This is a genomic window from Rhizobium zaerense (assembly GCF_051810725.1).
Lineage (GTDB): Bacteria > Pseudomonadota > Alphaproteobacteria > Rhizobiales > Rhizobiaceae > Rhizobium > Rhizobium leguminosarum_I.
Genome location: NZ_CM132690.1, coordinates 2,891,340 through 2,946,089, shown reverse-complemented (window position 1 = coordinate 2,946,089; position 54,750 = coordinate 2,891,340). Strand labels below are relative to the sequence as shown.

The following is a 54,750-nucleotide window of genomic DNA, read 5'->3' as shown; positions in this document are numbered from 1 at the left end:
CGCCTCCCTCATCTAGCCCTAATTCAGCACCCCCTAATCCTTGCGAAAATTCACGAGGCGCATAAATTCAATCTATCAGATGGCTTTTGCTGGTGACCACGGATGTACTGGCACCGTGCTGACGCAATCAGAGAAGGGTCGGCGCGAGCATTCGCCCGGCCCTTCTTTTATGCAAGACCGTTCTGTGGCTACTGTCGATAATGCCCATCCCTGCCCGACGCCCGTTCATCTCATGGCAGCGGAACTCGTGAAGGCCGAAGGCGCGCTGTGGGGCGCCAACGTTGGTGTCCGTGGCACTGCCGACTAAAAATCGAAGTACACGGTCACACCTGACCGACGACGATAGGGGTAATCGTCGCGATAGCCGTAATAGTCGCGGCTGCCGTAATACCGCGGACGATAGCACGAGCCGTAATACCGGCAGTCGCGGTAAGCGTATCGCTGTTTCTTCCAGTGGCCATACGCATGTCCATTATCGTGGCGACGGTGTTTGATCTGCTCGACGTCGGGGGTATGTATATGTACTGCGTTCGGCACGACGATCGGCGCGGCGCTTAGCGGCAGGGCGAAAGATGCAGCCAATACCGTGGCTGCAAGTGAGGCAAAAAGCATCTTCATCGGCGCATCCTTTCTGGCTGCGATTCTGGGTTAATCCGCATTAACCTGCGATGAACATCTGCGCGCTCCAGAATAACCGCCGGCGCCGCTGGTATGGTTGCGGGTGGTCATTCCTTCAGGATTCATAAGCCCGACACCTTCGAATGCGTTCGCAAGTTCTGCTCCAAACACAAGAGGGGCTGGAAGGGACTGCAAAGCCCTAGTTCTTGAGTCGATCATGCCCGCCGCGAGAATCCAGGGACGGACGGCCTTCCGATTGAGAGGGGATGAAGAGGCTCGATAAGCAATCAGCCTTCGCAACGCGTCGCTCGAAAATCTCTGCATCCCCGCTTAGATCAGCCTGCGTTGCCAGGCACAGGCGTGTTGAGCAGCTGCTGCTCCCACAGGTACGCGATACCGCTGCCAGCGGCATGCTGCTTGAGCACCTCCGTCAACTCTGCGGCGTGCTCGGTCCGGGCCCAGTCGCGCTGCCATTCGGACGCCAACGCCAGCCAGGTCATCATGTTCGCGCCGGCCGCGGTCATGCGCTGGATGGCGACCTCATGGGCTTCGACCGAAGTCCCTCCCGATGCGTCAGCGATAACAGTCACATCCCAGCCTTCGCCGAGCGCCTGGATCACCGGCATTGCGACGCAGACCTCGGTCCACAGGCCGGCGATGATCAGCTGCTTGCGGCCGGTCGCCTTGACTGCGTCCACGACCTTCCGATCCTCCCAGGTATTGATGAACGTCCGGTCGATCACCTCCCGGCCGGGGAACACATCGGTGATTTGCGGAGAGATCAGACCGCCCCGATCGGCGATCACGCTCGTCAGGATGGTGGGGACATCGAAGGCCTTGGCGGCCTTCGCCAGGGCGGTCGAGTTGTTGACCACTGCGTGCGGATCGTGGCTGTTTAGGTTCGCGAGCTGGTATGGCTGGTGGTCGATCAGAACGAGTACCGAATCTTCGGGGCGAAGAAGCGAAGCAAGGCCATTACGAAAGGTCATTATTACATCCTTTGCTGCCGCCCACGAGCGGCATTGGTTTTGCGGGAGACATGCGCCGGGGGCGGCGTTGCCTGGAAGCAGTATTGCCGTTCCTATTCGAGATGCGGTAGCACCCTCCTATGGCAGGCTGTGTCGCGGAAAGGGGAACGCTATATGGACATCGAAGAACTGCAGACCTTCGTCGAAGTGGCTGATGCCGGGGGTGTTTCGCCAGCTGCGCTCCGGCTCGGCGTCTCCAAGTCAATCGTCAGTCGGCGGCTCTTCCGGCTTGAAGCGGAACTTGGTGTCCAGCTTCTTGCACGGACCACCCGGGGCGCCGCTCTCACGGAAGCAGGGGCCACGTTCCGAGATTATGCCGCGAGAGTCTGCGCCGAGATCGACGTGGCCAGGGAAACGATCCTACCCGCCGGTGACCTTCGCGGCCGCTTGCGAGTTGCCGTGCCACTTTCCTTCGGCCAGAGTCACTTCGCGCCTATCCTCGCGGAAATGGCGCGCCGCCACCCCCAGCTCCACATCCACACGTGCTACAGTGATCGCTTCGTCGATCTCATCACAGAGGGTTATGATTGTGCGATACGCGTTGGATATCTTCAGGACTCCAACTTGATCGCAAGACGCGTCGGACCGATCTATGGGAAGCTCGTCGCGAGCCCGGACTACATCAAGGCGCATGGGTCTCCCGAAGCGCCGGAGGAACTCGTCGTTCATGAGGCCCTCATGCAGGGTACCGAAGCCTGGCAACTTATGGATGGCGACAAGATCATCACGGTTCGTCCGCAGGGGCGATTTAAGGCCGACAACGGCCCTGCTCTAGTCGCTGCCGCGGCAGCAGGACTAGGGATCGCTTACCTGCCTGATTGCCTTACCCATGAATTTATAGCCTCCGGCGCGCTTGTGCCGGTCATGACGCATTATCCACCACCCCCGGCGGCTGCATATGTCATCCGCCCGCCAGGTCAGCATCCCGCACGGAAGATACGGGTCCTCACCGAATTGCTGATTGAGTATTGCGAACCCGCTCCGCACCTCACGCCTGCTCCTTTCCGTTGACAACGAGATGATATACAGGCTGAAGCAGGACGCGACCGCCATTAACTTAAGAATGGGGTCGGGCGGCAGATTGACGTCACGTCGCTGCCACGAGATCACGTGGCCGTCCTCTCGTCGGCGTCGCGAAGACGTCCCGGTGCCGTTCCTGGCGGGGATGAAGTCTGGTGTTATCCTTGCGGGAAACAGCGCGCGTCCTCAGCGCCGTCACTCAGATAGGCAGATAAGCAGGACGCGACCGACCTCAGTCGATGATTCGCCGGGCAGCCCTCACGAGAAGTACGCGTAGATCAGGACGCCAATAGAACCCCAGAAGATAAGCGGCGTCAGTATCATCCCCGCAACGATTATTTTAGTCATAGCAAAAACTCCGAACACCTCCGCACATGGCGCAGGAAGCTATCGCATTAACCGAGAGTCGCTATGGGCATGAAGTCCGGGATGGATTGGACCTTGGTCTGAGCTGCGCTCGCGCGGTCTGAGCTGCGCTCGCGCGGGCTAGCCGAAAGCGTTCAGCCGCTCGATGAAGCGCCCCTTCTGAGCGTGGCGTTCACGGATCGAATGTAGGCGGCGGGTGAAATCGGCAGTGCCGCCATTTTGTTCGGCGATCGTCTTCAGGTCGGCGAGCAGGCTGGCGGCGTTGTCATAGCCGGAGGCGTTGCGGCGCTCGATCTCGGTCTCAATCTCGCGCCAGACTGCATCGCCCCGTTGGATGATCGCGTTGAGCCGCGCGCGGCGGGCGCGGGCCTCTTCTGCCTCCCGCTTTTTTCGTTCCGCCGCCAGCCGCTCGTTTTCCTTGCGCTCGCGGATATGGCGAATCTCGCCGGCATGGGCTCGCAGTTCCGCGACCGTGGGCGGGGCGGCGTCCGGTTTGGCTGCGGAGGCCGCGGCGAAGAAGCTGCGGGCGCTTTTCTGCAACTCGCTTGCCACATACGGATCGCCCTCGATCAGACGGACGAGCATCATCGTCTTCTCTTTGTCGGGCAAGGCGGCGACAAAGCTTTGGACGGCATCCGATGCCTTGGAGCCGGCCAATGTCGTCTCGGCCGCGCGTTCGGCGGCCGCGGCAACGAGGTCGGCATCGAGACCGAAGAATTGCGCGAAGGCTTCAAGCGCATCGGTCATCGGGCCTAGCCCCGGCAGTGGCGCCACCTCCTCCGGCCCGAGCGTCCCCGCCTGAACAGCCATCAGCCACAAGAGATAGAAAAGCCTGAGATCACCGCTCAGCACCGCCGCGCGCAATGGCGCCAGCGCCGTGAGCCAGCCCGGCCCCTCTTCCCAATCAGCGTCGGATTCCACTTCCTCGCATATTATGTCGAGGATCAGGTTTTCGCCTGAGGTCGTGAGATCGGCGCCATCGACCGCGCTGAGAAATCCGTCGAGGCGTTGCTGGTCGACAAGCCGCTTTGGCAAGCGGATCATCAGGCGCCTCGTACCCCAATTGGCGAGATAGAGGTGCAAGTCGAACCAGCGCTCCTTGAGGTTGGCCGGGTCACCCTTGAAGTCGCCCCATTCGTAGGAATTGGTGAAGCTCGTGGAGGTGATCCGCGCCCGGGTCGATAGCTCCCGCAGAGAGTGGCGATCCGCGCCGCTGAGGGGGCGGTCGATCGTTTGGAATTCGTAATATTGATATTCGCTCATGGCCGTGGTGGTCGAGATTTCATCGTGGACGAAGGCGGTTGCAGTCTGCGGCGCCGTTCTGTCTTGATCAGACCGGATGCAGCACGCCGTCAGTTTCGAGGATCTGCAGAGCCTCGGCAAGCGTTACGCCGGAATGAAGCCGCCACCATTTGCCTGTGTGCCGCATCCAATAGATATCGAACCGATCGGGTCCCATGCGGTCGATGCGGGCGAAGGGAGCATCGAACTCCTCGCCGCGATTGTTCTCAAAGCCGGATCTGTAGCGCTGCATGAACCGATACCGATTTCCCGCCCACGAGCCTCTGATATCGACGACGTAGTTCCATTCGGTTGGCCGGATCTCAGGCAGGAAACGCGGCTTCAGAACAGCTCGAATGAAGGCCTCGCAGGCCGCGATAATCGCCTGCTTCTCAAGATTGTCGGCCGGAGCCGGCTTCTCGCTCCGTGTCCTGATCCATTGTCTCTTGCCCGCCATATCCTCGGCCCATTTTCATTGCTACCGAACTTTACCCTGCGAATTAGGATGGATAATAGAATAACAAACCACTGAAAAAGCGAGCAGCGACGATGAAATTAGGCTGGCAACCACGGAAATGGCTCGAGAAAAAGAGCAAGCGCGGTAACCGCGGTTACCCCATGGGCACGATCGCCTTTTATGGGCCCGACAACCGCCGCGCCAGCAAGGCCGCCGTCAGCATCATGCCGGCGCTGCATGCGGATCCCCTCGATCTGCGCCAATGGTTTGCCGAAACCGGCGATCTCAGGATGGACGAGACCGTTATCACCGAGATCGCGGCATTCCTGCGCGAGAATGAGGTGAAATCGGTGGTGATGGCGGAAGGAATCATCGGGTGCCCCCACGAGGAGGGAATCGACTATCCGGTCGGCGAGCCCTGCCCGGAATGCTCATATTGGAAGGGGCGAAACCGCTGGACCGGCAAGCTCGAGTCCAATTGACTTCCGGGCATCTGGTACTCGCATGTTCATACCGGGCGCCGATCATGCGCCTTCGGAATTGGTTCGGCGGCCCGCCTGCTTGAAGAAGGCATAGAATTTCCCTCGCCCGCGATCCCGCGATCAGTCGGCCTTCACCGCCTCCTGCGGTACTTCCTCGGTGATCACCTCGAAGCGGGAAAGCGTTGCCGGGCCGAAGGCCGTCGACATGGCGACGTCGGTGGCGTCGCGGCCGGTCGCCATCAGGATCCGGCCGATGCGCGGCGTGTTGTGGCGGGCATCGACCGTATGCCAGTGACCGCCGAGAAACACCTCGAACCAGGCGCTGAAATCCATCGGATTGGGATCGATCGGAACGCCGATATCGCCGAGATAGCCCGTGCAATATCGGGCCGGGATATTCATGCATCGGCAAAGCGCGATGGCGAGATGGGCAAAGTCGCGACAGACGCCCGCCTTGTCGGTGAAGCCGCCATGCGCGGTCCTGAGGACGTCGGCCTTCAGGTAATCGAAGGTGATATGATCATGGACGAAATCGCAGATCGCCTTGACGCGCGCCCAGCCAAGCGGCGTTGACGAGAACCTGGCCCACGCGAAATCAGCAAGCCTGTCGGTGTCGCAATAGCGGCTGCCGAGCAGGAAGACCAGCACATCGTCGGGCAGGTCATTGATTGCGTGCTGGACAGCATCGTCGGGAACGATGTCGGGTTGGCCGCTGTCGTAGATCTCGAATTCCGTAGAGATCGTTGTCAGTCCCGGCGGGGCGACGATCCGGCTGCAGGCATTGCCGAACACATCGGTATAGCTCCAGGCCTCGATCGGCCGGTCGAATGTCAGGATCTGGTCGCTGAGAAGATCGGCACGACGGGAGGGGTGAATATTGAGGACGAGCAGCATCGGCGTTGGCTGCGTGCATTCGTAGCCCAGATGAAACCCTGCGCGTATCTTCATTGTGGCTTCCTTGTCGCGTCTCTGCTTTGGCAGAGGTGAGTAGGGAACGCTGATCGCGCGACCCGGTTCCCGCAAGCCCGGGACCGTCACCGCATGGCTAGCCATATGGCCTTGTGGTGACGTTCACCTGCACCGTCATGCTGTCGAAATCCTTCCCATGCCCGTCATAACTGCCGCTCAACGGGACTGCCTGGCGCGGATCGCGGGCAACGGCGACACGAATGAGATCGCGGTTACCGACGATCCCGTTGGTCGGATCGAACTCCGTCCAGCCGGCGCCTGGAAGATAAATCTGGCACCATGCATGCGTGGAGCCGCCCCCGAGCACGGTGGAGCCGTCCCGGTCGGGAACATAAACATAGCCCGTGACGAACCGTGCCGCGAGGCCGAGGACGCGTGCGGCCTCCATCATCAGAAGCGCGAAATCCCGGCAGGTGCCGGAACGAAGCCGCAAGGTCTGGACCGGCGTCTGCGTCCCATGTTCCTGGCGCCGCGCATAGACGAAGCTTTCCCGAATGGCGTAACAGAGCGTCATCAGCAGATGCCCGGTCTCGGTTGGACGCCCAAGGCGCACGAACTGGCGCGCCCAGCGTCCGACCTCGTCGTTCGGATCTGGATAATGGCGCTGCATCGCCGGCGTCAGATCGGCAATCTCATCCTTTTCGTATGAGAATGGATAGGTCAGCGCCTCGTCGTCCACCTTAAGATCCAGCGCGACCTGGGGCGTATGATCAAGCGTGATCCAGGTTTCGAAACGAAGCTCGGACGCCGGCCTCGAAATATCGACGAGCGCCACGCAATTGCCGAAAACATCGTGGATCCAGCGCACATGACTTTCCTCAGGATAGATCGTCAACGACGCTTCGATCAGCCGCTGGTCGAAACTGTCGCGCGGTCGAAACATCAAGCGATGCTCGCCGAAACCGACCTCCCTGACGTAACGATAGGACGTGATGTGGCGGACGGTGAAAATCGTCATGAGCCGCCGTCCGGTAATCTGTTCACTTTGCTGCTCCAAGGCGGCGATGCCGCCTCTCCCTTGCGGAAGCGCCCTGCCCGCTTCTCCGCTCATCCCGATTTCTTGTCATATAAGCACATCCGAAAGATTGCTATTATATCTTCACCGATCGGCGGCGGGACCGTCCAACCTAAGAGGGCACCATGCATATCTTCTGGGACGTCCTGACACTTCTGCTGACAATCGGCTCGCTCTATGGCGGTCGCGAATACCGGATTATCCGCGCCCGTGCCCGCGCCCAAAACTGGGGCAACTTCTGATCCGATCCAATATCATTGATTCGATCCCGGTATCTCTGATTCGATTCCGAATCATGGTCGCATCGGGTCGTTGCCGGTCGCAGTTACGTCGAATGACGTAAAGCCACACGATTAAGGAAGTGCTTTATTAGTGGAGGCGGAGTCTATCCGTCCATTCTCCCTGTTATCCTAAGCCCGCCTCACCCCAGGCGGGCTTTTTTATTCCGTCGCCTGCATCACTTCTTGGCGCCGGCGGAAAGCACCCGATGTGTCGCGTCGTCCATTGCGTGGCTCGCTTCCTGTCCATCCTTCTTCAGCCCGTATGCGGTATTGCCGCAGCCCGAAAGTGTCAGCAGGCAGATGCAGGCGATGGCGATTGCAGCTTTTGACATCAAATGTTTTCCCCGGATTGGATGGCGTTTCAGAGCATGATGCCAAAAGTGTCAGCCGTTTCGGACGACATCATGCTCTAACTCTCAATTTAGATCAGGATTTTAGACTGACTGGACCTAAAATCATCCTGTTCTAGGGAAGATGACGCATTCTTCGGCAAAATCAATCCGCAGGTAACAGGCGCGAACTGGCGGCATGGAACCCCGCGACGCCGCAGGCGTTAACGGGAGCTGTCCAAACCGGGGTTAATGACATGGATTATCAGATTGCCTTCGCCGCAACGGTCGCAACGGCATCTTTCCTCTTCTTCATGCTGATCGTTCACCGAACCTGATTGCCCGCCGGCGGCGTGTGATCACCGGAACAGCGCCGGCTGTTTCCGGCCCGCTTGCCTGCGATCCGCAGAAGCAGTTGCATCTTCGGGTGCAACTGTTTCTGTAGTCAATGTCGACGAGCCGTCGCAGACCGGAAGGCCTGGAGCGCAAAGATCGCAGATGATCGTCAGCTAACACGGCAAGGCTGCAGAAGAAACGTTTCGCCACCCGAAAGTATTACAACAACCGTGAATGTATTGAATATTAATTAATTGCCAGCCTTAACTATCCGTTAACAATATTGTTGCGCTCAGTCAGCTTCCGCTTATGCTTTACGCAAAACGGGAGAGGAAAGATGTTTAGCAAAAGCTTGATTATGCCGTTCAGCTTCGCAATGCTGGCCATTGCCGGCCTCCTGTTCCAGATTGCCGCCCACGCGCTGCACTCTCCGGTCACCCTGCTGCCGTGAGTCACATAAGTTACTGAGCCTGCAAGCGGTCTCAGTAACTGGGAGTGGAACTTCCTGTCGTTTCGTGCATTCTGTGACTCGTTTTGCCAGGAGGGAGATAACCATGGAAAACGCAGGCGTGGGTTGGATTGCAGCCATCATCATCGGTGGCATCGCCGGATGGCTGGCGGAAAAGGTCATGAGCAGCAGCATGGGCTTGCTCATGAACATATTGCTCGGCATCGTCGGCGCCATCGTCGCCAACTGGGTCCTGGGCCTGTTGCACATCCAGCCGCTTGCCGGTTGGCTGGGCTATCTGATCACCGGTTTCGTCGGTGCTTGCATCCTGATCGCGATCGGGCGCGTCATCCGCCGTTGAACCGGTCGCAAAAGCTGGCCTCTGTGGCTTTTGCTGTCCTCGGAAATATTGAAAGCCGGGCGTCCATGACGTCCGGCCTTTCCTCAGCCTGAATTCCCGTTCAGCGGCGGCTGAGCATGCCGAACACGTAGGCAATGCCTGCCGTCACCGCGAGTGCCATGAGCGGTTCTTCGCGCACCTTATCGCGCAGCCGTTCCGTCATCAGCGAAGCCTCGTCGGTCACGGCCGACTTCGCCCCCTGTCCCAGCGCCACCACGCTTTCCGTCAGGCGTGAAAGATCGTTGCGAAGGGCTGCGACCTGCGCCGACAGATCGTCTGCTGCTATATCAGCCTTGACGCGCGCGGCGGTGGATTCGGCGGAAGCGGTTTTCAATTCTGCCATGGTCTGCTCCTGTTTCATGGGATGCCGCTTCAACGAAATGGTGGCCCGAAAGGTTCCGTCGGAGCCGATCTTTTGTTCGCCGCAACGCCGCGGCGGCGGAGCGGCCGCCTTGTGCAGCTTTTCGCGCGACAAACCCTTCATTTCCTGTCGGGTTTGTTTTAAGGAACGTCGAATGTCCGCCCGCGCGCGGGTCAATGATACTGCGAGGTTTGCGTTTCTATGTTCCACATCCTGAGAAGAGCTGCTCAGACCTGGGTCGCCAAGCTGCTGATGCTTCTGCTGGTCGCGTCCTTCGGCATCTGGGGCGTCTCCCGGTCGCTGATCACGGGCAGCAACAGCACCACGGTCGTGACCGTCGGCGATCAGCATGTGGACGTCAACGAATTCCACCTCGCCTATCAGCGCCAGGTGGCAAGCGTCAGCCAGCAGTTCGGCACCCGCCTCACCCCCGAGCAGGCCCGCGCCTTCGGCATCGAGCAGCAGGTGCTCGCCCAGCTCGTCGCCGGCGCCTCGCTCGACCAACTCGCCGAAGACATGAACCTCGGCCTGTCGCAGGATCGCCTCGCCCAGCTGATTGCCGACGATCCGGCTTTCAAGGCCGTCAACGGCCAGTTCGACCGCGAACTCTTCGTCTCGCGTCTTCGCAATGCCGGCATCCGCCAGGACGATTACATCAAGGAGCGTAGCAAGGTCGCAGTCCGTAGCCAGGTCGTCGATGCCATCTCCAACGGCTTCACGGCGCCGAAGACGCTGGTCGACGCGCTGAAGCTCTATGGCGATGAAAGCCGCAGTATCGATTACCTGCTGCTCACCAACGCCAATATCGAGCCGATCAAGGCGCCCGCCGACGACGTACTGGCGACGTGGTTCGAGGGTGTCAAGCAGCGCTACCGTGCGCCGGAATACCGCAAGCTCGTCTACCTCAAGCTGCAGCCCGCCGATATCGCCGATGCGGCGACCGTCACCGACGACCAGATCCACGAAGCCTTCGATAAGAGCAAGGATACCTATCGCACACCGGAAAGCCGCACCATCGAACAGCTGACCTTCGCCAGCAAGGATCTCGCCGCCGCCGCCGAAACCGCACTGAAGAGCGGCACCAGCTTCGACCAACTGGTCTCCGACCAGGGCAAGACGGCAAGCGACGTGCTGCTCGGCGAATTCACCAAAGACAAGGTTCCCGACCAGGCCGTTGCCGATGCCGCCTTTGCGGTTTCGCGCGACGGCGGTACGACGCCTGTCGTCGACGGCTCCTTCGGACCCGTCATCCTGCGCGTCACCAACATCAAGCCTGAAACGACGAAGAATTTCGACGAGGTGAAGGAAGATATCCGCAAGCAGTTGGCGCTCTCCAACGCCTCTCAGGAAGTAATCAACATTCACGATCGCATCGAGGATCTGCGCGCGGGCGGTTCCACGCTCGAGGATATTGCCGGCCAGCTGAAGCTCACCGCAGTGGCCGTCGACGCCGTCGATATGACCGGCGCCGACAAGGACGGCAAGGAGGTCAAGGATCTCCCCGCCAAGCAGCAACTGCTCGGCGAAGCCTTCAAGACCGAGGTCGGCGTCGATGCGCCGCCGCTTTCGATCGGCAATGACGGCTATGTCTGGTTCAATGTCCGCGAAATCACGCCGGATCGCGAGCGCCCGGTGGCCGAGGTGCGCGAAAAAGCCATCGAGGACTGGACGGCGGAGCAGCAGAAGGCCGAACTCGCCAAAAAGGCCGCTGAATTGAAGGCCGAGGCGCAAAAGGGCAAGACACTTGCAGATATCGCTACGCCGCTCGGTATTGCCGTCGAAAGCAAGAGTGGCATCACCCGCTCCACCGATGATGCGGTCCTCGGCCGCGCCGGCGTCACCGCCACCTTTTCCGGCCCGGTCGATACGGTCGCAAGTGCTGTCGGCGCCAATCCCTCGACCCAGATCCTGCTGAAGGTCACCGAGGTCAACACCCAGCCGACCGGCGATGTACTGAACAACCGCGATGCCCAGATCACCGCCATGGCCAATGCCGCCGGCGACGATATTCTCGATCAGATGGTCAACCTGCTGCAGACGCAGTACGGGGCACAGATCAACCAGACGCTCGCCGAAAAGGCGACGGTCCGCTAGGAGGCTTTATGACCGATCTGAAGCCGTTCCTGGCCAAGGCCGCAAGCCGCGAGCCGCTGACGCGTGACGAGGCCCGTGCCGCCTTCGACATCCTGATGTCGGGCCAGGCGACCCCCTCGCAGATCGGCGGCTTCCTGATGGCGCTGCGTGTGCGCGGCGAAACGGTCGATGAGATCGTCGGCGCGGTGACCGCGATGCGCTCGAAGATGCTGACCGTCGAGGCGCCGGCCGATGCGATCGACATCGTCGGCACCGGCGGCGATGCCAGCGGCACCTATAACATCTCGACGCTGGCAGCGCTGATCGTCGCCGGCGCCGGTGTTCCCGTCGCCAAACACGGCAACCGGGCGCTGAGTTCGAAATCGGGCGCGGCCGACAATCTGGCGGCACTCGGCGTCAAGCTCGATGTCGGTCCCGAGCTCATCTCCCGTTGTATCGCCGAAGCCGGCGTCGGCTTCATGTTCGCGCAGCTGCATCATTCCGCCATGCGCCATGTCGGCCCCTCGCGGGTGGAGCTTGGCACGCGGACGATCTTCAATCTGCTCGGGCCACTTTCCAGTCCGGCGGGCGTCCGCCGCCAGCTGCTCGGCGTCTTCTCGCCGCAATGGCTGGTGCCGCTTGCCGAAGTCATGCGCGATCTCGGCTCCGAATGCGTCTGGGTGGTCCATGGCGACGGCCTCGACGAGATCACCACGACCGGCATTACAAAAGTCGCGGCACTCGAAGACGGCAAGATCCGCACCTTTGAACTCTCGCCCGCCGATTTCGGCGTCAGCCCTTGCGTGCTCGCCGACATCAAGGGCGGTGACGGTGTCGCCAACGCCGCAGCCCTTCGCGAGGTGCTCGGCGGCGCCAAGAATGCCTATCGCGATATCTCGCTCGCCAATGCCGCCGCCTCGCTCGTCATCGCGGGTAAGGTCGAAACGATCCGCGACGGCATGACGCTGGCCACGCAGTCGCTGGATAGTGGCTCCACCGCGCTCGCCCTCGACAAACTCATCGCCGTTTCCAACGATATCGACTAGGATTGCCCGATGACCGATATCCTGAAGAAGATCGAACTCTACAAGCGCGAGGAGATCGCCGCTGCCAAGGCGACAGTGTCGCTTGCCGATCTCAAGGCGATGCAAGCCGGCCAGTCCGCGCCGCGCGGCTTCCACAAGGCGCTCATTGCCAAGCGTGATGCCGGCGGCTTCGGCCTGATCGCCGAGATCAAGAAGGCGAGCCCCTCGAAGGGTCTCATTCGCCCGGACTTCGATCCGCCGTCGCTGGCGAGCGCCTATGAGGCCGGCGGTGCCGCCTGCCTTTCGGTGCTCACCGACACGCCGAGCTTTCAGGGGGCGCCGGAATTTCTGACAGCCGCCCGTGCTGCCTGCGCGCTGCCGGCGCTGCGCAAGGATTTCATGTTCGAAACCTATCAGGTGCACGAGGCCCGCGCCTGGGGCGCAGACTGCATCCTGCTGATCATGGCCTCGCTGTCCGACGATGAAGCCGAACGCCTGCAAGACGAAGCTCTCGGCCTCGGCATGGACGTGCTGGTCGAGGTCCACGACGCCGAGGAGATGGAGCGGGCACTGAAACTTTCTTCGCCGCTCATCGGCATCAACAACCGCAATCTGCGCACTTTCGAGGTCAGCCTGACGGTCAGCGAGGCGCTTGCGCCCATGGTGCCTGACGACCGGCTGCTGGTCGGCGAAAGCGGCATCTTCACCCACGCCGATTGCAAGCGCTTGCAGGCCGTCGACATCAATACCTTCCTCGTCGGCGAGAGCCTGATGCGCAAGGACGACGTCGCCGCTGCCACCCGCGCGCTGCTCTTTGGCGAAGCCGCTATCGCGGCCGAATGATATGAGCGGCCAAAAGCCAAAGCTAACTCATATCGGGGCCTCGGGCGAGGCGCATATGGTCGATGTCTCCGAGAAGGCCGAGACGGTGCGCATCGCCACTGCCGAGGGACATGTGAAGATGGCGGCGGAAACGCTCGCTCTCATCCGCCAAGGCGATGCCAGGAAGGGCGATGTCATCGGCACGGCGCGCCTTGCCGGCATCATGGCGGCAAAACGCACCGCCGATCTCATCCCGCTCTGCCATCCGCTGATGCTGACGAAGGTCACGGTCGAGATCGAGGAAGATACCACCCTGCCCGGTCTGCGCGTTACGGCAACCGCCAAGCTGACCGGCAAGACCGGTGTGGAGATGGAGGCGCTGACCGCCGTCTCGGTCGCTTGTCTGACGATCTACGACATGGCCAAGGCGGTCGACAAGACAATGGAGATCGGCGGCATCAGACTTCTTGAAAAGTCCGGCGGAAAATCCGGCGATTTCCGTCATCCGGAGGCAAGATGAATCTTCTCCCGGTTGCCGAGGCCCTGAACCGCTTGCTCTCCAGCGCGAAGCCCATTGCTGCGTCCGAGACGCTGCCGCTTGCCGAGGCTGAGGGCCGCGTCCTGGCCGTCGACTTGACGGCCGGCCTGACCCAACCGCCCTTCAATGCCTCCGCCATGGATGGCTATGCGCTGCGCCGCGAAGACGCGCCGGAGCCGGGCGCCGAGCTGAAGGTCATCGGCATGTCTTCCGCCGGCCATGGCTTCGAGGGAAGCGTCAGCCAGGGTGAAGCCGTCCGCGTCTTCACCGGCGCGCCTGTTCCGCCGGGCGCCGATAGCGTCTTGCTGCAGGAGGATGCCGAGAAGATCGAAGGCGGCATCAGAACCAATTTCCCTGTGCGGCAGGGCCAGCATGTGCGTCCCAGGGGCCAGGATTTCGCCGAAGGCGAAGCCGTGTTGTCGGCCGGCACCGTGCTTGATTTCTCGCGGCTGACGGTCGCCGCCGGCATGAACCGGCCTGATGTCGAGGTGCTGCGCCGCCCGCTGATCGCCATCCTTGCAACCGGCGACGAACTGCTGCCGCCTGGAAGCACGCCCGGCCCTTCACAGATCATCGCATCCAATACGTTTGGTATTGCAGCCCTTGCCCGCAAAGCCGGCGCTGATGTACTCGATCTCGGCATCGTGCCTGACGACAAGACCAAGATCAGCGCGGCGATCGACATGGCGCGGGGCGCCAAGGTCGATGTGATCGTCACGCTCGGCGGCGCTTCGGTCGGCGACCATGATCTGGTGCAGGCCACGCTGATCGAAGCCGGCATGCAGCTTGATTTCTGGCGCATCGCCATGCGCCCCGGCAAACCGCTGATGGTCGGCAGCTTCGGCGAGACGCATGTGCTCGGCCTGCCCGGCAATCCGGTCTCGAGCCTCGTCTGTTCGCTGCTCTTCCTGGAGCCGCTGATCCGCAAGCTCGCCTTCCTGCCGCCGGTGCGGCGCGAGGCAACGGTGGAGGCGGCTGTCACGCTGCGCGCCAACGACCACCGGCAGGACTATATCAGGGCGAAGCTCTCGAAATCCGCCGCCGATCATTGGCTCGCCGAACCTTTCGGCAAGCAGGATTCCTCGATGATGAAGGTCTTCGCCGCAGCCGATTGCCTCGTCATCCGCCCGCCGCATGCGCCGGAATTGCCAGCCGGAGCGCCCTGCCCGGTCATGCTGTTGCGGCCCGACCTCCTGGCATAATCTCGCCTTCAGCTTTGCCGGAGGGCGCAAAGACGCCCGCCGGCACGGCACGACCGCCAGTGCCCCCGCCGAAATCCGCAACCGCATGGGTGGCGATCCGGCTGAGTTCGCCCTGCGGCAGGTAGTCGCGCGCGGGATCGCCGATCAGCACCTCGATACCGGCGGCCTGGCAACGCCGCAAGAAGGCCATCACCCGCAAGGCTAGCGAGGGATCGTAGAACAGGTCGCCGACCACGAGAAGGTCAGTCGCTGGTGGCTGAGCCTCGATGATATCGGCGGCGACGGTCGCGATATCCACGCCGTTGATCGCCGCGTTGAGACAGATCGCGGCAACGGCATTGGCATCGATGTCGATAGCGGTCACCGTGGCTGCGCCGACCTTGGCCACGGCAATGGCTACGAGCCCGGAGCCGGCGCCGAGATCGAGCACCCGGCGGCCGCGCACAATTTCCGGCCGGTCGAGCAGATGGCGGGCAAGCACCGCGCCGCCGGCCCAGGGATAGGCCCAGTAAGGCGGCGGATCGGCCTCTCCACGACCGGCAAGCCGCCAGAGCCCGCTCGCAGGTCCTGCCGTATGGAGCCGGATCTCGGGGATGGATGGAACGGGTGATATCGGCAGGTTGGCCTGAATGAAGGCGGCGGGATCGGGTTGCGGCGTGCCCGGGCGTTTCATGGTCGTCCGCTCCTGCCGACGAAGCTCAGTAGTTCTTCATGGCAAGATGCGGCATGCCACCGTCAAGAAATTCCGCGCCATAGGCAAAGAAGCCGAAACGCTCGTAAAGCGGCAGCTTGTCGGCCTGCGCTGTGAGATAGAAGCGATTGTGGCGCGCGCCGCGATGCAGTTCCATCGCTCGCCCGATCATTGCTGCTGCAATGCCCTGGCCGCGCCATCGGCCGGCAACCGCAACCCGGCCGATCTTCACATGTTCTTCGGCGTAGATGACTCGCAGCGTGCCGGATACTTCGCCCGCGATGACGGCGACGAGATGATGGGCGCTGAGATCGTCGGCATCGAATTCCTCGGCTTCGGGAACCTTCTGCTCATGCACGAAAACGGCGCGCCGCAGCCGGAAGGCCTCATTGCAGAGCGCACTGAAAACCGGAACGCTGAGAATCGCCGTTTCCATCACCATCCTTGCCTCCCTCAGGGATAAGACCCAAAGCCCTCCGCCGGACCAGCGAAGGGCTGCCGGCAAAATCAGCCGGGCTTCTTCTTTGAAGACTTATTCTTCGGTGCGCCGCCGCCCTTGCCCTCATATTTGGGGCCTTCGGATCTGGGGCCTTCGAATTTCGGCTTGTCGTATTTCGGCTTGTCGGACGTCGGGCCATCGAAGGCGGGTTTGCCCGGCTTCTTGCTCCAGGGCTTGCTATCCCGTTTGTCCCCGCCGCTATTGTCGGCTGCAGCATATCCGCCGCCCGGACCCTTGCCGAACTTGTTCTTCGGCCGCTCGCCACGGAACGAATCGTCCGGCCGGTCGTCACGGGATGGCTTGCCGGCATAGGGTTTTGACGCAGGCGCCCGGCTGAAATCCGGCGTGCCTGAAAGCCTGGTCACGCGGATGCCGCGTTCGAGCGCCTTGTTCGGACCGATCGCCGCCAGGAAGCTTTCGGCACTCGCCGCGGCGATCTCCACATAGGTTTCCTCGGGCTGCATCTTGATCGCGCCGATTTCGCGCTTCGTTACATTGCCGTTGCGGCAGAGCATCGGGATCAGCCAGCGCGGCTCGGCATTCTGCTTGCGCCCGACCGAGACGGAGAACCAGACGCTGGCGCCGAAATCCTCGCGCGGTCCCTTCTGCGCCGGCTCGTAGGGCTCGGCATTGTCGCGGCGCTTGCGGCTGCGCTCGTCCTGTACGGTAACCTCGATGAGGTCCTCCGGCGCCGAATGATTGGTGCGGTAAAGCCGTAAGAAAGCGGCGGCGAGCTTTTCGGCGCCGTGGCTGGCGAGAAGCTGCTGTACCAGCCCCTGCTCTTCCTCTTGCGGCGTTTCGTTGAAGATCGGATCGGCAAGCAGCCGCTCGTCGTCGCGCTCGCTGACCTCCTCGGCCGAGGGCGGTCGCGCCCAGGCAGCCGAAATACCGGCATTCTCGAGCAGGCGCTCGGCCTTGCGCCGTGCATTCAGCGGCACGATCATGGCGCTGATGCCCTTGCGTCCGGCCCGGCCGGTGCGGCCGCTGCGGTGCAGCAGCGTGTCCGGATTGGTCGGCAGGTCGGCATGGATGACGAGATCGAGTCCCGGCAGGTCGATGCCGCGGGCGGCAACGTCGGTCGCGATGCAGACACGGGCGCGCCCGTCGCGCATCGCCTGCAGCGCGTGAGTGCGCTCGTTCTGCGTCAGCTCGCCGGACAGTGCCACCACGGCGAAATTGCGGTTGTTGAACCGCGCCGTCAGATGGTTGACGGCAGCACGCGTCGAGCAGAAGACGATGGCATTGGTCGCCTCGTAATAGCGCAGCACGTTGATGATCGCATTCTCGCGGTCGCTCGGGGCAACCATCAGCGCGCGATATTCAATGTCGATATGCTGCTTTTCCTCGGCCGCGGTGCTGATGCGCACGGCATTGCGCTGGTAGCTCTTGGCAAGCTTAGCGATCGCCGCCGGCACGGTTGCCGAAAACATCAGCGTCCGGCGTTCGTCCGGCGCCGCGTCGAGGATGAATTCGAGGTCTTCGCGGAAGCCGAGATCGAGCATCTCGTCGGCCTCGTCGAGCACGGCAGCCTTCAGTTCCGACATGTCGAGCGCCCTGCGGCGAATATGGTCGCAGAGCCGGCCAGGCGTGCCGACGACAATATGGGCGCCGCGTTCGAGCGTCCGGCGCTCGCTGCGGATGTCCATGCCGCCGACGCAGCTGGCGATCACCGCGCCGGTCATCTCAAAGAGCCACTCGAGCTCGCGCTTCACCTGCAGGGCAAGTTCGCGCGTCGGGGCGATGACGAGGGCGAGCGGAGCTCCAGCATTGCCGAAGCGCTCCCTGCCTTCGAGCAGCGTCGGCGCCAGCGCCAGTCCGAAGGCGACGGTCTTGCCCGAGCCGGTCTGGGCCGAGACCAGCGCGTCGGAAGCGGCGAGCGCCGGATCGAGCATCGCCTTCTGCACCGGGGTAAGTTCGGCGTAACCGCGCTTCTGCAACGCCTTGGCGATCGCCGGAACGACGCCGTTGAATTCTGTCATGAGTTCGATCTTTCGGAGCTGTCAGGCGCGTTGCTGCGCCATGGCCGGAGCCAGCCGGCGGGGTATTTGCGCCGTTCCTAGCCCCTCCCGCGGCGATTGTCAAAGTGTGCGGCTGCGCCACAGCCAGGCGTCGATGCGGCTTGCCCGGCCGCGCAGCGCCGTTTCCAACGGTCCCTCCATGCGGCCGGACTGCGTGAGCACGCTATCGGGACCGGCGGCGCGGACGATTTCGGCGCTCAGCGCCAGTTCGACGCCATGGCGGGCGGCGACCTCCATCAGCCGGCTGCCGACATTGATGGTGTCGCCCGCCGCCGTGATCTGCTGCCGGTCGCCGGTGCCCAATCGCGATGCGACGATCGGGCCGCAATGGGCGCCGACCTTGAAGCCAATCTTCTTCGGGGCAAAGCCAGCATGCGCCTGAAGCCAGGCTCGTGTGCGCTCGCAGAGGCTGACCGCGCAGGCAGCGGCGCGTGCGGCGTCGTCATCGGCAGGCTCCGGCAGGCCGAACAGGATCATCGCCCCGTCGCCCATGAAGCTGGTGATGGCGCCGCCATGGGCCCGCGCCTCCTCGTCAACCAGTTCGAAGAAGCCGCTCAGCATCTCGCTCACCGCTACTGGCCCGACATTTTCGCTGAGGCCGGTGAAACCCGAGAGATCGATGAAGATGACGGCGGCGTTCTGGCGCACAGGCGCGGCGAGGAAATTCGGATCGCGCGCCAACCACTCGCCGAGGCCGGGTGCCTCGATGCGCTGCAGCAGCGCGCTCTGCTCGGCAAAATGGCGGGCGCGGCCGCGGTCGAGCCAGAGCTCGGCCGCCCCGAAGATCAGCGCCGGCGGCAGCGCTGCGGCGATCGGCAGCGCCGCACTCAGCCAGTAGCCATGTGCATAGGCCGACAGATTGAGCATCGCCCAGAGGACCAGCGTCAGCACGATGATGAGATAGCCTGCCGCACTCCGGCGCCAGGCGACCAGCGACACGAGCACGATCGGCAGTCCGACGGCGGTGGCGGCATCGATCAGCCGCATCCTGTGGTCACGCACCATGCCATCGCCGGTGACGAGATGGGTGATCGCCGTCGACATTACCTCGACGCCGGGCATGACGGGATCGAACGGCGTCGGGTAGACGTCGCCGCCGCCGGTGACAGTCGAACCGATGACGACGATCCGGCCTGCCACCGCATCCGCCGAAAGCTTGCCGTCCAGCGCATCGGCGGCGCTGAAGGTGGCGATGCTGCCGTGCCCGCCATAGAAGGTCACCGGCAGACGCTGGCCGATATCGGTGGGAATACGCAGCTTTCCGAGCATGATGGCGTCATGTTCGATCCTGGGATCAACGCCGAGCGCCACCGATGCGGCACGCAGCGGAAAAGCCGGATCCAGCCGGTCTGCGGCACGCGAGATCAGCGGAATGAAGCGCGGTGTGCCGGTCTGGTCGGTTGCGACATTGACGATCCCGACCGCGGCAGCCTCGGCAAAGCGGGGAAGCGGCAATAGCAGCTGGTTTGCCTCCGGGATCGCGGCAAGCGGATCCTCGGCCACATCGGTGACCCGCTGGCTGCTTTGCGCAAAAGTGGCCGCGGCTGCAATCACGCTCGGCCCCTGGCGAAGGGCTAATGTCAGCGCCGCATCACCCGCCTCCGGACCCGGATCGACCAGCAGAATATCGATCGCCAGGACCTTCGGCTTCAACGCGGTGATCGCGTCGGCGAGGCGCGCGAGTGTCGCCCGATCGAGCGGATAGCCGTGCGCCCCAGCGGTGCGGTCGTCGATCGCGACGATCGAGACGACGGGAGGCGGTGTCTTCGCACCGACAATGGCGCTGCGGATATCGGCAAGCGAGGCCTCCATCCGGTCGAGAAGGCCGCTTCCGGCATCGAGATTGGTATAGCCGAGCGCAGCTCCCCAAAGACCGGCGAGCAGCAGCGCGATCACGGTCAGCGGGCGATGGTTCATGGGATTTATTGGCCGAGCCGGGCAAGAAGGGCGGCGGCGCGCGGCGCTGGCCAGCGACGCACGACGAGAGGTTCGGTCCCGCCGATGACGTCGACGCCCTCGCCGGGCGACAGCACCACTGCCTCGCCGGCCGGCCGGCGGACCGCGACGCTGCCCCTGACGACCAGCACAGAGGTCTTGCCGCCCGCGACATCGACAGCCCATTGTGTGCCGCGCACGGCGGCGATCGCCTGCGGCGTCACGACCTGGAAACCACCGGCGTGCTGGGTGTTATCGACATCGACGAGGATGGCCTTGCGGCGCAGCGATGCCGAATCGGGGCTGCCGTCACGGTTGCTGTCGACGAGGCTATAGGCAGCGCCGGCCTCTGCCGTCACAGTGACGCCGCCTGGACAACTCAGCACCTGGCGGGCGCCGGCATCACGCAATACCGTGCAGCCGGCAGACTGCGCAAAGGCCGACCCATGCGGAATGAGGCCGACAGCGAGTATGGCGGCAAGCTGGCTGCGAAACGTCATATTCATGGAAAGTCCCCTTGACCGTGCGGACGGCTCTTGTCGAAAGCGTCCGCCAACCGTCTTCTTCCATGTGAAGCATGATAGCCGAATTCGGATATTTCCCTAGGCAAAAAAAGCTAACCAGCGCAATCGGAGGCGGAATTCTTAAGTTTTGGTGCCCGTTTCAGGCGTCGGTCCTGCATAACGCGCCCGCGGCCGGATCAATTCGCCGCTGTCGATCTGCTCCATAGCATGCGCCAGCCAACCCACGGAACGGGCGAGCGAAAAGATGATGATCGGCGCCTCCCTCGGGAGATCGAAGGCGGCGGCCATTGCGGCAAGCGCAAAATCGACGTTGACCTTCTCGCCGACCATCTCCTCGCCCACTTTCCGGACCTCGGCAAATTGCGGCGGCAGGGGGAAGTGCGACAGCAGCGCCAAGGCCCTGGCATCGCCATCCGGATAGAGCGGATGGCCGAAGGCCGAAAGGCGATTGCCCTGGGCAAGCGTGCGGCGGATCGCCTTCTCCGCCCCAATGGTGGAAGCGGTCTCTATCAAGGCGTCGACGCCTTGCCAGGCGGCACCATGCAGCGGCCCTGTCAGCGTCGCCAGACCGGACAGCACGGCGGCCGAAAGGGCCGCCCCCGCCGATGCCGTGACCCGCGCCGCAAAGGTCGAGGCGTTGAGTTCGTGATCGGCAAGCAGCACCAGCGCGCGGCGCAGGCAATCGGCGGCATCCGGCCGCTGCCAGCTTATCGCAAGCCTGAGATGCAGCGGCTGGTCGAAAGGCCCCGGCGCCAGTGCATCGGCGATGGTGCGGAGGACGCCGCTTGCTTCGCGGCGAAGTGCTGCCTGCGAGCGGCCGAGCGATGGCAGATCCGATGTCACCCGCCCTGCCAGCGCCTGGAATGCCGCCTGAAGCGACGGCGAGGCATGGCGGGTCTCGTTGCCACCAGGGAGTGTTTCCGCGCCGTTCCAGAGCAGTTCCGCCGTCTGCTCGAGCGTCGCGGCTTCCACGAAACCGGCCGCATCCTTTCCGCGATAGAAAAGCCGTCCGCCGATGATGGTGGAGATTGCCGACGACAGAACCGGATCGCCCCAGCGGATCGCCTCGGCGGCGACCGTTTCGGTCTTGCGGCGGCCGGCATGGCGTTCGGCAAGCCGCTGTACATCGGTAGCTTGATAGAGGCTGCGGCGCGGGTCGGCGGGATCGGGCTTGGCGCGGATTCGTCCGCGGCTGACGTTGGCATACAGCGTTTGCGGCTTGGTCTTCAGCGCCTGCAGCACCTCCTCGGCGGTCAGCCACGGCATCGGAGCCTCACATTGATCAATTGCGTCAAGATTGACGTCAATGAAACTAGGTCGGATCATCCCGGTCGTAAAGGAGAAACAACATGAAAAACGGCTTGGAAGATGTCATTGCCGCCGAAACGCAGCTTTCGGATGTCGATGGCGAAGGGGGACGACTGATCATCCGTGGCGTATCGCTGGATCACCTGATTGCAAACGGCACCTATGAAGGCGTCGCCGCCCTATTGCTCGATGGGCTGATGGAAAAAAGCTTCGACGAAGCGGAATTGCGCGACTGGTTGGCGCAGGCGCGAACGAGGATTTTCGGCCACATCAAGGCCGCTGACGCCGCCCTGCTCGCTTTGCCTCCGGTCGATGCGATGCGGGCGCTGATCGCCCGCCTTCCCGACGGCGAGGATTTCGATACCGCTCTCAGCCTTCTGGCTGCGCCCGCAGTTTTCCTGCCGGCGATCCTTCGCAAGCAACGCGGCAAAAGACCGATCGCGCCGGACGCCTCGCTGCCGCAGGCGGCCGATATCCTGCGCATGCTGACTGGAAAATTGCCGACCAGGGAGCAGACAGCGGCACTCGACACCTATCTCGTGACGATATCGGACCATGGCCTCAATGCCTCGACCTTCGCATCGCGCGTCATTGCCTCGACGCAGGCCGGCCTCACCTCTTCCGTACTCGCGGCGGTGAGCGCGCTGAAAGGGCCGCTGCATGGCGGCGCGCCCGGTCCCGTGCTCGACATGCTGGATGCGATCGGAACGGCGGAGAATGCTTATCCGTGGATCGAGGAAGCGCTCGACCGCGGCGAAAGGCTGATGGGCTTCGGCCACCGCATCTATCGCGTCCGCGATCCGCGCGCTGATGCGCTGAAGGGCGCGCTGAAGCCGTTGATCTCAACGGGCCAGGTGAACAGCGCCCGCGGCGCTCTGGCGGAAGCCGTGGAGACCACTGCACTGGCGATCCTGAAGGCGCGCAAGCCGAACCGGCCGCTTGACGTCAATGTCGAATTTTATACCGCGCTGTTGCTCGAAGCGCTCGGCTTTCCGCGTGAGGCCTTCACCGGCGTCTTCGCGGTCGGCCGCACCGTCGGATGGCTGGCGCATGCGCGCGAACAGGCGCTCGACGGTCGGCTGATCCGGCCACGCTCGGTCTATATCGGGCCGCTGCCGGCGGCTGCGTGAAAGTTGAATTCGGCGGCAGCATATCCTGCCGCCGATCCTCAACCGCCGACGAAGGCGGCCAGCTTGCCGAGCGTCGAGCGGCACCCTTCCTCATTGTCTTCGAGGCGGATCCCGGACGGAATATTGTCGCAGACCATCGTCACATCGGTGCCTCCATCCACAGGCGACAACATCGTGCTGACGGTCATCTCGCCGGAAAAACCCTCGTCCTCGGAATCGAAGACCGTTGCCCAGACGATTCGTTCATCCGGCACGAGCTTGGCAAAGCGGCCTTCGAACTTGTCTGTCTTGTCGGAGGTCTTGCCCGGCTGCGATGCCTCGTCGTCGGGATAGACGAGCGACATGCTGAAGGCACCGCCTTCCCTGCCCTCGAAGGCATGGACGATGCCCTTCATCGTACCGGGCGGAAGCCAGGTGGCGACCGCATCTGCATCGAGGAAGGCGCGGTAGATGCGCTCGCGCGGCGCTGCGATGAAGCGTGAGAGGGTGGTGCTGCGTGAAGGGGTCATGCCGGCAAGTTAGCGCAGGCACGGATGTTATCCAGATCGCGCCTGAAACAACGCGATCTGGGGCTGTCAGTCGTCAGACGAGGCGGCTCTGTTCCGTCGCTGCTTCGATGAAGCTGGCAAACAGCGGATGCGGGTCGAGCGGCCGGCTCTTCAGTTCCGGGTGGTACTGTACGCCGATGAACCAGGGATGATCGGGATATTCGATCGTCTCCGGCAGCACGCCGTCCGGCGACATGCCGGAGAAGACGAGGCCGCAGTTTTCGAGCCGGTCCTTGTAGTCGATATTGACCTCGTAGCGGTGGCGGTGACGCTCGGAAATATCGGTGGAACCGTAGATATCCGAGATCTTCGTGCCCTTCTTCAGCGCCGCCTTGTAGGCGCCGAGGCGCATCGTGCCGCCGAGATCCCCGGCTGCCGTGCGCTTCTGCAACTCGTTGCCCTTGACCCATTCGGTCATCAGGCCGACCACCGGCTCTTTCGTCGGGCCGAATTCGGTCGAGGAGGCACCGGACACGTCGGCGAGATTGCGCGCCGCCTCGATGACCGCCATCTGCATGCCGAAGCAGATGCCGAAATACGGCACCTTGCGCTCGCGGGCAAAGCGGGCAGCGTGGATCTTGCCTTCCGAACCGCGTTCACCGAAGCCGCCCGGCACGAGGATACCGTGCACCTTTTCGAGATAGGGCGCCGGATCTTCTTTTTCGAAGACCTCGGACTCGATCCATTCAAGGTTGACCTTGACGCGATTGGCGATGCCGCCGTGATGCAGCGCCTCGATCAGCGACTTATAGGCATCCTTGAGGCCGGTATATTTGCCGACGATCGCGATCGTCACCGCGCCCTCTGGCGTGCGGATGCGGTTGCAGACCTCTTCCCACGGGTCGAGCCGCGGCTTCGGCGCCGGCTCGATACCGAAGGCCGCGAGCACCTCGTCGTCGAGGCCTTCCTTGTGGTAGGCTATCGGTACATCGTAGATGTTGGCGACGTCGAGCGCCTGGATGACGGCAGACGGGCGAACGTTGCAGAACAGCGAGAGCTTGCGGCGTTCGGCTTCCGGAATTTCGCGGTCGGCCCGCACCAGCAGGATATCGGGATGAATGCCGAGCGCCTGCAGTTCCTTCACCGAATGCTGCGTCGGCTTGGTCTTGAGCTCGCCGGCCGCCGGAATGTAGGGCATCAGCGTCAGGTGAACGTAGACGGCGGTGCCGCGCGGCAGGTCGTTGCCGAGCTGGCGGATCGCCTCCATGAACGGCATCGCTTCGATGTCGCCGACCGTGCCGCCGATCTCGCAGATGACGAAGTCGTAGTCGTCATTGCCCTCGACGACGAAATCCTTGATCTCGTTGGTGACGTGCGGGATGACCTGCACCGTCGCGCCGAGATAATCGCCGCGCCGTTCTTTGTCGATGATATTCTTGTAGATGCGGCCGGTGGTGATGTTGTCCGTCTTGGTCGCCGAACGCCCCGTGAAGCGTTCGTAGTGACCGAGATCGAGATCGGTTTCCGCCCCGTCGTCGGTGACGAAGACCTCGCCATGCTGGGTCGGGCTCATCGTGCCCGGATCCACGTTCAGATAGGGGTCGAGTTTGCGAAGCCGAACCCGATATCCACGGGCCTGCAGCAACGCTCCGAGAGCCGCGGCCGCAATTCCTTTTCCGAGAGAGGAAACCACGCCGCCAGTGATGAATACGTATCGCGCCATGGGAGTCACCGGATACCTTTTCAAAAACGATTCCACCAGCCCAAAAATTCTTTTCCAGAACTTTCGATGCGTGGCGCAGGAATCTGAACAAAAGAAAACCGGCAGACCCGAGGGCCTGCCGGCGGTTTATGTCGAAGACCGGCTTACTGTCCCGTCGGGACGCCGGAGGGCTGAGCCGGTGCCGGCGCGGCCGGAGCTGCGGGCGTTGCCGGGGCAGTCGTTGCCGGAGCGGTCGTTGAAGGCGCGGTGGCCGCCGGGGCCTGAGTGCCAGTTGCCGGCGCCCCAGTTGCTGGCGCCTGAGCGGCGGGAGCCTGCGGTGCGGGTGCTGCCGCGCCGCTGCTCGGAACGCCGTTGCCGGCCGGCGGGGTTGCCGGAGCCTGCGCGCCGCCGAGCGAATCGAGAATACCGTTGCCCTGGCCGCCTGTTGCCGGAATGCGGTCGAGAATGTCGCTCGGACGGCCCTCGTAACGCGTCAGGATGCCGAGGCCGAGCGAGGTCAGGAAAAACAGGGTCGCAAGGATCGCGGTCGTGCGCGTCAGCGCATTGGCCGTGCCGCGGGCCGACATGAAGCCCGAACCGCCGCCGATGCCGAGGCCGCCGCCTTCGGAGCGCTGGATGAGCACGACGCCGACAAGGGCGAGCACGATCATGAGATGGATGACAATCAATACGGTCTGCATGGGTCCAGTCCTGCCCGCCTGGAGACGGACAAAGTTAAGAATTCTGGCGGCTCTTTACATGAGGCTTTCATCTATTCCAAGCCCTTCGGCCAGGAATAAACTCGGGAATAAACCCAGGAATAAAAAATGCCTCAGGCGAGCAGCGCCTCATAGGCCCGGTAGATGGCGAGGAAGTCGGCCGCTTTCAAGCTCGCTCCGCCGATCAGCGCGCCGTCGACATTGGCAATGCCCATCAGCTCATGGGCATTGGCCGGCTTGACCGAGCCGCCATAGAGAAGACGCATCTTCCGGCCTTCGTCGCCGAAGCGGGCCGCAAGCTCTGCCCGCATGAAGGCATGCGCCTTTTCGACATCACCTGATGTCGGCGTCACGCCGGTGCCGATCGCCCAGATCGGCTCGTAGGCGATGACTGTGCTCTCAGCGGTGGCGCCGTCCGGAACCGAGGCGGAAAGCTGGCGCTTGATGACGTCGAGCGCCTGGCCTGTCCGGCGTTCATCCGCCGTCTCGCCGATGCAGATGATCGCCGTCAGCCCTGCGGCGAAGGCAGCCTCCGCCTTGGCGCGCACCAGATGATCCGTTTCGGCATGGTCGGTGCGCCGCTCGGAATGGCCGACGATGACATAGGTGCCGAAACAATCGGCAATCATCTCGGCCGAGATGTCGCCGGTATGTGCGCCTGATGGGTTCTGATGGCAGTCCTGAGCGCCGATCGCCAGCGGGCTGTCGGTGCACAGCGCCGTCGCCACATAGAGCAGCGTCGCCGGCGGGCAGATCAGCGCTTCGACCTTGTCGGCCAGCGGCGGGCGAACACCCTCGGCGATCGTCTTGATCTGATCCAGGGAGGCACGCATGCCATTCATTTTCCAATTTCCCGCCACAAGCGGGCGCACGTCAGGGGTCATGCCGGCCTTCCACAATCTGCTTATGCCTTGGGCAATATCAAAAGCTTGCAGCAAAGAAAAGCATCATGCCCTTGACGTAAGGGGAATCTCTGCGATCCCGCGCATATTTCTGCCGAAAATCGTCCGCTATAGCGCCGCGCGTCTTATCAGGCACGCTGAGGTAGCATTTTGAATTCACGCATCGGCCCGCTGCGCTCTAGCCGGCGAGAATCCAGTTCAACACCCTGCGCCAGTCGATCATCCGGATTGGCGTCCCGTGATTGCCGGTCTGAAACAGCGTGAAACGCGCCGGATATTTTGCCTTGTGCAGGCTTTCGAACAGCGCTTGCTGGGCGGCGGCGGCATAGACAGGATCGCGGCTGCCATGGGCGAACCAGAGCGGCAGCTTCGCCTTGTAGAGGGCGCTCCTGGTGAAATCGGGATCGGTCACGCCGCTCATGATCAGCATGCCCTTCAGCCGCTTGACGCTGTCGCTGTCACGCGCAATGCCCCAGCAGACCTGGCTGCCCATCGAGGCGCAGGAAAGGATGATCGGCCGACCGGGTGATTGCGCACTGGCATATCGGATGAGGCCGGCGATCGCCGCAACGCCGTTGCTGTCGAAGCCCTTGACCGTCGGCGAATAATAAACGCCGCCATTGCCGGCGACGAGGTTCTTCAGCCGGTTGAAATTGCCGCCGAAGCTATAGTCATTGGCGCCGAGCCGCCGGTCACCGTCGCGCCCATGGACGAAAATCACAGTGAAGGCGGCATTCGCGGCCGGTCCCACCCTGGTGACATCGAGCTTGATACCGTCGACAGACAGCGTCTCGTCCGCTTGGGTCTTGCGGATGGCGAGCGCCACATATTTCTGCTGCACCCGCTTCTGCGGGACCTGATCGCGGCCGTTGATATCTCGCATCTCGTCATAGTCGATGACCTCGAAGGCGCCGTCATCGCCCGTCTGCAGCACGGCCTGCTTCGAAAACAGGTCGTCCTTGAAAGGCGGCAAAGCATCGGCTGCCTGCGCCGGGCCAACAGCGGACAGGATGGCCGCGGACAAGAAAAACGCCGCAATTGCCGTCAAGATGGTGCAATGACTTGTGGACATTCGCATTCGGATGGTTCCTGAAGCCTGCTGCCGCTTGCCATTCCGCACCCGGCAACGCAAATCATTTGGGAAAAGCCCGCCAAAACAGGCGGTGTCGCGTATAGATGTGCTTTCTGGCAAAATCTGCCTGATTCGCAAACGTGGCATGAAATGCGGTGATTTTGGGTCGGCGGCGGATGCCCGCCCAAGCCAGACCTAAGACAGGATGAAGATCTGAACGGCTCCATGGACGATAGCAACGACCTCTTTTCCGGAATGCCCCTCTCTGAAAAACGCGAGGAGGCGCAGAAGCCTGCGGCGCCCGCCGAACGGCCGTCGGCTCCGGCTGCGCCGGTCGCCGCAGCACCCCCTGCTGCCGGAGCCTCAGCACGTCCCGCGCCCGCCGCCTCGAACTCGGATGATTACGGCGCCTCGTCGATCCGCGTCCTTGAAGGCCTCGAGCCGGTGCGCATGCGCCCTGGCATGTATATCGGCGGCACCGATGAAAAGGCGCTGCACCACCTCTTTGCCGAAGTCATCGACAATGCGATGGACGAGGCGGTCGCCGGCCACGCCAATTTCATCGAGGTCTATCTCGACCTCGAGGGTTATCTCACCGTCTCCGACAACGGCCGCGGCATTCCGGTCGAGAACCATCCGCAGGTGCCGGGCAAGTCGACGCTCGAAGTCATCATGACCAAGCTGCATGCCGGCGGCAAATTCGACGGTAAGGCCTATGAGACCTCGGGCGGCCTGCACGGCGTCGGCGTTTCGGTCGTCAACGCGCTCTCCGACGACCTCGAGGTCGAGGTGGCGCGAAATCGCAAGCTCTATCGCCAGCGCTTCTCCCGCGGCCTGCCGCAGGGCGGTCTCGAAGAGTTGGGCGACGTCCACAATCGCCGCGGCACCCGCGTGCGCTTCCATCCCGACCCCCAGATCTTTGGGGATCATATGAAGTTCGATGCCGCCCGCGTCTTTCGCATGGCGCGCTCGAAGGCCTATCTGTTCGGCGGCGTCGAAATCCGCTGGAGCTGCGAGACGGGCGTGCTGCCCGAAGGTTCCGAGGTGCCTGACAAGGCCGTCTTCCACTTCCCCGGCGGCCTGAAGGACTATCTCCAGGCGACGATGGGCAAGGAGTTCACCGTTACCCGCGAGATCTTTGCCGGCAAGACCGAGAAGACCAGCGGCCACGGCTCGATGGAATGGGCGATCACCTGGTATGGCGGCGATCCGCAGGTGCATTCCTATTGCAACACTATCCCGACGCCCGAAGGCGGCACGCATGAGGCGGGGCTGCGCATCGCGCTGACCAAGGGCCTGAAAGCCTATGCCGAGCTGACGCAGAACAAGCGCGCCGCGCAGATCACCACCGACGACGTGATGATCTCGGCCGTCGGCATGCTGTCGGTCTTCATCCGCGAGCCGGAATTCGTCGGCCAGACCAAAGACAAGCTTGCGACCGTCGAGGCCCAGCGTATCGTCGAGAACGCGCTGCGCGATCCCTTCGACCATTACCTTGCCGATAACCCGAACGAGTCGGCCAAGCTGCTCGACTGGGTGATCGAACGCGCCGAGGAGCGCCTGCGCCGCCGCAAGGAAAAGGAAGTCAACCGCAAGACTGCGGTGCGCAAATTGCGCCTGCCCGGCAAGCTCGCCGACTGCTCGCAGAACACTGCCGAGGGTGCCGAGCTCTTCATCGTCGAGGGCGATTCGGCAGGCGGTTCGGCCAAGCAGGCGCGTAACCGCGCCAACCAGGCCATTCTGCCGCTGCGCGGCAAGATCCTCAATGTTGCCAGCGCCGGCCGCGAAAAACTCGGCGCCAACCAGCAGCTCGCCGATCTCGTCCAGGCGCTCGGCTGCGGCACGCGGTCGAAATACCGCAACGAAGACCTGCGTTACGAGCGCATCATCGTCATGACCGATGCCGACGTCGACGGCGCCCACATCGCCTCGCTGCTCATCACCTTCTTCTATCAGGAGATGCCGGAACTGGTGCGTGGCGGCCATCTTTTCCTCGCCGTGCCGCCGCTCTACAAAATCACCCAAGGCTCGAAATCCGCCTATGCCCGCGACGACAATCATCGCGCCGAGTTGATGCAGACGGAGTTCAATGGCAAGGCCAAGGTCGAGATCAGCCGTTTCAAAGGCCTCGGCGAAATGATGCCCGCTCAGCTCAAGGAAACCACGATGGATCCGTCCAAGCGCACCCTGCTCAAGGTGCTGATCGACGAGATCGATTTCGAAGGCACGCGCGCCGCCGTCGACGATCTGATGGGCACCAAGCCCGAAGCCCGCTTCCGCTTCATCCAGGATCGCGCGGCTTTCGCGGAGAATCTCGATATCTAGCGTATGCCATCGAGCGCGCCGAGCGGTCGGACAGACACGGGTTCGTCGCCACGCATTTTAGTATTCACGATTTCACGGAACTGACGAAGAACCGTAACAACTCCGTCAAACAACCGGCGCATGAAGCGGTCGGCGCGCCTTCCCCTGGGAGCATTTGCGCCGGTCGAACCGTTTTCAACCCTTGCCGGATATTTGTCATGACCAAGCGTTTTCTCGCGGCTGCCGCTTTCATTCTCCTGTCCAGCACCGTCACCGCCAGCACCACAGATATTGGGGCCACCTTCGCGACCGCCTGCCCCTTCGGCGATTGTGCCGCCGGCATTTCGCTCTCCTATCTCGGTGAATTCGTCATTCCCACCGGCCACATGGAAAACGGCGTCGAATTCGGCGGCATTTCCGGCCTCGATTTCGATGCCGCCACCGGCCACTATCTCGCCATCAGCGACGACCGCTCGGAAAGAGGCCCGGCCCGCTTCTACGAACTCGACGTCGATCTCGATGCCTCGGGCCTCAAGGGCGTTTCGGTCGTCAAGCAGGTGACGCTGAAAGATAAGAACGGCGAGCCCTTCGCTGCCCGGACCGTCGATCCGGAATCGATCCGCCGCGGCAAGGACGGCATCTATTGGGGCAGCGAAGGCGACGGCAAGGCGCTGCTTCCGCCCTTCGTCCGCGTCGCTTCGCCGGACGGTTCCTTTGTCCGCGAATTCAAGCTGCCGGAGGGCTTTGCGCCGACCGCGGACAAGTCGACCGGCATCCGTGACAACCTCGCCTTCGAGGATCTTGCCATCGCGCCCTCAGGCGACGTTTTTGTCGGTGTCGAAGCGGCCCTTTACCAGGATGGCCCGAACCCTTCGCTGACGTCAGGCAGCCTGTCGCGCATCGTCCGTTACGACAGCGCCACCGGCGAGCCGAAGGCCGAGTACGTCTATCCGGTCTCGCCGATCCCGCAGGCCGCCACCAAGGCCGACAGCGGCAATGACAACGGCATGTCGGAGATGCTCGCCGTCGAGCGCAGTTATGCCCAGGGCTTCGGCAACAGCATCAAGATCATGATGATGGATCTGACTGACGCCACCGATGTATCCGCCATCGCGTCCCTCGCCAAAAACGACCAGCGCGTCGTCCCCGCCCGCAAGAGCCAGGTCCTCGATTTGAGGGCGATCGGCCTCGTTCCCGACAATATCGAGGCCATGTCGCTCGGCAAGGCCAAGGACGGCACCGATGTTCTCATTCTCGGCTCCGATAATAATTTTTCGACCAGCCAGAAGACGCAATTCTACGCCTTCAAGATTCTCAGCCGCCCGCAGCAGTAAGACGCCCGGGTCTGAGGGTCGAATAGCGACGCTTTGTATACGCTTTCATGGTGCGGACCTTGAAACCGCCGGGTTGATGGCCCATAACCAGAGTACAAGAAAAAGAAGAGGCGCGCGTGGGTGTGTTCGACCGTCAGAAAAGCAATCATGAACCGCGATGGCTCGGATCGTCGGCGCAGACGCGCACGCCGCTGATTCCCTCCATTTCGGCGGCGCGCTGGCTGCTGGTCCTGGTCGTCGCTGCCGGCGTCTATTTCTTCTACGGCTTCCTCGTGCCGGTGCTCGCAGCCCTCGTCATCGGCTTCGCCAGTTGGCCACTCTACCGCAAGCTTCTTGCCCGCGTCGGCGGTAATACGACGATCGCCGCGACCATCGCCATCATCATGATCATCACTTTCCTGGTCATCCCGATCGGGCTTGCTGTGACCTATACGACGGGCGAAGTACGCACCTGGGTCACTTGGGCAATCCACGCCAACCGCGCCGGCGCCCCAACGCCTGACTGGATCGTCGCATTGCCTTGGGCCGGCGCCTATCTCGATGAAGTCTGGACAAAATATATCGGCAGTCCCGGCGCGCTCGGCGAAGTCATCCAGGCGGTCAGCGGCGCTAATATCGGCAACATTTACCGCGCCGTACTTGCGGCCGGCGGCGGCGCCTTCCACCTGCTGCTGACGCTGCTCTTCATGCTGATCGCGTTGTTCTTCGTCTATCGCGACGGTTTCTCCTTCTCCAAGCAGATCGATATGCTCGGCGAGCGCATCCTGCCGAACCGCTGGGAGCGCATTTCCCGCGTCGTGCCGGCGACGATCAGTTCCACCGTCATGGGCATGACGCTGATCGCGATCGGCGAAGGCATAGTGCTCGGCCTTGCCTACTGGATTGCCGGCGTGCCCTCGCCGGTGACGCTCGGTGTGCTGACCGGCGTGATGGCGCTGATACCGGGCGGTGCGCCACTCTCCTTCTCGCTGGTCTCCATCTATCTGTTGGCGAGCGGCTCGCATGTCGCCGGCATCGGTCTCTTCGTCTGGGGCACGGTCGAGCTCTTCATCGTCGACAAGACGCTGCGGCCGAAACTCGTCGGCGGTCCGATCAAGCTGCCCTTCCTGCCGACCTTCTTCGGCCTTGTCGGCGGCGTCAAGACGATGGGTTTTCTCGGCATCTTCATCGGCCCGGTGCTGATGGCGCTGATCGTCGCCATCTGGCGCGAATGGATCCACGAAGCCCGCAATGCCGACAAGAGCGAAAGCGGACCGCAGATCATTATCGACGATCAGGCCCCGCCGCCAGTCCCCGGTTCGCCGAAGGCCATGCCGCGCGTCGCCGAAGGCTGAACATAGCTTCGCAGATGGGTTACCCCAGCCGCTTTTCCATAAACAGGCTGAGCGGATCCGGCAGATAGCTGCCGAAAGGCTCGATTTCCCGATATCCGTATTTGCGGTAGAGCGCGATTGCCTCCGGCTGGTAGATGCCGGTTTCGAGCCGGATCGCCGTCAGCCCCTTTTCCCCGGCGATTGCTTCGAGCGCATTCATCAGGCCACTGGCGATCCTCAGCCCCCTCGCCTCGGGATCGACGAACATGCGCTTGATTTCCGCCGTGCCATCGCCGGCCTCGACCAGCGCGCAGCAGCCGACGATCGCATCGCCGTTACGCGCAACGAGGAAGCTCACCGAAGGTTTCTCCAGTAAGGAGAGGTCGACCAGATGGTTGCTTTCTGCCGGATAGAGCGATTGCGCATAGGCATCGGAAAGATCGAGAAGCCGGATGACGCCCTCCTGGCGCGGCGGCTCCAGGGCAATGGTGACAGACATGCTGGCTCCTTCTACTGGCGCGGGGCACAATTTCCCCGATATGACGAAGAGTTAATGTCGTTGCCTTCATTCGGTTGGAATTGCTCCCTCTAAGACGATGAAGTGCTCAATAATCAAGGAAGCAGAAGATGCAAGCGTTGCTGATCGCGATGACCATTCTCGGCTGCGACGATTCCATCAGCCAGTGCAATTATGTCGCGACGGTCGATAAACGCTGGGAAACCGTTGCCGCCTGCGATGCCGAGGCCGAACGACGGCTGAAGACTTATGTGAACGTCAACTATCCCTCGGTGATCGCAGTGTGCGAGGCGCCGAAAGCCATCGCCGTCGCCGAGCCGCCGAAGCCGGCGCCCATGCCCGCCGCGGCGCCCGAGGTCGCTGTCGCAGCGCCCGAGGAACCAGCAGGAAGGATCGCCGGTTTTGCTGAAGGCATCGCCGGCGAGGTCCGCGCCCATCTGCCCTCGGGCAGAAGCGTCAGAGACACACTCAGCAAGCCATTGCATTTCGTCTCCGCCAGCTATTCCTGGGTGGCGACGCGGCTAGCTGATTAGGCCGCCGCAAGCGCCGCATAGATGCGGGCCGATTGTCGCTGCTCGATGACACTAAGCTTTTCCACCATGTCGAGCAGTTCGCCGATCGCGCCATGCGCGTCGTGATGGCGGAATTTTTCGAGAAGACGGCCGCAGACATTGCCGAGCACGCTCGCCGGCGCTTTTCTGGCGGCGTCGCGCCACAGCATCGTCGCCTCGACGAAGACGACGCTGATATCCCTGGGCAGGCCGGCGGACTCATAGAGCGCACGCACGGCATGCATGCGCCCGGTTGCCAGGATCGAACGCACGCGGCGCTCGCTGCACGCGGTCAGGTCGACGATCGCGCCGGCGAAGAAATCCACCTTGCCGGCGCAGAGCGTATGCATCAGGAAGGACGGCGTCAGCCGGCCGCTAAGGCGCAGATGCGTCACGAGATCGGGTATTTCGCGCGGCGCGACGTCGCCGGCTATCGAAACGATGGCAGCCTCGGTCGCCTCGCGGCTGATCCGTTCCAGCCTTTGCAGGCCGATCGCCGCCTGCGCCAGCGGCAGGTTAACCAGCGCATTGCTGACATGCTGGGTGAGCAGCTGGCGGGCATCGGCCGGAAGATCGCTGCGGTCCAGAAGCAGGTTACGGATGTCACAGCAGTCGCCAAGCCGCTCCGCGATGCGTTTCAGCGACGGAGTGGAGATCGCCGCCCCGTCGTTCTCGAGCAGGCAGAGCAGCTCTTCTTCGTCGCCGACCTCGGCAAGGGCGGCGGAAACCGGGCGAGTCACATGCGCCCTCGCCGCGATCAGCATGCGGGTAGCGCCGTTGCCGCGCGCGGCAAGGTCGACCAGATCGGCATCGCTCAAAAGCGGCGAACAGGTCACCGCGTGGCAGGCAACCTCGGGCTGGTCCTCGGCAAGCGAAAGGATCAGACTGCGCGGCGCATTGGGCGACCAGGCGATCGCCTCGGCAAGCGCAAGCCGCACGCGCGGCGACGGATCGTCGAGAAGAAAGGTCATCGCCATCTCGGCCGCCACCCGTTCGTCGCCGGACATTTCGGACTGCAGATAGGCTCGCCCGAGAGCGCTTGCGGCCCGGGCCCGGTCGCCTGTCTTGGCCGTTTCGACCCAACGAAGAAAAGCTTCTACGATCACGCGACGCCCCAGCACTTCAACGCGATTCTTTCGCGCTCTTTTCAATGCTGCGACCGTAGCGGCAAAAGGTTTAAGATTGGTTCACCATATTTCTTAAGCCTTTGTATGCCTTGCGATTAGCCTTCAATTGGTGGAAGTTGCGGCCGGACCATCTCGAAAACATCGCTGCCATCGCTGTAATCCATATAGCCCATGCGGGCGAGAGGCCGGGCAATCGACATGTCGAGGCGGCCGTTCCTGACGATCGCTTCGTCGATGCGGATGCCGATCACTTCGCCGAAGACCAGGACGTTTTCGGACGGCGCGCCCGACAGCGTCTTCGGCTCGATGATTTCGGTCACCTTGCATTCGAGCACCGCGAAAGCCTCGCCGACATAGGGCGCGTCGATCAGTTCGGCCTGCTTCGGCGTCAGGCCGGCGAAATCGAATTCGCTGTCGCCGTAGGCCAGCGCCGCCGAGGAAAGGTTCATCTTCTCGGCGAGATCGCGGCTGACGAAATTGCAGGTGAAGACGCCGGTCTCGGCCGCATTGCGCTGGCTGTGCTTGCTTCCGGCGGAAGAAAACATCACCAGCTTCGGCCGATCGGCAACGGCATTGAAAAAAGAATAAGGCGCGAGATTGATCGAGCCGTCCCTGCCCTTGCTACCGATCCAGCCGATCGGGCGCGGCGACACGATCGCCTTGAAAGGATCATGCGCAAGCCCATGCCGGTTGCTATCGGTGGTATAGAACATCAATCGTCTCCGCCGACCCAGGTCACGGTGTCGCCAAGCTCCGGCCGAGGCCGCTCGATTGCCGGAAATGTCGTCGAGCCGATATGGATGAAGCCCGCCACCCTTTCATCAGGCCGGACGCCAAGCAGCGGATAGGCGCGCTTGTCATAGGCGAACCACTCCGTCAGCCAGTTGGCGACATAACCGTTGGCGTTGGCGGCGAGAATGACATTGAAGCAAAGCGCGCCTGCCGACATCAACTGCTCCCATTCCGGGATCTTGATATGCGGCCCCGCCTTGCTGACGACGGCGACGACCACGGGCGCGCGGGTGAAACGGCTGCGCTCGACCTCGATCATCTCTTCGGAAAGGTCGGGTTTTGAATGAAGTGCCAGCGTCAGAAGCTCCTCGCCGAGACGCACGCGCTGCTCTCCGCGATAGACGATGAAGCGCCAGGGGGCGATCTTGCCGTGATCGGGAACACGCGAGGCAAGACGCAGGATTTCCTCGATCTCGGCCTTCTCGGGGCCTGGTTCGCACATCTGGAAAGCGGGGATGGAGCGGCGCACGGCGAGGTAGTCGATCAGCTTGATATCGGATTTCATGCGGGAGAGGCTCTCATTATTTATGCTGCTGCAAAGGGTGGGTCTTGAATTTGCCACCGCGTTGGTCTTGAAGTGGCCTTTGCGATTTCAGAAGTCAATCGGTTCACGAAACAGATGTTTGGCATTTTGCCTTTTGCACGCATCGGCCTTGCCATTGCCCTGATGGTATTGATGCCCCTCGGCGCCGGCGCTCAAGATGCCTTCAAGGGATTCAAACAGCTTGAATCGACGCCGAAGATGCCGAAGCTCGATGCCTTCATCGCGCCCGGCACGGTGCCCGAAGGGGTCAAGCTGCACGACGTCCCGATGGAGGCCAAGCTGACGGCGGACGGCGCGCCGGTTGAGGAAGGCCTCTCCTGGTACGTCTTCAGCCCGATCGCCGGAGCCGACGGCAAGCTGCCGCTGATCGCCAGCGCCAAGGGCGGACCTGCCGCCTTCCAGCTCGCCCCCGGTGATTATTTCGTCAACGTCTCTTTCGGCCGCGCCGGCGTCACCAAGAAATTGACCGTGCCCGCTGAAGGCGAGGTCGACAAGCAGGTGATGGTGCTCGATGCCGGCGGCCTGCTGCTCAATGCCGTCTCCGGCACCGACGCCCGCATCCGCCCCGACCAGTTGAGCTTCTCGATCTATTCTTCGGAAGTGCGCGACGATGGCGAGCGCGGCCTCGTCATGGCCGATGTCTCGCCGAATACCATCGTCCGCCTCAATGCCGGCACCTATCACATCGTTTCCGAATATGGCAGCGTCAACGCCGTGATCCGCGCCGACATCCAGGTCGAGGCCGGCAAGCTGACCGAGGCGACGATTCAGCATCGCGCCGCGCAGATCACCTTCAAGCTGGTCTCCGATGCCGGCGGCGAGGCGATCGCCGATACGGCATGGTCAATTCTGACCGCGGCCGGCGACAGCGTCGGCGAAAGTGTCAGTGCCTTCCCGACCATGGTCCTCGCCGAAGGCGGATATTCCGCCGTCGCCCGCAACAAGGACAAGATCTACCAGCGCGATTTCACCGTCGTCGCCGGCAGGAACACCGATGTCGAGGTTCTGATGAAGGACCAGCAGCCGCAGCCACCGGTGGATGCTGCCCGCACGGTGCAACAAGTGCCAGTCGGCACGCCGCCCCCGCCAGGCGTCCAGCCGGCCCCGGTGGCGCCACTGCCCTCCTACGAACAGCTCGTGCCGCAGGGCGGCGACGACACCAGCCTCGATTGATTTTAGCTTTACTGGTTTCGTTTGATCAGCTGCGTCTCATGACGACGCAGCACGGCGACACCATCGAGAAGACGGCGTCGTACGTTCACGGTGGCTATATTGCGGTTGCATATCGGATTTCTGACAGCGCCACGCCCGGCGCTGTCAAATCCGGCTTATTTCAGGCCGCCTTGGCTTTTTTCTTCGGCCTTGCGACGAATGTCGGGCGGTGTCGCTTCAAGGGCAAGGCTCTCGACGGCAGCGTCAAGCTCCATCGAAACCTGTTCCTGGCTGCCGAGGCGACGGATGTTGACCGTGCGCTCCTCGGCTTCCTTCCTGCCGCAGACGATGATGACAGGAACCTTGGTGACCGAATGCTCGCGGACCTTGTAGTTGATCTTCTCGTTACGGAAGTCGGTCTCGACGTTGAGACCGGCCTCGCGCAGCGCCTCGGCCACTTCAAGCCCGTAGGCATCGGCTTCCGAGGTAATCGTTGCGACCACCACCTGAAGCGGTGATACCCAGAGCGGCATGTGGCCGGCGAAGTTCTCGATCAGGATGCCGAGGAAGCGTTCCATCGAGCCGCAGATGGCGCGGTGGATCATCACCGGCTGCGTCTTTTCGGAGTTGCTGTCGATGTAGAAGGCGCCAAAACGTTCCGGTAGGTTGAAGTCGACCTGCGTCGTGCCGCACTGCCATTCACGGCCGATCGCATCCTTCAGCGTATATTCGAACTTCGGCCCGTAGAAAGCGCCCTCGCCCGGCAGGATGCCGGTTTTGATGTTGTTGGACTGCTGCTGGATCGTCTCCAGCACGCCCATCATCACGTCTTCGGCACGGTCCCAGAGCTCGTCCGAACCGACGCGCTTGTCCGGCCTTGTCGAGAGCTTGATGGTGACTTCGTCGAAGCCGAAATCCTTGTAGACCGAAAGGATCAGATCGTTGATCTTCAGGCATTCGGCGGCCATCTGCTCGTCGGTGCAGAAGATGTGGGCATCGTCCTGCGTGAAGCCGCGCACGCGCATCAGCCCGTGCAACGCGCCCGACGGTTCGTAACGGTGGACATTGCCGAATTCGGCAAGCCGGATCGGCAGCTCGCGGTAGGATTTCAGCCCGTGCTTGAAGATCTGGATATGGCCGGGGCAGTTCATCGGCTTCAGTGCGAAGACGCGGTCGTCGTCGGTGTCGTCGCCGGCGACCGTCACCTTGAACATGTTGTCGCGGTACCAGCCCCAGTGACCGGAGGTCTCCCACAACGACTTGTCGAGCACCTGCGGCGCGTTGACTTCCTGATAATCACCGGCAAGCCGGCGGCGCATATAGGCGACCAGCGTCTGGAATACACGCCAACCCTTGCCGTGCCAGAACACGACGCCCGGCCCCTCTTCCTGGAAATGGAAGAGATCCATCTCGCGGCCGAGGCGGCGGTGATCGCGCTTTTCGGCTTCGGCAAGCATATGCAGATAGTTGTCGAGCTCCGACTGTTCGGCGAAGGCCGTGCCGTAGATGCGGCTCAGCATCGGATTGTTGCTGTCGCCGCGCCAATAGGCGCCGGCCACCTTCAAGAGCTTGAAGGCGTTGCCGATCTGACCGGTCGAGGCCATGTGCGGACCGCGGCAGAGGTCGAACCAGTCACCCTGGTAATAGATCTTGAGATCCTGCCCTTCCGGGATCGCGTCGACGAGTTCGACCTTGTACTGCTCGCCCTTGTCGGCGAAGACCTGTTTCGCCTTTTCGCGCGACCAGACCTGCTTGGTGAAGGCGGCGTTGCGGGCGATGATCTCCTTCATCTTCTTTTCGATCTTCGGCAGATCGTCGAGTGTGAAGGGCTCGTTCTTGGCGAAGTCGTAGTAGAAACCGTTTTCGATGACCGGGCCGATCGTCACCTGGGTGCCGGGCCACAGCTCCTGAACGGCTTCCGCCATGACATGCGCCGCGTCGTGGCGGATGAGTTCCAGCGCGCGGTCGTCATTGCGGGTGATGATCTCAATTCTGCCCGTCGTCACGGGGTCGGAAAGGTCGCGCACGGTGCCGTCGATAGCAACGGCCACTGCCTTCTTGGCGAGCGACTTGGAAATGGATTCAGCGACATCCCGGCCGGTTGCGCCGGCATCGTAGCCGCGCACGGAACCATCGGGAAATGTCAGGGAAATAGCTTGGGACATCGAAATTCTCCTTGTCCAGTCCCGCCAACGAATGCGGGTGGTTGACATGAAAGCGCCTCCGCGGAGCTGAATGCGCAGCCGCCTGATAGCCAGATTTGCTGTCTGAGTAAAGACGAAGCCCGGGCTATATGATCATTTCAGTCAGCCCACGCACGGTGTTCCAGTTGCGCATCGTACCGACGCCGAGCCGCTTGGTGGTCAGCGCCGAAAGCAGCTTGGACTGGCTCGGCTTGCCGGCGAAATCGATCCAGAGATCGCCGCCGACGACGGCGATGCGCTGTCCCTCCGTCATCAGCGGTTTCAGCGCCTCCACCTTCTTGGGGTCGACCGGCAGGCGCATCACCCGGACGATGACCTGGTCACCATTGCCGTCCTTGAAGGGATTGGTGCTGCAAAGCGCCATCCAGGTGCAGTCGCTGCGCACGATGATATCGACATGTTTGCCGAACTTTTCTTCAAACCCCTCCTCGAGCTGGTCTCGAGTTCGTGCGGCCGCATCTCGTCGGCCTCGAAGACGAGATTGCCTGTGGAAACCAGCGTGCGCGGCTCGCGATAACCGAGCTCTTCGGCAAGTGCGCGCAAATCCTGCATGACGACGCGGCGGTCGGGCGCCAGGACAATGCTGTGCAGAAGGGCGATGAAGGTGCTCATGGCTGCCAGAACTCCTCTGCGCCGTCGGGCAAGGTCGTCAGCACTCTGTCGAATGCGGCGGCGTCGACATGTTTTCGCACAGCCATCGCCACGTCTCGGATGGCTGTGTCGGGGGAAAAGTTATGGTCACCGCGCAGTGACTGCACCTCCCGCGTCATCGGCGCACGATCCTCGAAGGACCGTTTGGCCTCGTCGGGATTCCAGTCGGCGACGAAGATCGCACGCAGCACCGGCGGCAGCACATCGGCGAACCGGAGCGCGTCTGCCACATCGAGGCGGCGGCGGAACGTCTGAAAGACCCCTTGGGTCATGATGTAGACCACATTTCGGCTGTCGATCAGCGTATCGGCTCTGATATCATCGAGATAATGGTCAAAGTCTTCCGATGCACGCCTGTATTCGCCGGGCATCGTCACGGCGGTCAGCCTCTCTTGCGTCCGAGGGCGAGATAACGCCACGGCGTCCACCAGCGGAAGCTGTCGCCGAGCATCTCCGGCACCTGGTCGAGGCCGCTGGTGCCGCCCGGGCCGCAGCGGCCGACGCGAAACAGCGTCATCCAGCCGCCGGCCCAAAGGCCGTGGCGGGCGATCGACTCGTAGCCATATTCGGAGCAGGTCGGGATATGGCGGCAGGAATTGCCGATGAAGCCGGACAGCGTCAGCTGGTAGAGGCGGACGAGCCCCATGCCGAGCAGACGGTCGGGGGTCTTGCGGAACGGACCGGCATAGTTGCGGGAGGTGCGTGCGGCCTTTTCGCGCGGCTTTTCGGGTCCGGCGGCGCCGCCGTCATCCTCATCGTCAGCCTGCGGGGCGCAGAATTCGCACATCTCGGTTATGCCTCGACAACTTCCGCCCGTTTCGCCTCGATCTGCCCGATCGCATCGACGACCGCATCGAAGGTCAGCATCGTCGAGGCATGGCGGGCCCTGTAGTCGCGCACCGGCAGCAGATAACGCATGTCTTCGAAGCGTCCCTGAGGCCCGGCCCCGTCCGCCTTCAACATGGCAAGCATGTCCTGGCGCGCCTGGCGCAATTCGCCCGATGTGGCGCCGACGACATGGCGGGCCATGATCGAGGACGAGGCCTGTCCGAGCGCGCAGGCCTTCACCTCATGGGCAAAGCCGGTCACGGTATCCCCGTCCATCTTCAGCCAGATCCGCACCTTCGAGCCGCAGAGCTTGGAATGGGCCTGGGCGCTCGCATCGGCATCATCAAGCGTTCCGGTCAGCGGAATATTGCCGGCGAATTCGAGGATTTTGCTGTTGTAGATGTCATCCATACTGGATTTCCGCTCCAAGATCGCTGCGGATCGGCCTCTGCAGGGGTGTTATTGTCGTCAAAACAAAAAACACACCGTGTCGTCTGAGGATACTTACATATAATGGCCGTCTTCCTATATGTATGTCGTTCGAAGGCCATGAAAATGCAATGGCCTCGTGTAAGTTTGATTGGGAAACCGTGCCGGACGGGCTGAATGTGCCCTGAAAGCCCCGGAGCCTGCCAAAGGTGCATGAATTCCCGCATGGGATTGACCAGTGGCGATTCCGACAGATGGGTCCGCGGTGCGGACCAGGAGACCATTGTTCATGGACGCAATCGTAAAAAACTTTCCGCAGACGAACCGCGACTCGGATCGCCCCTCCCAGCAGGAGGCGGAGGAAGCCGTTCGCGTTCTGTTGCGCTGGGCCGGCGACGACCCGACGCGTGAAGGCCTGCTCGAAACGCCGGCCCGCGTCGTCAAATCGTACCGCGAGCTTTTTTCCGGTTACGACATGGCGGCGGAAGACGTGCTCGGCCGCACCTTCGAGGAGGTCGCCGGTTACGACGACATGGTCCTCGTCAAGGATATTCCGTTCTACTCGCATTGCGAACACCACATGGTGCCGATCATCGGCAAGGCCCACGTTGCCTACATGCCGGACGGGCGTGTGCTCGGCCTGTCGAAGATTGCCCGTGTCGTCGAGATCTATGGCCGTCGGTTGCAGACCCAGGAAACGATGACCGCCCAGATCGCCCGGGCAATCGACGATACGCTGAATCCGCGCGGTGTCGCAGTGCTGATCGAGGCCGAACATATGTGCATGGCGATGCGCGGCGTTCAGAAGCAGGGCTCGACCACGTTGACGACGATGTTTACGGGAACGTTCAAGACTGAGCCGGCCGATCAGGCCCGTTTCATGACCATGGTGCGGAGCCGCTGATACCGGCTCCCTCAGGAGGGCCGCGATGAGTCAACTGATCTTCAATCAACCATCCGAGGACAAGTCGGCGCTGGAAGACGCCGGCGATTTCACGCCGCGTTTCGACGACCGTGGCCTGATCACCGCGATCGTCACCGACGCCGGCGATGGCGAGCTGTTGATGGTGGCGCATATGAATGCCCAGGCGCTGGCGCTGACCATCCAGACCGGCACGGCGCATTATTTCAGCCGTTCGCGCGGCAAGCTCTGGAAGAAGGGCGAGACCTCGGGCAATTTCCAGACGGTCAAAGAAATCCGCACAGATTGCGATCAGGACGCTATCTGGCTGAAGGTCGAGGTCGCCGGCCACGACGCCACCTGTCACACCGGCCGCCGCTCCTGTTTCTACCGGACGATCACGCTTCGAGACGGAAAGCCGATGCTTGATATCGTCGACGACGAGCTTCATTTCGATCCGCAGGATGTCTACGGAAAATAGCCAGAATTTCCCGGCATTTGCTCCTTATTGCGCCAGAAACAGCTTCTATATACCATTTGGAAACTGATCGGGCACACTATCGGGAACCAAGTGTTCTGCTGGGAGGGGAGAGCGCCATGCTGAGCTGGAGTCTGCATCGTCAAAGCTCTGAAGGCGAGGGTTCCGGTTCCGATATGTCGACGACGCTCGAGATGCTCCCACCTCCGGCGCCTCAAAAGAAAATCAAGATCGCGCTGGCACTCGGCGGCGGCGCTGCCCGCGGCTGGGCCCATATCGGTGTGCTGCGCGCACTCGACGAGGCAAGGGTCGAGATCGGCATGATTGCCGGCACCTCGATCGGCGCGCTGGTCGGTGGCTGTTATCTCGCCGGCAAACTCGATGAACTCGAAAGCTTCGCGCGCTCGCTGACAATGCGCCGCATCGCAAGTCTCCTTGATCTCACCATCGGCGGCAGTGGCCTGTTCGGCGGCATGCGGCTGACCAAGCGCATGCAGGAACATCTCGAAGGCCTGAACGTCGAGGATCTCGATCGGCCGTTCGTTGCGGTCGCGGCCGAGGTCAATACCGGTCACGAGGTCTGGATCGCCAATGGTTCGCTGATTACGGCGCTGCGCGCCTCCTATGCCCTGCCTGGCATTTTCGAGCCGGTGCGCAGCAATCACCGCACGCTGGTCGACGGCGCACTCGTCAATCCCGTCCCCGTCTCCGTCTGCCGCGCCTACGAGCAGCCGCTCGTCGTCGCCGTCAATCTCAATTACGATCTCTACGGCCGCTCGGCCGTCGTCCGGCACAATGCCAGCCTGTCGGCCCAGGAAGTGCAGAAACAGGAAGAAGCGCCCTATGCGCGCCTCGGCATGACCGGCGTCATGGTGCAGGCCTTCAACATCATCCAGGACAGGATTGCCCGCGCCCGCCTTGCCGGCGACCCGCCTGATATTTCGCTGCAGCCGCGTCTCAGCTATATCGGCCTTTCCGAATTTCACCGGGCTGGCGAGGCGATCGAACGCGGCTACGAGGAAGCCAGAGCCAGGCTCCCCGAGATCAAGCGCATGCAGGAAGTCTACGCCAGCCACCCCTGATGCAGGCCGTCCACAAGCCTGCAGCGGTTTTGCGACAACGACATCGGTCGAGCATGGCCGGCGAAAACCTCAGCCGGCGATATAGGCCTTGATTTCCTCGGCCTCACGCTCGACTTCGGCGATGCGCGATTTCACCACGTCGCCAATCGAAATGATGCCGGCAAGCTTGCCGTTGCTTTCCACCGGCACGTGACGGAAACGGCGGCTGGTCATCAGCTCCATAAGCTCGTTGACGGTCGTCTCCTCATGGCAGCGGTAGACCTTCGCGGTCATGACCTTGGCCAGCGCCTGGTCCAAGCCGTCCTTGCCGTGTTTGGCGATCGCATGCACGAGATCGCGCTCGGTGAACATGCCTGAAATCCGGTTCTCCATGCCGACGACGACGATGGCGCCGATCTTCTTCTTGCTGAGGATGGCGGCCGCCTCGGCGACGGTGGCGTTCGGCCCGGCGGTGACGACGTCCCTGCCCTTCAGGTCGAGGATTGCTTTGACTGAACTGGTCATTCGAACCTCCTATGTCCGTGAAACACTTGTCACAGGCATCCGCGGCGGTTTCTCCCCCCATCGCGGATATGTAGATCGTGCACTGCCCGGCTCAGGATTGCAACATATCCTTCTCCATTCCGGCGGGTTCCATCACAGGCGGGCGCGGCGCCCGATCGAACAGCGAAAACAGCAGGAAGCCGAAGACGAAGCCGCCGATATGTGCGTCCCAGGCAATCGGCTGGTCGCTATCGCCGACGAGAGGGATGCCGACGGCGATCAGCGCATTGCCGACCAGCCAGAGCAGCATGAAGATGATGACGGTGCGGCTCTTCAGCGCCTCGACGATGGAAAGCCGGGGATTGAGATGCGCCGGTGCCATCGGCCGTCGTTCGGCCGGAAAGGCGAATCGGCAGGCGGCGCCCATCAGCCCGGAGATGACGCCCGACGCGCCGATCAGCAGCGACACGTCCCCCCAGTTCAGGACCGCGTGCAGGGCGGCTGATGCAATGGCGGAAAAGACCCAGAAGAGCACGAAGCGTAGCGTCCCGATGCGGCGCACGACCGGCGCGCCGAAGGCCATCAGCCAGAAAGCGTTGAAGAGGATATGCTGGACGCTGCCGTGCAGCAGCGAATAGGTGACCGGCGTCCAGAACAGCTCCGGTCCCTGCTGCGACAGCGGAATCACATAACGGGCGGGAACGAAGCCGAAGGTGAAGAACAGCCAGTTCAGCGCATCGTCGGACAGCAGGAGCTCCTGCACCGCATAGATGATACCAAGCAGGCAAAGGCTGAAGAGCAGTGCCGGTGGAAGATTAAAGACCGGTTCGCGCGGTGGCCGTGCCGGTGGCTGGACCTCGGGAGGTTCTGGCGCCTTATGCGGCTCGGCCGTCTGCTCATTCATCTGTGTTTTGCCTCGTTGAGGCCACAGCCATACAGGAGCGCCTGTTAAAAAAAAAGCCGCCCGAAGTGCCGGGCGGCGGACCGGGAGCTCAAGGAAAGACCTTGGGCCCGGGCAGGTTGTGCTGAACTCCGAAAGTCGAAGCGATGCGGGACAATGTCACGACAGGCACTGCATCTCAACCGAAACCATCTCTTAACCTTAACCGCCGTGATTTGGCATGAAATCCGCAAGGTAGAGTCTGTACGGGCAATGACTGCCCGAAAATGCTCCGGAATGAGACAGGTTGGTGTGAAATGCGTGTGCAAACGACCATCGAAATTTTTGACTACTGGAACCGTATCCGCGGCGCTGCCGATGCGCCGCTGAAATCACAGGTCGAGCCCTCCGCCGTCCCCCACCTGCTCCAGAATCTGTTCATTCTTGAGAGGCGCGACGGCGGAGACATCGGTTTCCGGCTGGCCGGCACCCGCATCTGCGATCTCTTCGGGCGTGATCTGCGCAGCGAACGTTTTTCGTCTCTCTGGGCAAATGGTCAGCACAAGGACATCGAACGCACGGCGATGGGCGTCATGGATCATGCCATGCCGGCCCTGTTCAACGCCACCGGCTATAGCACCGTCGGTCATCAGGCCTCCTTCGAGATTATCATGATGCCGCTGCGTTCGCCGGACGGGGCCTGCGACCGGCTGCTCGGCGCGATCGCGCCGACAGCGGCGGCGAGCTGGCTGGAGATCGTACCGCTCGAATTCCTGGCGCTCGACCGCAGCCGCCTGCTCCCCGGAAAGTTCGCCAATGCAGCACCGGCCGAGCTGCGACCGATCAACAAGATCGTCGCTGGCAAAAGCATCCATTTCGGCCAGGTCATGCGCCGCATGGTGTCGCAGCTGCTGAGCGTGGAGGCGCGCTGAGGGTCCCATTTTAGGACACCGGATATACTCGTTTTCCGCTATGTCGGGACGGCGCGAAACAACCTTCTGTTAATGGATTGCAGGTAAAGATCGGTCTCTGCGATTTTCATGAAGAAGCCCTTTGATGCACTCGTTCCAGCCAGCTCAGACGCAACGACCTGCGCCGCGCCCTGAACAGGGCGTTTTCCAGCGCGTGCCCATCAATATGCAGGGCCGGCTGATGCTTGCGAACTACGAGGAATTCGAATGCATGGTGATCGACATGTCGCCTGGCGACATGTACGTCACCTGCCCCGGCCGGCCGCGCGCCAACGAACGCGTCGTCGCCTATATCGACCATCTCGGCCGTGTCGAAGGTTATGTCCAGACGATCGATGGCCGCGGCTTCACCATGTCGATCAACGCCACCGACCGGAAACGCGAGAAGCTCGCGGCCCAGCTCACCTGGCTTGCCAACAAGCATGAACTCGGCCTGCCGGAAGATCGGCGCCACGACCGCCTGACCCCACGTGACACGAAGACCGAGCTGACGCTCGAGGACGGCACGCGTTATTTCTGCCGCATCATGGACCTTTCGCTGTCGGGCGCTGCCGTCGACGTCGAAATGCGCCCTTCGATCGGAACGGCGGTGCGGCTCGGCAACATGCGCGGTCGCGTCGTACGCCACTTCGTCGAAGGTGTGGCAATCGAATTCCTGTCGATCCAGTCCCGCGAGACGCTGCGCGAATTCCTTTAAAAGCTGCGGAAGATGGCGCTGCCTTTCCGGGGGTTCCGCGGCGGGGCGCAATTTTCGACGGACGTTCATCGAACGCGATTGCCAGGTCCGGCGCACACTCTGTCAGGTCGTGTTGAAAGGCCTGCACGTCACGGCAAGAGATTTGCAAGCGGCAACGAATCTGGCTTTGGAAAGCAGGCGCGAAATCCTGTCGCAAGTCGTTCCACCCAGTCGGCAGATAGTATTATGAGTGGAACAAGCTGCGACACCGATCTGCACTCGGTGAGGTTGCCCAAAATGTGCAGTGATTTTGCGTTCGAAAATGCCTCGCCCTCGCTCGTCATTCGTTCGTCACGGATATGACGGATAAGGCCCGGCTCGATCGCAGGTGGCCCATGTCAGTTCTCTATCCCGAAATCGAAACCTATGATCACGGCTTGCTTGATACGGGCGACGGCAATCTGATCTATTGGGAGGCCTGCGGCAATCCGACGGGCCGCCCGGCACTGGTGCTGCACGGCGGCCCTGGCTCCGGCTGTTCGACCATGGCGAGGTGCTATTTCGATCCCGATGCCTATCGAATCATTCTGTTCGATCAGCGCAATTGCGGCCGCAGCCTGCCGAGCGCTGCCGATCCGCAAACCGATCTCTCCCTCAACACCACCTGGCATCTCGTTGCCGATATCGAACGGCTGCGCGCCGGTCTCGGCATCGACACCTGGCTCCTTTTCGGCAATTCCTGGGGCTCGACGCTGGCGCTCGCCTATGCCGAAACTCATCCGGAGCGGGTCGCGGCGATCGTCATCGCAGGCGTGACCACCACTCGCCTCTCGGAAATCGACTGGCTCTATCGGCGCATGGCGCCGCTCTTTCCGGAAGAATGGCACCGTTTCCGCCAGGCGGCTGCCCCAGCGATTCAGGGAGTAGACGAGGACATGGTGGCCGCCTATCATCGTCTCCTCAACGATCCGGACCCGGAAACGCGCCTCAAGGCGGCGCGCGACTGGCATGATTGGGAGGCGGCCTCGATTCTGCTCGCCGATCCCCAAGGCCTACCGCGCCGCTGGGCCGACCCCACCTATTTACTGACGCGCGCCCGCATCATCACCCACTACTTCAGCAACGGCGCCTGGCTGGAGGACGCCCAACTTTTGAAGAATGCCACGCGGCTCACCGGCATTCCCGGCATCCTGCTGCAGGGAAGGTTCGACATCGAGGCGCCGCTTGTCACTGCCTGGGAACTCGCCCGCGCCTGGCCGCAAAGCGAGCTCAGCATCCTTCCGCATGCTGCCCATTCCACCGGAAATCCCGATATGAGCGCGGCGATCGTCGCCGCCACCGATCGATTTCGCGATTTTCCTCAAAAATAATTTTCCCGTCGGAATCGGCGATCTGAGCGACATTCTGCTTTTGAACCGGTCGAATCGGTCGATTCCGGCTGCGTCGACGGTCGACCGCACGTCGCCGGCCGGCCGCCGGAAGTTATCCGGCTTAACGAAAATCCTTAACATGAGGACGGCAACGCAACCTTTTCGCGGGCGAAAGCCTTGTTGCGTGCATTACAGTTTTAATCGAATTCGAGACAAATCCGCATCGAATTTTACTCGCATTCAAGTTTGTTTTTAGCCAAGTTTTATCGGCATTTGAATCAACTAAGCCTTTAATTCTATTGCGTAATTTTCCGTGAGATAAAAACGTCTGTGCCATTGTCACCTCAACTTACGGGGAGACGGCAATGACAAGCGCGAATATCCTGAAAGGCGGCCTTCTGGCCGGTGCCATTATGACGGCTATGGTGGGCTCGGGACAGGCGATGCCCGCCAGCATGGCCCTGGCAGGCAATGCCAGCCCGCCGATCGGGCATTACGAATTCTGCAAGGCGAATCCGACAGAATGTGTCGAAGTCGGCGGCGATGCCGGACCGGCCATCCTCACCGAGGATCGCTGGAAGGAAATTCTCAAGGTCAACTACACCGTCAATTCGACGATCCAGCCGATGACGGACGAGCAGATCTACGGTGTCGAGGAGCACTGGGCCTATCCGCGCACCGTCGGCGATTGCGAGGATTACGCCCTGCTGAAGCGCAAGATGCTGATCGACGACGGTTTCTCGCCGTCCGATACGCTGATCACCGTCGTGCTGCAGCCGAATGGCGAAGGCCATGCCGTACTGACGGTTCGCACCGATCACGGCGACTTCATCCTCGACAACATGCGCAACAAGGTGCTGCTGTGGTCGGATACAGAATACACCTATTTGAAGCGCCAGTCCGCCGACGATCCGGCCCGCTGGTCAAAGCTTCAAGACGGCCGCGCTGTCGCGGTCGGTAGCGTCAAGTAAGAACAGCCTGCCGGCATGCTAGATCATGATGCCGAAAAGCGTGAGCGGTTTTCGGACGACATCATGCTCAAGAACAGGATTCAGATTTTTCGGCCGAGCGGCCTAAAATCATCCTGTTCTAGTCGGCTGCAGCCTGCGGCCCGGTCAGTCCCCGCATCCCGTCCCCGACCGGTGCCCAAGAGCCGTTCCCGCTGTCCCGGGAACGGCTCGCCCTCTTTTAAAGCCTTACCTCACCAGTATCTTAGCGAATTGTTAACCTTGCCGGCTCGATCATGGCGGTGAGATTCATCATCGGCACCGGCGGCTCATGTTCTTCCTGCGGCGGACCGAAACGCGAAGAACCGCCATGAGCCATGCCGCGCACAGCGCACCCGACGAGCAGCCGCTTTTTTCCATGGGATTTCTCCTCCGCACGATGGCGGCGATCGCTGTTCTGGCGGTCCTGACAGTTGCCATCAGCATCGGCGGCCGTTGGTTCGGCCGCCACATCTCGCTTGCCGGCAACACCGACAGCACGGTTGAAATCATGCTGGCCATCGGCCGCGACACCGTGAAATTCCCCGAGAACGCCATCCGCTTTCCTAGCCAGAGGCATGAAGGCGCCGCCGAACGCGTCGATCTCTACCTCGCCTGGCCTGAGATGCAGGGTTACGGCAAGGAAAACCACCTTCGATTCGACGATGTCGCCCAATCCTCCGGGCTGATCTTCCTGCAGGTTACCCAGAGCACCATGTCGCGCGACATGTCCGGGCGGCTGGAACCGATCTATTCGCATCTGATCGAAGGACCGGCCGAGCCCTTCCGCAACCGCCTGACGCTGCATCGTCTTCGCGCCGATGCGGGTTATGGCGACGAGGTACTGCTGACGGCGCCCGTCGAGGGCGGGCCGAATTACGTCGTGCGCTGCATTTTGCCTTCAGCCCCGGACAAGGCGGCGAGCGGAGATTGTCAACGCGATATCAAGGTCGGCAGGGATCTCAGCGTTCTCTACCGCTTTTCGAGCAGCCATCTCGACGACTGGGAACATATTGATGCCGCTATCCGCACCTTTGTGGAAACGCGTCTTGTGAACCGTTCTGCGACAACACCCTAAAATGCTCCCCTGACAGCGAAATAAACGATTCATCATAAACGGATTGGTAACGCCCAACCGGTAATTTTAGAAGACGAGCTGTGCGGCGGGAGGTGTGCGGTTCCTGCCAAAATCTGAAATGCAAAATATCTGAAATGCAAGAGAAGAGTGGAATAGTGTCAAGGTCAGCCTCCTCCGTATCATCGTCCCGATCCGGCAATTTTCTGGCAAAGCTGCTGGCGATCCTTTCGGTGGCCGTCACGATCGTCCTGGTCGATTCGGTAAATGCCGACGCAGAAGCGGCGAATTCGAAATATGCAGGCATCGTCGTCGACGCCAAGACCGGCAACGTTCTCTACAGCGAGAATGCCGACCGGCTGCAATACCCCGCCTCCCTGACCAAGATGATGACCATCTACATGACCTTCGAGGCATTGGAGCAGGGCCGCATTCGCCTCGATACGCCCGTCCCCTTCTCCGCTCATGCGGCAGCCCAGGCGCCCACCAAGCTCGGCGTCCGCGCCGGCGGCACGATCACCGTCGAGCAGGGCATTCTCGGTCTCGTTACCCTGTCGGCCAATGATGCCGCAACCGCGCTCGGCGAAATGCTGGGCGGCGGCAGCGAGGATCGTTTCGCCCAGCTGATGACCGCCAAGGCGCATGCGCTTGGCATGACGCGCACCACCTATCGCAACGCCAACGGCCTGCCGAATACGGCGCAGATGACGACGGCGCGCGATCAGGCTCGCCTCGGCATCGCCCTTCGCCAGCATTTCCCGCAATATTACGGCTATTTCTCCACTCGCGCCTTCAAGTTCGGCAGCCGCACGATCCGCAGCCACAACCGCCTGGTCGGTTCGGTGCGCGGCGTCGACGGGATCAAGACTGGTTACACGCGCGCTGCCGGTTTCAATTTGGTGAGCTCGGTGCAGGTAGACGGCAAGTCGATCGTCGGCGTCGTGCTCGGCGGCGCCTCGACGCCCGCCCGCGATGCCCAGATGCGCAATCTGATCGCCACCTATCTGCCGAAGGCATCGAGCCGCGGCGGGTCGTCGGCGCTGATTGCCCAGGCAGCCCCTGCCCCGGCGATGATCGAGACACCCGCTCCGGTCCAGCCGCAGAAGGTCCAGCAGAAAGTTCAGCCGCAAATGGCCCAACAGCAGATCGCAAAGACGATCACCGCAACGCAGCCGCCGATTTCGGCCGCAGCCGCCGATCTCAGCCTGCCGCACAAAGGCCCGCTGCCGGATGCGCGTTATCAGGTCGCCGAGACCGAGGTTGCCTATGCCGAGACCGCTCAGTCGAAATCCGACAATCCACTGGTAGCCCAGCCGATGCCGGCGCCGACCAAAGTCAAGACCATGACCTTCAAGCAGCAGGCATCGGTCGCCGTGCCGACGCCGGCGCCCGCCTATATGCCGCCGGAACAGGGCGATACCTCGGTCGATGAGGTCACCACCGCCTCGACCACTCCCACTTCTCCCACTTCGACTGGCGCCGTTTCAACCAGCGATGGTCCCAGCGGCTGGGTCGTGCAGGTCGGCGTCTCGCCGAACCGGCAGATGGCCATGGATCTCCTGGAGAGCGCCAAGAGCAAGGGCGGCAGAGCGCTGGCCTCGGCGAAGCCCTTCGCGGTCGCCTACGCCGCTGGTGGTGATCAGCTTTACCGCGCCCGCTTTGGCGGCTTCGACGATCAGCGCGATGCCGTCAACGCCTGCAAGGCCTTGAAAAAGGCCGGCATCAAGTGCTGGGCGGCTGCCCAATGAGCTATTCGATGCTGCCTGCAAGATGGCCGGCGGCATTGGCGACGGCCGGAATCGGTGTTTGCGTTTCCGGCCACCATTCTTGAACTCGATCAGTATTGCGTACGGGGAAAACAATGGCGATTAATGAGAACTTTCCAGGAATGCCTTCAGACCGCCGCATGGCCAAGGGGCGCTCATCTCTGCATCCGCTGCACGAGGCGGCTTTGCGCCTTGCCGAGATTGGCCTGCAACGACCGAAGGCGAAGTCTCCGAAGACCCGGGATCTTATCAATCTGCTGCTGTGCCATGGTGCGCGCGCCTGGCGCTATTCCCAACCCGAAGCCCGCATCCATCTGCATGTGACATCCCCCGGCGGCAGCGCGCCGGTGCAGCTGCGCCTGCGCTGAGCTGCGGAGTGCCGCGTGCCCGAACGGGGCACGCCGTCACCTTCAACCCACGCATAAACCTTTCCGGAAGTCGGCTTCGATTTCCGGGATTAGAGCAGACCAAGGTCCGTGAGTTCGCGGCGAAGATCAGCGGGCATTTCGGCAATGCCGGCGCCAAGACTTGTCAGGTCGCGCGGCACGTCGTCTTCAGTGTAATAACGCCAGCCTTGGAAGGGACGTTTCGGCTGCACGGCCGTCTCGATGACCTCCGGGCCGAGCATCAGGCGGCAGCGCGAGATGCCCTCGCCGTCCGTGAAGGTCTCGATGCCGAGCAGCTTCTGCCTGGCCTGCACCTGCCCCTTGATCACCCAGTAGAGCGAGCCGCCGTCAAGCAGTTCCTCCATGCGTTTCGGCGCCATGCGCGTCGTATGCACCGAATGCGGCTCGAGGCCGGCTGCAATGGCGCGCAGCGAGCGTTCCGCCACCCATTCGCGCAGATCGTCGATCGAGTCGGCGCCGACGCAGAGTTTGATGAGATGCAATGCCATGCCGCCGTTGAAATCCTTTTGGCAGCGAGCGTCAAGCACCTCCAGCATAATTTTATTCTCAGACCGGAATCGATCTAAGGATGAAATTATGCAGCAGTTCAAAGTGTTACAAGCGTCCTTTGCGCGTCTGAAAGGACACATGGTGCTGTAACGTCAGGCGTCCACAAACTCAGCATTCAACGACGTTGACCGCAAGACCTCCGGTCGAGGTCTCCTTGTATTTCTCGCTCATGTCGTGGCCGGTCTGGCGCATCGTCTCGATACAGGCATCGAGCGGCACGAAATGCTGGCCGTCGCCCTTGACGGCAAGCGATGCCGCGGTGACCGCCTTGACCGCGCCGAGCGCGTTGCGCTCGATGCAGGGAACCTGCACCAGGCCCGCGACCGGATCGCAGGTCATGCCGAGATGATGTTCGAGCGCAATCTCGGCAGCGTTTTCGATCTGCTCCGGCGTGCCCCCCATGACGGCGGCAAGGCCAGCGGCGGCCATCGCCGCAGCCGAGCCGACCTCGCCCTGACAGCCGACCTCGGCGCCCGAGATCGAGGCATTGTGCTTGATGATGCCGCCGATGGCAGCAGCCGTCAGCAGGTAGTCGCGGATGCCGTTCTGGTCCCAGTCCTCGTGGAAATGCTCATAGTAGCGGATCGTCGCCGGAATGACGCCGGCCGCTCCGTTGGTCGGCGCCGTGACGACGCGCCCGCCGGCTGCATTCTCCTCGTTGACGGCCATCGCATAGACGCTCAGCCAATCGTTGGCGAGCAGCGGATTGACGCGGTTGCTGCGCCACTCCTCCTCCAGCTTGTCGTGAATCCTGCGGGCGCGACGCTTGACGTTGAGGCCGCCGGGCATGATGCCATCGACCTTGAGGCCACGCTCGATGCAGGACCGCATCGCCTCCCAGATGCGGTCGAGCCCCTGATCGAGCTCCTCGCGTGAGCGCTGGCTCTCCTCGTTCGCCCGCTTCATCTGCGCGATCGACAGCCCAGAGCGCTCCGCCATTTCGAGCATCTGCTTGGCGGTGGAGAAGGGATAGGGTACGCGCGTGCCGCCGGCCGCGTTCTTCTTCGCCCGCATCTGTTCCAGTTCGGTGTCGGTGACGACGAAGCCGCCGCCGACCGAATAATAGACGCGCTTGACGAGCAGCCGGCCGTCCCTGTCATAGGCGGAAAAAACCATGCCGTTTGCATGGCCTGGCAATGGCTGTTTCTTGTCGAAGACCAAATCGGTTTTCGGCTGGAACTGATAGGCGGGATGCCCATCCGGCGTGATGCGGCCGGTGCGCTCCACCGTGTCGACGATGCCGTCCATCCGGTCGGGATCGACGCTGTCGGGCGCCTCGCCCATCAACCCGAGAATGACAGCCCTGCCCGTGCCGTGGCCGATGCCGGTATGGGCGAGCGA

Annotated in this window: 55 protein-coding genes and 1 pseudogene (1 of these 56 cut by a window edge); 24 read left to right on the top strand and 32 right to left on the bottom strand. The window is 62.3% G+C overall.

Annotated features, from left to right (window positions below):
* Window positions 1–303: 303 nt before the first annotated feature.
* The gene (locus ACS4RR_RS14250; protein WP_017964360.1) at window positions 304–618 is read right to left on the bottom strand and encodes a hypothetical protein; all 315 of its coding nucleotides are present in this window, start codon (window positions 616–618) and stop codon (window positions 304–306) included.
* A gap of 335 nt (window positions 619–953) precedes the next feature.
* Window positions 954–1,607, bottom strand: a complete 654-nt coding sequence (locus tag ACS4RR_RS14245; protein ID WP_260110864.1) for a hydrolase — start codon at window positions 1,605–1,607, stop codon at window positions 954–956.
* A 153-nt stretch (window positions 1,608–1,760) separates the two neighbouring features.
* On the opposite strand from ACS4RR_RS14245, the gene ACS4RR_RS14240 reads away from it, so the two are divergent.
* The gene (locus tag ACS4RR_RS14240) at window positions 1,761–2,657 is read left to right on the top strand and encodes a LysR family transcriptional regulator (RefSeq protein ID WP_260110865.1); all 897 of its coding nucleotides are present in this window, start codon (window positions 1,761–1,763) and stop codon (window positions 2,655–2,657) included.
* 495 nt (window positions 2,658–3,152) lie between these two features.
* Here the strand turns inward: ACS4RR_RS14240 and ACS4RR_RS14235 are convergent, their stop codons facing one another.
* Together ACS4RR_RS14235 and ACS4RR_RS14230 are read right to left on the bottom strand one after the other, a co-directional pair.
* Complete coding sequence (locus ACS4RR_RS14235; protein ID WP_456188931.1) at window positions 3,153–4,295, bottom strand: hypothetical protein; 1,143 nt, start codon at window positions 4,293–4,295, stop codon at window positions 3,153–3,155.
* A gap of 67 nt (window positions 4,296–4,362) precedes the next feature.
* Entirely contained in the window at window positions 4,363–4,770 is a 408-nt protein-coding gene (locus ACS4RR_RS14230; protein WP_456188930.1) for a DUF3024 domain-containing protein, read from the bottom strand.
* 161 nt (window positions 4,771–4,931) lie between these two features.
* Between ACS4RR_RS14230 and ACS4RR_RS14225 the strand changes: the two genes are divergently transcribed.
* Window positions 4,932–5,252, top strand: a complete 321-nt coding sequence (locus tag ACS4RR_RS14225) for a hypothetical protein (RefSeq protein ID WP_260110866.1) — start codon at window positions 4,932–4,934, stop codon at window positions 5,250–5,252.
* Window positions 5,253–5,372: 120 nt separating this feature from the next.
* On the opposite strand, the gene ACS4RR_RS14220 is transcribed toward ACS4RR_RS14225, so the two are convergent.
* The 3 genes from ACS4RR_RS14220 to ACS4RR_RS14210 form a co-directional block, all read right to left on the bottom strand.
* Window positions 5,373–6,200, bottom strand: a complete 828-nt coding sequence (locus ACS4RR_RS14220; protein ID WP_222294879.1) for a transglutaminase-like domain-containing protein — start codon at window positions 6,198–6,200, stop codon at window positions 5,373–5,375.
* Window positions 6,201–6,297: 97 nt separating this feature from the next.
* A complete protein-coding gene (locus tag ACS4RR_RS14215) occupies window positions 6,298–7,179 on the bottom strand; it encodes a transglutaminase family protein (RefSeq protein ID WP_456188929.1) in 882 nt (293 codons plus the stop codon).
* Between the two features lie 514 nt (window positions 7,180–7,693).
* Window positions 7,694–7,849: a hypothetical protein gene (locus ACS4RR_RS14210; RefSeq protein ID WP_017964370.1), complete on the bottom strand. Its 156-nt coding sequence runs from the start codon at window positions 7,847–7,849 to the stop codon at window positions 7,694–7,696.
* A gap of 887 nt (window positions 7,850–8,736) precedes the next feature.
* Between ACS4RR_RS14210 and ACS4RR_RS14205 the strand changes: the two genes are divergently transcribed.
* Window positions 8,737–8,991 (top strand): GlsB/YeaQ/YmgE family stress response membrane protein, encoded by a 255-nt coding sequence (locus ACS4RR_RS14205; protein WP_162117140.1) that lies wholly within the window; start codon window positions 8,737–8,739, stop codon window positions 8,989–8,991.
* Window positions 8,992–9,091: 100 nt separating this feature from the next.
* Here the strand turns inward: ACS4RR_RS14205 and ACS4RR_RS14200 are convergent, their stop codons facing one another.
* Window positions 9,092–9,373, bottom strand: a complete 282-nt coding sequence (locus ACS4RR_RS14200; RefSeq protein ID WP_026154158.1) for a hypothetical protein — start codon at window positions 9,371–9,373, stop codon at window positions 9,092–9,094.
* Between the two features lie 219 nt (window positions 9,374–9,592).
* Between ACS4RR_RS14200 and ACS4RR_RS14195 the strand changes: the two genes are divergently transcribed.
* The 5 genes from ACS4RR_RS14195 to ACS4RR_RS14175 are packed head-to-tail and all read left to right on the top strand — an operon-like array spanning window position 9,593 to window position 15,051.
* On the top strand, window positions 9,593–11,485 hold the full coding sequence (locus ACS4RR_RS14195) for a peptidylprolyl isomerase (protein WP_456188928.1): 1,893 nt from the start codon (window positions 9,593–9,595) through the stop codon (window positions 11,483–11,485).
* A gap of 8 nt (window positions 11,486–11,493) precedes the next feature.
* Window positions 11,494–12,510: an anthranilate phosphoribosyltransferase gene (gene trpD / locus ACS4RR_RS14190; protein ID WP_222385047.1), complete on the top strand. Its 1,017-nt coding sequence runs from the start codon at window positions 11,494–11,496 to the stop codon at window positions 12,508–12,510.
* 9 nt (window positions 12,511–12,519) lie between these two features.
* Complete coding sequence (trpC, locus tag ACS4RR_RS14185; RefSeq protein ID WP_222385048.1) at window positions 12,520–13,332, top strand: indole-3-glycerol phosphate synthase TrpC; 813 nt, start codon at window positions 12,520–12,522, stop codon at window positions 13,330–13,332.
* Window position 13,333: 1 nt separating this feature from the next.
* A complete protein-coding gene (moaC, locus tag ACS4RR_RS14180; RefSeq protein WP_222385049.1) occupies window positions 13,334–13,831 on the top strand; it encodes a cyclic pyranopterin monophosphate synthase MoaC in 498 nt (165 codons plus the stop codon).
* On the top strand, window positions 13,828–15,051 hold the full coding sequence (locus ACS4RR_RS14175) for a molybdopterin molybdotransferase MoeA (RefSeq protein ID WP_222385050.1): 1,224 nt from the start codon (window positions 13,828–13,830) through the stop codon (window positions 15,049–15,051). Before moaC ends, ACS4RR_RS14175 begins: the two co-directional genes overlap by 4 nt.
* Here the strand turns inward: ACS4RR_RS14175 and ACS4RR_RS14170 are convergent.
* The 6 genes from ACS4RR_RS14170 to ACS4RR_RS14145 form a co-directional block, all read right to left on the bottom strand.
* Window positions 15,020–15,724, bottom strand: a complete 705-nt coding sequence (locus tag ACS4RR_RS14170) for a class I SAM-dependent methyltransferase (RefSeq protein WP_456188927.1) — start codon at window positions 15,722–15,724, stop codon at window positions 15,020–15,022. The two genes, ACS4RR_RS14175 and ACS4RR_RS14170, sit on opposite strands and share 32 nt — an antisense overlap.
* Before the next feature lie 25 nt (window positions 15,725–15,749).
* Window positions 15,750–16,184, bottom strand: coding sequence for a GNAT family N-acetyltransferase (locus ACS4RR_RS14165; protein ID WP_222385052.1), 435 nt, complete (start codon window positions 16,182–16,184; stop codon window positions 15,750–15,752).
* 65 nt (window positions 16,185–16,249) lie between these two features.
* On the bottom strand, window positions 16,250–18,220 hold the full coding sequence (locus ACS4RR_RS14160) for a DEAD/DEAH box helicase (protein ID WP_222385053.1): 1,971 nt from the start codon (window positions 18,218–18,220) through the stop codon (window positions 16,250–16,252).
* Window positions 18,221–18,319: 99 nt separating this feature from the next.
* Window positions 18,320–20,176: a CHASE2 domain-containing protein gene (locus ACS4RR_RS14155; RefSeq protein WP_222385054.1), complete on the bottom strand. Its 1,857-nt coding sequence runs from the start codon at window positions 20,174–20,176 to the stop codon at window positions 18,320–18,322.
* A 5-nt stretch (window positions 20,177–20,181) separates the two neighbouring features.
* On the bottom strand, window positions 20,182–20,700 hold the full coding sequence (locus tag ACS4RR_RS14150) for a FecR domain-containing protein (protein WP_456188926.1): 519 nt from the start codon (window positions 20,698–20,700) through the stop codon (window positions 20,182–20,184).
* Between the two features lie 138 nt (window positions 20,701–20,838).
* A complete protein-coding gene (locus ACS4RR_RS14145; RefSeq protein WP_222385056.1) occupies window positions 20,839–21,984 on the bottom strand; it encodes a citrate synthase in 1,146 nt (381 codons plus the stop codon).
* Window positions 21,985–22,067: 83 nt separating this feature from the next.
* Between ACS4RR_RS14145 and ACS4RR_RS14140 the strand changes: the two genes are divergently transcribed.
* Entirely contained in the window at window positions 22,068–23,156 is a 1,089-nt protein-coding gene (locus tag ACS4RR_RS14140) for a citrate synthase/methylcitrate synthase (protein WP_222385057.1), read from the top strand.
* A 38-nt stretch (window positions 23,157–23,194) separates the two neighbouring features.
* Here the strand turns inward: ACS4RR_RS14140 and ACS4RR_RS14135 are convergent, their stop codons facing one another.
* The 5 genes from ACS4RR_RS14135 to ACS4RR_RS14115 all read right to left on the bottom strand — a co-directional run bounded on the left by ACS4RR_RS14135 (window position 23,195) and on the right by ACS4RR_RS14115 (window position 28,045).
* The gene (locus tag ACS4RR_RS14135; protein ID WP_222385058.1) at window positions 23,195–23,665 is read right to left on the bottom strand and encodes an SRPBCC family protein; all 471 of its coding nucleotides are present in this window, start codon (window positions 23,663–23,665) and stop codon (window positions 23,195–23,197) included.
* Between the two features lie 73 nt (window positions 23,666–23,738).
* On the bottom strand, window positions 23,739–25,367 hold the full coding sequence (gene pyrG, locus ACS4RR_RS14130; RefSeq protein ID WP_222385059.1) for a CTP synthase: 1,629 nt from the start codon (window positions 25,365–25,367) through the stop codon (window positions 23,739–23,741).
* Window positions 25,368–25,510: 143 nt separating this feature from the next.
* Window positions 25,511–26,047, bottom strand: coding sequence for a preprotein translocase subunit SecG (gene secG / locus ACS4RR_RS14125; protein WP_072638396.1), 537 nt, complete (start codon window positions 26,045–26,047; stop codon window positions 25,511–25,513).
* Between the two features lie 131 nt (window positions 26,048–26,178).
* On the bottom strand, window positions 26,179–26,949 hold the full coding sequence (tpiA, locus tag ACS4RR_RS14120) for a triose-phosphate isomerase (RefSeq protein ID WP_132609359.1): 771 nt from the start codon (window positions 26,947–26,949) through the stop codon (window positions 26,179–26,181).
* A gap of 196 nt (window positions 26,950–27,145) precedes the next feature.
* A complete protein-coding gene (locus ACS4RR_RS14115; protein WP_456188925.1) occupies window positions 27,146–28,045 on the bottom strand; it encodes an alpha/beta hydrolase family protein in 900 nt (299 codons plus the stop codon).
* 219 nt (window positions 28,046–28,264) lie between these two features.
* Here ACS4RR_RS14115 and parE point away from each other — a divergent pair, with 219 nt between their 5' ends.
* The 3 genes from parE (at window position 28,265) to ACS4RR_RS14100 (ending at window position 33,011) form a co-directional block, all read left to right on the top strand.
* On the top strand, window positions 28,265–30,364 hold the full coding sequence (gene parE / locus ACS4RR_RS14110; RefSeq protein WP_456188924.1) for a DNA topoisomerase IV subunit B: 2,100 nt from the start codon (window positions 28,265–28,267) through the stop codon (window positions 30,362–30,364).
* A 197-nt stretch (window positions 30,365–30,561) separates the two neighbouring features.
* A complete protein-coding gene (locus ACS4RR_RS14105; protein WP_456188923.1) occupies window positions 30,562–31,677 on the top strand; it encodes an esterase-like activity of phytase family protein in 1,116 nt (371 codons plus the stop codon).
* A 116-nt stretch (window positions 31,678–31,793) separates the two neighbouring features.
* Complete coding sequence (locus ACS4RR_RS14100) at window positions 31,794–33,011, top strand: AI-2E family transporter (protein WP_222385063.1); 1,218 nt, start codon at window positions 31,794–31,796, stop codon at window positions 33,009–33,011.
* A gap of 19 nt (window positions 33,012–33,030) precedes the next feature.
* Here the strand turns inward: ACS4RR_RS14100 and ACS4RR_RS14095 are convergent, their stop codons facing one another.
* Window positions 33,031–33,489 (bottom strand): GNAT family N-acetyltransferase, encoded by a 459-nt coding sequence (locus tag ACS4RR_RS14095; protein WP_222385064.1) that lies wholly within the window; start codon window positions 33,487–33,489, stop codon window positions 33,031–33,033.
* A 128-nt stretch (window positions 33,490–33,617) separates the two neighbouring features.
* Here ACS4RR_RS14095 and ACS4RR_RS14090 point away from each other — a divergent pair, with 128 nt between their 5' ends.
* Window positions 33,618–34,040, top strand: a complete 423-nt coding sequence (locus tag ACS4RR_RS14090; RefSeq protein WP_222385065.1) for a hypothetical protein — start codon at window positions 33,618–33,620, stop codon at window positions 34,038–34,040.
* Here the strand turns inward: ACS4RR_RS14090 and ACS4RR_RS14085 are convergent.
* The 3 genes from ACS4RR_RS14085 to ACS4RR_RS14075 form a co-directional block, all read right to left on the bottom strand.
* Entirely contained in the window at window positions 34,037–35,179 is a 1,143-nt protein-coding gene (locus tag ACS4RR_RS14085) for a DUF2336 domain-containing protein (protein ID WP_260298733.1), read from the bottom strand. The genes ACS4RR_RS14090 and ACS4RR_RS14085 overlap by 4 nt on opposite strands.
* 101 nt (window positions 35,180–35,280) lie before the next feature.
* The gene (locus ACS4RR_RS14080) at window positions 35,281–35,898 is read right to left on the bottom strand and encodes a flavin reductase family protein (protein WP_222385067.1); all 618 of its coding nucleotides are present in this window, start codon (window positions 35,896–35,898) and stop codon (window positions 35,281–35,283) included.
* Window positions 35,898–36,482 carry a nitroreductase family protein gene (locus ACS4RR_RS14075; RefSeq protein WP_222294861.1) on the bottom strand — a complete coding sequence of 195 codons (585 nt, stop codon included), beginning with the start codon at window positions 36,480–36,482 and terminating at the stop codon, window positions 35,898–35,900. Before ACS4RR_RS14075 ends, ACS4RR_RS14080 begins: the two co-directional genes overlap by 1 nt.
* Before the next feature lie 114 nt (window positions 36,483–36,596).
* Between ACS4RR_RS14075 and ACS4RR_RS14070 the strand changes: the two genes are divergently transcribed.
* Window positions 36,597–37,694: an RgsD C-terminal domain-containing protein gene (locus ACS4RR_RS14070; protein WP_260110885.1), complete on the top strand. Its 1,098-nt coding sequence runs from the start codon at window positions 36,597–36,599 to the stop codon at window positions 37,692–37,694.
* A 155-nt stretch (window positions 37,695–37,849) separates the two neighbouring features.
* Here ACS4RR_RS14070 and thrS read toward each other — a convergent pair whose 3' ends face one another.
* The 5 genes and pseudogenes from thrS to ACS4RR_RS14045 form a co-directional block, all read right to left on the bottom strand.
* Window positions 37,850–39,838, bottom strand: coding sequence for a threonine--tRNA ligase (gene thrS / locus ACS4RR_RS14065; RefSeq protein WP_456188922.1), 1,989 nt, complete (start codon window positions 39,836–39,838; stop codon window positions 37,850–37,852).
* A gap of 124 nt (window positions 39,839–39,962) precedes the next feature.
* A pseudogene (locus tag ACS4RR_RS14060) lies at window positions 39,963–40,429 on the bottom strand (DUF1697 domain-containing protein).
* Between the two features lie 56 nt (window positions 40,430–40,485).
* A complete protein-coding gene (locus tag ACS4RR_RS14055; RefSeq protein ID WP_456190144.1) occupies window positions 40,486–40,914 on the bottom strand; it encodes a DUF2267 domain-containing protein in 429 nt (142 codons plus the stop codon).
* Window positions 40,911–41,315: a membrane protein insertion efficiency factor YidD gene (yidD, locus tag ACS4RR_RS14050; protein ID WP_222294856.1), complete on the bottom strand. Its 405-nt coding sequence runs from the start codon at window positions 41,313–41,315 to the stop codon at window positions 40,911–40,913. Before yidD ends, ACS4RR_RS14055 begins: the two co-directional genes overlap by 4 nt.
* A gap of 5 nt (window positions 41,316–41,320) precedes the next feature.
* Window positions 41,321–41,767: an iron-sulfur cluster assembly scaffold protein gene (locus ACS4RR_RS14045; RefSeq protein WP_260110887.1), complete on the bottom strand. Its 447-nt coding sequence runs from the start codon at window positions 41,765–41,767 to the stop codon at window positions 41,321–41,323.
* A gap of 307 nt (window positions 41,768–42,074) precedes the next feature.
* Between ACS4RR_RS14045 and folE the strand changes: the two genes are divergently transcribed.
* The 3 genes from folE to ACS4RR_RS14030 all read left to right on the top strand — a co-directional run bounded on the left by folE (window position 42,075) and on the right by ACS4RR_RS14030 (window position 44,246).
* Entirely contained in the window at window positions 42,075–42,689 is a 615-nt protein-coding gene (gene folE / locus ACS4RR_RS14040; protein WP_260110888.1) for a GTP cyclohydrolase I FolE, read from the top strand.
* Between the two features lie 25 nt (window positions 42,690–42,714).
* Window positions 42,715–43,167, top strand: a complete 453-nt coding sequence (gene hisI, locus ACS4RR_RS14035) for a phosphoribosyl-AMP cyclohydrolase (protein ID WP_456188921.1) — start codon at window positions 42,715–42,717, stop codon at window positions 43,165–43,167.
* Window positions 43,168–43,283: 116 nt separating this feature from the next.
* Complete coding sequence (locus ACS4RR_RS14030; RefSeq protein ID WP_017964407.1) at window positions 43,284–44,246, top strand: patatin-like phospholipase family protein; 963 nt, start codon at window positions 43,284–43,286, stop codon at window positions 44,244–44,246.
* Between the two features lie 69 nt (window positions 44,247–44,315).
* On the opposite strand, the gene ACS4RR_RS14025 is transcribed toward ACS4RR_RS14030, so the two are convergent.
* Together ACS4RR_RS14025 and ACS4RR_RS14020 are read right to left on the bottom strand one after the other, a co-directional pair.
* A complete protein-coding gene (locus ACS4RR_RS14025) occupies window positions 44,316–44,750 on the bottom strand; it encodes a CBS domain-containing protein (RefSeq protein ID WP_260110889.1) in 435 nt (144 codons plus the stop codon).
* 91 nt (window positions 44,751–44,841) lie between these two features.
* Complete coding sequence (locus tag ACS4RR_RS14020; protein ID WP_162117111.1) at window positions 44,842–45,633, bottom strand: rhomboid family intramembrane serine protease; 792 nt, start codon at window positions 45,631–45,633, stop codon at window positions 44,842–44,844.
* Window positions 45,634–45,896: 263 nt separating this feature from the next.
* On the opposite strand from ACS4RR_RS14020, the gene ACS4RR_RS14015 reads away from it, so the two are divergent.
* The 7 genes from ACS4RR_RS14015 (at window position 45,897) to ACS4RR_RS13985 (ending at window position 52,821) form a co-directional block, all read left to right on the top strand.
* Window positions 45,897–46,541 carry a PAS domain-containing protein gene (locus ACS4RR_RS14015; protein ID WP_222385073.1) on the top strand — a complete coding sequence of 215 codons (645 nt, stop codon included), beginning with the start codon at window positions 45,897–45,899 and terminating at the stop codon, window positions 46,539–46,541.
* A 124-nt stretch (window positions 46,542–46,665) separates the two neighbouring features.
* Window positions 46,666–47,277, top strand: a complete 612-nt coding sequence (locus ACS4RR_RS14010; protein ID WP_017964411.1) for a PilZ domain-containing protein — start codon at window positions 46,666–46,668, stop codon at window positions 47,275–47,277.
* A gap of 374 nt (window positions 47,278–47,651) precedes the next feature.
* On the top strand, window positions 47,652–48,626 hold the full coding sequence (gene pip, locus ACS4RR_RS14005) for a prolyl aminopeptidase (RefSeq protein ID WP_456188920.1): 975 nt from the start codon (window positions 47,652–47,654) through the stop codon (window positions 48,624–48,626).
* Window positions 48,627–48,991: 365 nt separating this feature from the next.
* Complete coding sequence (locus ACS4RR_RS14000) at window positions 48,992–49,597, top strand: transglutaminase-like cysteine peptidase (protein ID WP_260110891.1); 606 nt, start codon at window positions 48,992–48,994, stop codon at window positions 49,595–49,597.
* Window positions 49,598–49,904: 307 nt separating this feature from the next.
* Window positions 49,905–50,690 (top strand): hypothetical protein, encoded by a 786-nt coding sequence (locus ACS4RR_RS13995; RefSeq protein ID WP_260110892.1) that lies wholly within the window; start codon window positions 49,905–49,907, stop codon window positions 50,688–50,690.
* Between the two features lie 134 nt (window positions 50,691–50,824).
* Window positions 50,825–52,435: a serine hydrolase gene (locus ACS4RR_RS13990; RefSeq protein WP_456188919.1), complete on the top strand. Its 1,611-nt coding sequence runs from the start codon at window positions 50,825–50,827 to the stop codon at window positions 52,433–52,435.
* Between the two features lie 113 nt (window positions 52,436–52,548).
* A complete protein-coding gene (locus ACS4RR_RS13985; protein ID WP_456188918.1) occupies window positions 52,549–52,821 on the top strand; it encodes a hypothetical protein in 273 nt (90 codons plus the stop codon).
* 89 nt (window positions 52,822–52,910) lie between these two features.
* Here ACS4RR_RS13985 and ACS4RR_RS13980 read toward each other — a convergent pair whose 3' ends face one another.
* Both ACS4RR_RS13980 and ACS4RR_RS13975 read right to left on the bottom strand, forming a co-directional pair.
* On the bottom strand, window positions 52,911–53,348 hold the full coding sequence (locus tag ACS4RR_RS13980) for a DUF1489 family protein (protein WP_026154161.1): 438 nt from the start codon (window positions 53,346–53,348) through the stop codon (window positions 52,911–52,913).
* 169 nt (window positions 53,349–53,517) lie between these two features.
* Window positions 53,518–54,750, bottom strand: partial view of an L-serine ammonia-lyase gene (locus ACS4RR_RS13975; protein WP_170278065.1) — the 3' portion only. Its footprint extends 171 nt past the window's final position; 1,233 of the gene's 1,404 nt are visible here — the last part of the coding sequence; its start codon lies off the right edge, out of view — the gene reads right to left on this strand; the stop codon is at window positions 53,518–53,520.

What these genes read in the sequence shown, in the direction of transcription:
- ACS4RR_RS14135 (WP_222385058.1), bottom strand. Translation starts at nt 23,665, where the DNA reads ATGACCCCTTCACGCAGCACCACCCTCTCACGCTTCATCGCAGCGCCG.
- tpiA (WP_132609359.1), bottom strand. Translation starts at nt 26,949, where the DNA reads ATGACCCCTGACGTGCGCCCGCTTGTGGCGGGAAATTGGAAAATGAAT.
- ACS4RR_RS14210 (WP_017964370.1), bottom strand. Translation starts at nt 7,849, where the DNA reads ATGTCAAAAGCTGCAATCGCCATCGCCTGCATCTGCCTGCTGACACTT.
- pip (WP_456188920.1), top strand. Translation starts at nt 47,652, where the DNA reads ATGTCAGTTCTCTATCCCGAAATCGAAACCTATGATCACGGCTTGCTT.
- ACS4RR_RS14195 (WP_456188928.1), top strand. Translation starts at nt 9,593, where the DNA reads ATGTTCCACATCCTGAGAAGAGCTGCTCAGACCTGGGTCGCCAAGCTG.
- trpD (WP_222385047.1), top strand. Translation starts at nt 11,494, where the DNA reads ATGACCGATCTGAAGCCGTTCCTGGCCAAGGCCGCAAGCCGCGAGCCG.
- ACS4RR_RS14160 (WP_222385053.1), bottom strand. Translation starts at nt 18,220, where the DNA reads ATGACAGAATTCAACGGCGTCGTTCCGGCGATCGCCAAGGCGTTGCAG.
- ACS4RR_RS14150 (WP_456188926.1), bottom strand. Translation starts at nt 20,700, where the DNA reads ATGAATATGACGTTTCGCAGCCAGCTTGCCGCCATACTCGCTGTCGGC.
- ACS4RR_RS14250 (WP_017964360.1), bottom strand. Translation starts at nt 618, where the DNA reads ATGAAGATGCTTTTTGCCTCACTTGCAGCCACGGTATTGGCTGCATCT.
- ACS4RR_RS13980 (WP_026154161.1), bottom strand. Translation starts at nt 53,348, where the DNA reads ATGGCATTGCATCTCATCAAACTCTGCGTCGGCGCCGACTCGATCGAC.
- ACS4RR_RS14030 (WP_017964407.1), top strand. Translation starts at nt 43,284, where the DNA reads ATGCTGAGCTGGAGTCTGCATCGTCAAAGCTCTGAAGGCGAGGGTTCC.
- ACS4RR_RS14080 (WP_222385067.1), bottom strand. Translation starts at nt 35,898, where the DNA reads ATGTTCTATACCACCGATAGCAACCGGCATGGGCTTGCGCATGATCCT.
- ACS4RR_RS14105 (WP_456188923.1), top strand. Translation starts at nt 30,562, where the DNA reads ATGACCAAGCGTTTTCTCGCGGCTGCCGCTTTCATTCTCCTGTCCAGC.
- ACS4RR_RS14220 (WP_222294879.1), bottom strand. Translation starts at nt 6,200, where the DNA reads ATGAAGATACGCGCAGGGTTTCATCTGGGCTACGAATGCACGCAGCCA.
- ACS4RR_RS14205 (WP_162117140.1), top strand. Translation starts at nt 8,737, where the DNA reads ATGGAAAACGCAGGCGTGGGTTGGATTGCAGCCATCATCATCGGTGGC.
- ACS4RR_RS14010 (WP_017964411.1), top strand. Translation starts at nt 46,666, where the DNA reads ATGCACTCGTTCCAGCCAGCTCAGACGCAACGACCTGCGCCGCGCCCT.
- ACS4RR_RS14175 (WP_222385050.1), top strand. Translation starts at nt 13,828, where the DNA reads ATGAATCTTCTCCCGGTTGCCGAGGCCCTGAACCGCTTGCTCTCCAGC.
- ACS4RR_RS14230 (WP_456188930.1), bottom strand. Translation starts at nt 4,770, where the DNA reads ATGGCGGGCAAGAGACAATGGATCAGGACACGGAGCGAGAAGCCGGCT.
- ACS4RR_RS14020 (WP_162117111.1), bottom strand. Translation starts at nt 45,633, where the DNA reads ATGAATGAGCAGACGGCCGAGCCGCATAAGGCGCCAGAACCTCCCGAG.
- yidD (WP_222294856.1), bottom strand. Translation starts at nt 41,315, where the DNA reads ATGTGCGAATTCTGCGCCCCGCAGGCTGACGATGAGGATGACGGCGGC.
- ACS4RR_RS14095 (WP_222385064.1), bottom strand. Translation starts at nt 33,489, where the DNA reads ATGTCTGTCACCATTGCCCTGGAGCCGCCGCGCCAGGAGGGCGTCATC.
- ACS4RR_RS14225 (WP_260110866.1), top strand. Translation starts at nt 4,932, where the DNA reads ATGGGCACGATCGCCTTTTATGGGCCCGACAACCGCCGCGCCAGCAAG.
- ACS4RR_RS13985 (WP_456188918.1), top strand. Translation starts at nt 52,549, where the DNA reads ATGGCGATTAATGAGAACTTTCCAGGAATGCCTTCAGACCGCCGCATG.
- ACS4RR_RS14240 (WP_260110865.1), top strand. Translation starts at nt 1,761, where the DNA reads ATGGACATCGAAGAACTGCAGACCTTCGTCGAAGTGGCTGATGCCGGG.
- ACS4RR_RS14170 (WP_456188927.1), bottom strand. Translation starts at nt 15,724, where the DNA reads ATGAAACGCCCGGGCACGCCGCAACCCGATCCCGCCGCCTTCATTCAG.
- ACS4RR_RS14215 (WP_456188929.1), bottom strand. Translation starts at nt 7,179, where the DNA reads ATGACGATTTTCACCGTCCGCCACATCACGTCCTATCGTTACGTCAGG.
- hisI (WP_456188921.1), top strand. Translation starts at nt 42,715, where the DNA reads ATGAGTCAACTGATCTTCAATCAACCATCCGAGGACAAGTCGGCGCTG.
- ACS4RR_RS14155 (WP_222385054.1), bottom strand. Translation starts at nt 20,176, where the DNA reads ATGAACCATCGCCCGCTGACCGTGATCGCGCTGCTGCTCGCCGGTCTT.
- ACS4RR_RS13995 (WP_260110892.1), top strand. Translation starts at nt 49,905, where the DNA reads ATGTTCTTCCTGCGGCGGACCGAAACGCGAAGAACCGCCATGAGCCAT.
- moaC (WP_222385049.1), top strand. Translation starts at nt 13,334, where the DNA reads ATGAGCGGCCAAAAGCCAAAGCTAACTCATATCGGGGCCTCGGGCGAG.
- ACS4RR_RS14025 (WP_260110889.1), bottom strand. Translation starts at nt 44,750, where the DNA reads ATGACCAGTTCAGTCAAAGCAATCCTCGACCTGAAGGGCAGGGACGTC.
- ACS4RR_RS14000 (WP_260110891.1), top strand. Translation starts at nt 48,992, where the DNA reads ATGACAAGCGCGAATATCCTGAAAGGCGGCCTTCTGGCCGGTGCCATT.
- ACS4RR_RS14115 (WP_456188925.1), bottom strand. Translation starts at nt 28,045, where the DNA reads ATGCGAATGTCCACAAGTCATTGCACCATCTTGACGGCAATTGCGGCG.
- ACS4RR_RS14090 (WP_222385065.1), top strand. Translation starts at nt 33,618, where the DNA reads ATGCAAGCGTTGCTGATCGCGATGACCATTCTCGGCTGCGACGATTCC.
- ACS4RR_RS14015 (WP_222385073.1), top strand. Translation starts at nt 45,897, where the DNA reads ATGCTCCGGAATGAGACAGGTTGGTGTGAAATGCGTGTGCAAACGACC.
- ACS4RR_RS14200 (WP_026154158.1), bottom strand. Translation starts at nt 9,373, where the DNA reads ATGGCAGAATTGAAAACCGCTTCCGCCGAATCCACCGCCGCGCGCGTC.
- ACS4RR_RS14145 (WP_222385056.1), bottom strand. Translation starts at nt 21,984, where the DNA reads ATGCCGTGGCTGACCGCCGAGGAGGTGCTGCAGGCGCTGAAGACCAAG.
- ACS4RR_RS14165 (WP_222385052.1), bottom strand. Translation starts at nt 16,184, where the DNA reads ATGGTGATGGAAACGGCGATTCTCAGCGTTCCGGTTTTCAGTGCGCTC.
- folE (WP_260110888.1), top strand. Translation starts at nt 42,075, where the DNA reads ATGGACGCAATCGTAAAAAACTTTCCGCAGACGAACCGCGACTCGGAT.
- ACS4RR_RS14235 (WP_456188931.1), bottom strand. Translation starts at nt 4,295, where the DNA reads ATGAGCGAATATCAATATTACGAATTCCAAACGATCGACCGCCCCCTC.
- thrS (WP_456188922.1), bottom strand. Translation starts at nt 39,838, where the DNA reads ATGTCCCAAGCTATTTCCCTGACATTTCCCGATGGTTCCGTGCGCGGC.
- ACS4RR_RS14245 (WP_260110864.1), bottom strand. Translation starts at nt 1,607, where the DNA reads ATGACCTTTCGTAATGGCCTTGCTTCGCTTCTTCGCCCCGAAGATTCG.
- pyrG (WP_222385059.1), bottom strand. Translation starts at nt 25,367, where the DNA reads ATGGCGCGATACGTATTCATCACTGGCGGCGTGGTTTCCTCTCTCGGA.
- ACS4RR_RS14140 (WP_222385057.1), top strand. Translation starts at nt 22,068, where the DNA reads ATGAAAAACGGCTTGGAAGATGTCATTGCCGCCGAAACGCAGCTTTCG.
- trpC (WP_222385048.1), top strand. Translation starts at nt 12,520, where the DNA reads ATGACCGATATCCTGAAGAAGATCGAACTCTACAAGCGCGAGGAGATC.
- parE (WP_456188924.1), top strand. Translation starts at nt 28,265, where the DNA reads ATGGACGATAGCAACGACCTCTTTTCCGGAATGCCCCTCTCTGAAAAA.
- ACS4RR_RS14045 (WP_260110887.1), bottom strand. Translation starts at nt 41,767, where the DNA reads ATGGATGACATCTACAACAGCAAAATCCTCGAATTCGCCGGCAATATT.
- secG (WP_072638396.1), bottom strand. Translation starts at nt 26,047, where the DNA reads ATGCAGACCGTATTGATTGTCATCCATCTCATGATCGTGCTCGCCCTT.
- ACS4RR_RS14070 (WP_260110885.1), top strand. Translation starts at nt 36,597, where the DNA reads ATGTTTGGCATTTTGCCTTTTGCACGCATCGGCCTTGCCATTGCCCTG.
- ACS4RR_RS14075 (WP_222294861.1), bottom strand. Translation starts at nt 36,482, where the DNA reads ATGAAATCCGATATCAAGCTGATCGACTACCTCGCCGTGCGCCGCTCC.
- ACS4RR_RS13990 (WP_456188919.1), top strand. Translation starts at nt 50,825, where the DNA reads ATGCAAGAGAAGAGTGGAATAGTGTCAAGGTCAGCCTCCTCCGTATCA.